This is a genomic window from Feifania hominis (assembly GCF_014384765.1).
Taxonomy (GTDB): domain Bacteria; phylum Bacillota; class Clostridia; order Oscillospirales; family Feifaniaceae; genus Feifania; species Feifania hominis.
Genome location: NZ_JACRSP010000002.1, coordinates 576,717 through 632,736, shown reverse-complemented (window position 1 = coordinate 632,736; position 56,020 = coordinate 576,717). Strand labels below are relative to the sequence as shown.

Below are 56,020 nucleotides of genomic sequence, written 5' to 3'. Positions count from 1 at the left end.
CTTTCTCTGGTAACCGCTGCCCCACTCGGTCATGGCGTCGAGAATCGGGCGCAGACTGTACCCCGTTTCGGTGAGTGTGTACTCCACCCGGGGCGGCACTTCGGCATACACCCGACGGGTGAGCAGGTCGTCCGCCTCCATCTCGCGCAGATTCGCCGTGAGCACTTTCTGAGACACGCTGCCAATCGCCTTTTTGAGTTCGCCGAAACGGCGCGTACCACCGAGCAGTTCGCGCAGAATCAGAACTTTCCACCGGTCGGAGATCAGCATCAGCGTCGTCTCGACCGGGCAGGCGGGCAGCGGCCTTGCTGTCTTTTCCATCGGCCGGCCCCCTTTTTTCTACTATTGTAGCACAGCTGAAAAATTCTTCAAGTGAAAACCCTTGAAAAATCACAATGGTTTCATTTTAGTAACTACGAAACAAAAAAGTGCTTACTTTACAATAAATACTGGCGGGTGTAGGCTGAGATCACAGGAACGTTCCATATGAAATTTCCAGGGAGGAACAGACAGTGAACAGCTACACCGTAAAGAGAGAAAAACTTGAGAAAGGCGAGATGGCGCTCTACGACTTTGGAGCCATGAAGCTCTACGCCTACAAGACCAACGATCCCATTGACAACGAGGTATTCCTCGTCGCGAAAGACGGCAGAGCCGTCGTCATCGAGTCACCCTGCTTCTTTGAGAACAACAGTGAGCTCACACGCTACATGGAGCGCGAGGGACTTGCGGCCGAGGGCATACTGCTCGCCTATCACATGGCGGGCGCGGGCTTCCTGCCGGGCGTTCGGCGCTACGCCACGAAAAACGCCGACGAATACGGCCACCATGGCGGCGGCCGGGCTCTGATTGACCAGTTTGCCGGCTCGTTCGGCGCGGGCTTTGACAGCTCGATTCACACCGTGACCGATTTCATCGAGCCGGGGCCGCTGACCATTGCGGGCATCGACTTTGTCATCACCGGGACCGACGAGGCATTCGACATTGCCATTCCCGGTATCAACGCCGTCTACACTCACATGCTCGGCCACGACTGCCACTCGATTGTGGCGGGTGCGGCGCACGCGGACGCGATGATCGCACAGCTCGAGGGCTACCTGGCACAGGGCTGCACGCTGATTTTGAGCTCGCACTACACCCCGGAGGATCTCAAGGATGTGCGCGTGAAGATCGACTATCTGCGGGATCTCAAGGAGATTGCCTCCCGCTGCTGCGACGGCGCACAGTTTCGGCAGGCAGTCGCACAGCGCTATCCCGACTACACCGGCGGCAACTATCTTGATATGACAGCCGGCTTCTTCTTCGGCTGAGAGAGGAGAGAGCGGCCATGACCCAGCTTGAGCGTCTTCGCTATCTGGTGCGCGGCCTTGCGCGGGAGCAGGGGATCGCCGAGATCCCCGACGACCCCGCCCATCTGCGCGCGCTGCTGCGGGCGTTGATGAATGTGCGCAGGCCGGCGCCGATCGACGGGCAGTGGCTTGCGGTGCAGGATGAGTTTCTGCGGCTGGAGACAGTCGAACGGGGCGTGGTGGACGGCGAGGCGCTGCCCGCCGTCCCCTCGGACAGGCGGCTCGTCCTCTGGCGGGGAGACATCACCCGCCTGCGCGTCGACGCCATCGTCAACGCCGCGAACAGCGCACTGCTCGGCTGCTTTCATCCCAACCACGGCTGCATCGACAACGCCATTCACTCGGCGGCGGGCCTCGAGCTGCGCGAGGCCTGCCGCCGCCTCATGGACGAACTGGGCCGCCCGGAGCCTGTGGGGCAGGCGAAAGTCACGCCCGGGTTCAATCTTCCCGCGCGCCATGTCATCCACACCGTGGGGCCCGTGGTCTCGGGCGAGCTGACTGCACGCCACTGCGAGGCGCTCGCACGCTGCTACCGCGCCTGCCTTGCGGCGGCGCAGAAGAGCGGCTGCCGCAGCATCGCATTTTGCTGCATCTCGACGGGGGAGTTTCACTTCCCCGGTGAAAGTGCGGCCCGCATTGCAGTGGAGACGGTTCGCCGGGAGCTGTCAAAAAAACCCACAGTGAAAAGAGTGATTTTTAATGTTTTCCGACCAGATGATGAGAGGTTCTACCGCGAGCTGCTCGGCTGAGCTTGCCCGGCTTCGCGCCGCGCTCAGCGAGGCCGACGCCGTGGTAATCGGCGCCGGGGCGGGTCTCTCCGCCGCAGCGGGCTTTGCGTACGACGGCGCGCGCTTTCGCGAGAACTTCGCCGATTTCATTGAGAGATACCACGTCACAGACATGTATGCCGCGGGCTTTTACCCCTATGCCTCGCCGGAGGAATTCTGGGCCTACTGGAGCCGCTACGTTCTGCTCAACCGCTATGAGCAGCCGCCCGGAGAGCTCTACGCCGCTCTGCTGGAGTTGGTGCGCGGCAGAGACTACTTTGTCATCACCACCAATGTCGACCACTGCTTTCAGCGCGCGGGCTTTGAGCGAAAGCGCCTGTTTTACACCCAGGGTGACTACGGGCTCTTTCAGTGCGCGAAGCCCTGTCACGAGAAAACCTATGACAACGAGACCGCCATACGCCAGATGGCATCCCGGCAGAGCGGTCTGCGCGTCCCGGCTGAGCTCTTGCCCCGCTGCCCGGTCTGCGGCGGGCCAATGTCGATGAATCTGCGCTGTGACGACACTTTTGTGCAGGATGAGGGCTGGTACCGCGCCGCCTTGCGCTATGAGCGCTTTCTAGAAGAACACAGCGGCGCAAGAGTTCTCTACCTGGAACTGGGCGTGGGCTACAACACACCGGGAATCATCAAATTTTCTTTCTGGCGCATGGCAGCTGAAAACAAAAATGCGCGCTACGCCTGCCTCAATTTGGGTGAAGCGACCGCTCCCAGGGAACTCGGTGCGCGGGCAATCTGCATCGACGCAGATCTGGCCGATGCAATTCGATGGCTCAAGTAAAAAAACTGTGGTGAAACAGGTCGGTCGCAGGAGAGTGTTTCCGCCATTTAAGGTTGTGTTTTATGAAACTCACTTCGTTTGTTATAAAAAAGCAGGCGCAGAGATGTCTCTCTGCGCCTGCTTTTTTTCTGTGGTTATTTTGCAAGGGCTTTGACCAGATTCAAAACCAGCTCCATGTTCTCCTTTGAGAGTTTCTCAAGTTCCCGGATGATTTCAGCCTGCAAGGCGGGATGCCCCACGCCGCTGTCAAAGAAATCCTTTGGCTCGATGCCGAAATAATCACAAATATAGTACAGGCCGGTGATAGACGGGAGATTTTTGCCGGATTCAATGGAGTTGATATAGCTCGCGCTCTGACCGATGGTAAGACTCATGTCTCTTGCCGAGACATTGCGCTCCGTTCTGAGAGAAGCGAGCCGGGCAGCGATAAAATTATTCGGATCTTTCACAACAGTCACCTACCTTGCCTATAGAATAACGCACATTGTTGTGAAAATTAGCTGATATAAAACTATAAATAAGAATTTATAACATCTTAAAGTAGTCAAATATTGCAAAGTGTCGAATTATGTCGCTTTTGGATTACAAAAAAAGCCCTGTGTATCAACACAGGGTGACAAAATTGTCTATTGGCCCCGGTGGGACGGTTTTCCGTCCCACCGGAACCAAATAGTAATGTATTGCAATATTTGAAAAAAGGAAGGGGGTAGAGTTTTGTAAGTGAAAAAGGAATGGTAAATATCGTAATGGCTGCTCCGCTATCTCAAGGCATCACCTCCTTTGGGGAGTGCGGGGATCAGTTGGCGGCACCTTTCTCGGTCAGTGTGATGGTGAAGATCTGATTCTGGCCGTTTCGCTGTATTTCCAGCTTGATGCTGTCGCCAACGCTTGCGTTTTCTATGAGATCTGCGAGATCTGCGCCGGACTCGAGATCGCTGTCATTTACCTTGACGATCTTGTCGCCGCTCTGCAGCCCCGCGCGCTCCGCGTCCGAGCCGCTGACAACACTCTGGATGTAGACGCCGGGCTCATTGACACGGTAGTAGGCCGCCTGCTGCTGGGTGGTGATGGTGACAACGGTCACGCCGAGTTCCACCCGGCCGCGAACATAGCCGTAGTCCTTGAGATTTTCGATCACATCTTTGACGTCGTTGATGGGGATGGCGAAGCCCAGGCCCTCGACATTGGTGCCGGTGGATTTGGCCACCACGATGCCGATGAGTTCGCCTCTGCCGTTGAACAGGCCGCCGCCGGAGTTGCCGGGGTTGATGGCCGCGTTGGTCTGAAGAAGATTCATGGTCTGGCCCTCAAGGATGATCTCGCGGTCGAGGGCGCTGATGATGCCGTCGGTGACGGTGCCGCCGAGCTCGCCGAGCGGGTTGCCGATCGCCACGGCGAGCTCGCCGACGACCAGTGCGTCGGAGTCGCCGATTGTGGCGGCTGTCAGGCCCGACGCGTCTATTTTAACAAGGGCGATGTCGGTCTCGCTGTCGGTGCCGAGCACCGTCCCGTTGTAACTCTCGCCGTTTCTCAGGCGGATGGTGACTTTGGTGGCTCCCTCCACGACGTGGTTGTTGGTGATGATGTAGCCGTCGCTGGAGATGATGACGCCGCTGCCGGCGCCCTCAGAGGTGTATTGCCGGTCCCACACGTTTGTGGTGCTCTCGGTGACAATCTCCACCACCGAGTCGGCCGCAAGCGCCGCAATCTGGCTGACCGAGAGCGAATCGCCCGAGGTCACGGCCGTCGGGGTGACCGGAGTTTTTGAGGTGTTGTCGGAATCGGAGACGGTCGGCTGATTTTGAAGAGCCGTCACGCCGCCCCAGAAGCCGAGACCGCCGGAGAAGACCATGCAGACCGCAAGGCACACCGCGAGCACGCGGCCCGAAAAGCGGCGGGGAGACTTTGCCTTTTTCTTCGGCGGCTCTGTGGAGGGGCCGCCGGAGGGATTCGAGTAGTCGGGGTGGTAGTAGTAGCTCACGGTTCTCTCATCCGTGCTGCCGCTCTGGTTGTTGGAAAGGGAATTGTATTTCTCATAGTCTGTCATATCGGACACCTCCAAAAATATCTGGTGTTTTTTGATCTGACTTTATGATACCGGTGAGAAATGACCCTGGTTTTACCAAAGTTGAAACAATCCAAAAATAAAATGTGAAAAAAATTGGGCTTTTGTTAACATTTTCCGAGAGAGAGGCCCCCGCTGCAGCGGGGGCCTCTGAGCTAACGGTGTTTCTTTTTGATCTCATCCCAGTAGTTTTTGTTGGCCTGTTCAAATTTGTTTGGCCCGTAGTCGTAGTAGTGTGCGCCCTTGAGCTCATCGGGCAGGTACTGCTGGGGCGTGTAGTGGTGTTCAAAGTCATGGGGATAGCGGTAGCCGACAGCATGGCCGAGCTTTTCGGCGCCGGCGTAGTGGCCGTCTTTCAGGTGGTCGGGCACATCGCCGATGCGGCCGGCCTGAATGTCGGCAATGGCCCGCTCGATGGCCATGAGAGCGCTGTTTGACTTGGGCGCCGTCGCGAGCAGCAGCGCAGCCTCGGTCAGAGGCAGCCGCGCCTCCGGCATGCCGAGCTGCAGTGCCGAATCCACGCAGGACTTGACGATGGAGACCGCCTGCGGCCAGGCGAGCCCCACATCCTCGCTCGCGATGGCGAGAAGCCGACGGCAGACCGACGGCAGATCGTCCGCGAGCAGCAGCCGTGCCAGATAGTGCACCGCCGCATCGGGATCCGAGCCGCGAATCGACTTGTGAAGCGCCGACAGCAGATCAAAGTGGCTGTCGCCGTCGCGGTCGTAACGCATGGAGGAGCGCTGCGCCACCGCCTCGCAGGCGGCGAGAGTGATCCGGCGCTGTCCGTCCTCCGGGGGACAGGTGAGCCACGCGAGTTCCGCCGCACCTACGGCCTTTCGCACATCCCCCGCGCAGGCGGCGGCGAGATAGCCCGCGACGCCCTGCTCCAGAACAAAGGATTCGCCGCTCTCCCCGCGCAGCGTGTCAAAGGCGCGCAGAACGACGCTCTCCACATCCTCCTTTTTCAGAGGCTTGAACTCGAAGACCGTCAGCCGCGAGAGCACGGCGGGATAGATATAGAAGTAGGGGTTTTCGGTCGTCGAGGCGATGAGCGTGAGCTTGCCATTCTCCATGTGGGAAAGCAGAGTCTGCTGCTGTTTTTTGTTGAAGTACTGAATTTCGTCGAGATACAGAAGCGCCCCGTCCGGCGTGAGAAAGGTGTCGAGCTCGTCGACAATGGCCTTGACGTCGCCGATGGAGGCGGTCGTCCCGTTGAGACGGTAGAGGCGGCGGCTTGTCACCTGGGAGATGATGTTGGCGACCGTCGTCTTCCCGATGCCGGGCGGGCCGTAGAAGACCATGTTCGGAATGACGCCGCTCTCGACAATTTTGCGCAGCACGCCCGAGGCGCCGATGAGGTGCTGCTGGCCGGCGACCTCGTCGAGGGTCCGCGGGCGAAGCCTGTCTGCAAGGGGCTGCATGGTCAACTCTCCTCTCAAAAGTTGCCGCAGGCCATGCCTGCGGCAACAGAAATACCATCTCGCCGCGAGGCGAATGTGCTTTGCCTTGCGACGCTTGTCAAGCTGTCATTCTTAGGTGAAAGGGGCAGGGTGTCACGCCGTTAATACAGCGGGTGCTTCTCACACAGCGCCGCGACGCCGCGCATCGCCTCGTCGTGATTCTTCGCCGGGTCGACGGCGATGAGCTTCATCAGTCTTGCGACCTCGGCCATATCCTCCTCGACAAAGCCGCGCGTAGTGACCGCCGGCGTGCCCACGCGGATGCCGCTCGTGACAAAGGGACTCTGGGGATCGTTCGGAATGGCGTTTTTGTTGGTGGTGATGTTCACGGCCTCGAGGTTTGCCGAAAACTCCTTGCCGGTGAGATTCATCGAGCGCAGATCGAGCAGCGCCATGTGGTTGTCGGTGCCGCCGCTGACAAGGTCGAAGCCCTCTGCCGTGAGCGCCCCGGCGAAGGCCTTTGCGTTTTTGACAATCTGCTGCTGATAGGTCTTAAATTCGGGGCGCAGCGCCTCGCCGAAGCAGACGGCTTTCGCCGCAATGATGTGCTCGAGCGGCCCGCCCTGGCTGCCCGGGAACACGGCCTTGTCGATGGCCTTTGCATGCTCCTCGCGGCAGAGGATCATACCGCCGCGCGGCCCGCGCAGCGTCTTGTGAGTGGTGGTGGTCACAACGTCGGCAAAAGGCACCGGGTTCGGGTGGAGCCCTGCCGCAACGAGCCCTGCGATGTGAGCCATGTCAACCATGAAGTAGGCGCCGACTTCGCGGGCGACAGCGGCGATGCGCTCAAAGTCGATCACGCGCGGGTAGGCCGACGCGCCGGCGACAATTAGCTTCGGGCGGCACTCGAGGGCGGTCTGCCGCATTTTGTCGTAGTCGATCAGATGGGTGACCGGGTCGACCCCGTAGGGGACAAAGTTGAAATAGAGACCCGAGACGTTGACGGGGGAGCCGTGGGTTAGATGGCCGCCCTCGGCGAGACTCATGCCCATGATGGTGTCGCCGGGCTTGCACAGCGCGAGGTAGACGGCAAAGTTCGCCTGCGCCCCGCTGTGGGGCTGCACATTCGCGTGTTCCGCGCCGAAGAGCTGGCAGGCGCGATCCCGCGCAAGGTTTTCCACCACATCGACATACTCGCAGCCGCTGTAGTAGCGCTTGCCGGGGTAGCCCTCGGCGTACTTGTTGGTCATGGGGTTTGCCATGGCCGCGAGAACGGCCTCGCTTACAAAGTTCTCCGATGCGATCAGCTCAATGTGGGCGCGCTGGCGGGCGAGCTCACCCTCAATGGCGGCGCCGACCTCGGGGTCAGCCTGTTTGACCAGGTCAATATTGTACATGGAACACACTCCTCATCTGCCAGAAATTAAACCCATTATAGCGGCTGGCGAGGCAAAAAACAAGGTTTCTTTTGTCGCGCACCTGTGCTAAAATGGGAGCAAAGAAAGATACATACATAAGAGAGGGAGTAACATGACGAAAAAAGAGAAAGCGGCCATTGTCGTCGACAAGCTCGAGCGCCGCTACCCGGACGCCCTGTGTTCGCTCGACTACCGAAAGCCCTACGAGCTGCTCATTTCCGTACGTCTCGCGGCGCAGTGCACCGACGCGCGGGTCAACATTGTCACGCAGGACCTGTTCAAAAAGTACCCGACGCTTGAGAGCTTCGCCGACGCGGACCTCGAAGAACTCACCGAGATGGTGCGCCCCTGCGGCTTTTACAAGGTCAAGGGAAAAAACATCAAGGACATGTGCCGTATGCTGCTCGACGAGTATGACGGCGTCGTGCCCGATGAGATCGACGAGCTCTTGAAGCTCCCGGGCGTCGGCCGCAAGACGGCCAATCTCATTGTCGGTGACGTCTACGGCAAGCCTGCCGTCGTGACCGACACCCACTGCATCCGCATCACAAACCGTCTGGGTCTTGCTTCAAGCGACGAGCCGGTCAAGGTTGAGATGCAGCTTCGCAAGTGTCTCGATCTGAGCAAGAGCAACGATTTCTGCCACCGGCTTGTACTCTTTGGCCGCGATGTCTGCAAAGCCCAGCGGCCGCGCTGCGATGAGTGCGAGCTGCGCGACGAGTGCGAGTGGGTCAAGCACCCGGTCAAAAAAGTCCGGCGCACGAAAAAGGCAGTTTGAAAGAGAAGAAAAAGAGACGCCTTCAAAGGCGTCTCTTTTTTGATCTGTGGGACCGGCAATCAGGTTGCCGCACGTTTTTTGAGCTTTGACTGGGGTACCTGACACACCAGGGGAATCATCTTCTCAAAGCCCTCGAGCATGCGCGGGCTCGGCGAAAAGAGAATTTTGTGAACCGCCGCCGAGTGGCGCTTAGCGTAGACCAGACAGTAGTTTCGCCGCCGGGAGAGGGCGCTTGCGTAGTGCGCACTCACGGGGAGCTGCTCGTACTCGGCGGAAAGCTCGCCTGCGGGCGCGATGGCCCGGATATCCGCAAGCTTACAGTCAAGCAGAACCGTGTGGCGCGTGCCCTCCTCCTTGCGGATGATAAAGTGGGTGTCGACGATGCAGAAGACGTAGCAGACTTTCTTTCGGGCGCAGTGAATCGCAACGCTCACGCCGCAGAGAGCCACTGCTGCAAGTTCCACCGGGACCTCGGCCGCTCCCAGCGAAAAGTGGGACAGCACAGCGAGAAAGAGAAGCAGCGCCACAGCAGCGCCGATGGAAAAAGCGAGATTGGATATGCCAACGCGTACGGTTTGCTTATACATAGCTTGACCTCACAGAGAGTGTTTGGCGTGATATTGGCAGAGCGTGCCGTTGAAGCGCTCAGAGCTCACGTCGAGAATGCCGTAGGACGGCGCCCGCCCGCCGGGCGGCGACCCGATGGAGCCGGGGTTGAGCACATAGATGCCGTCGTGATAGTCGCTGTAGGGAACATGGGTGTGGCCAAAGAGCGCAATGTCGGCCCCGGCATCACGCGCAGCCTGAAGCAGAAGGGAGAGCCCCGACTTGACGCGGTACTCGTGGCCGTGACAGGCGAAGATGGTTTTGCCGCCGAACTCAAAAATCGAGCGCAGCGGCGCGTTTGAGAGAAAATCGCCGTTGCCCGCCACTGTGGAAAAGGGCAGAGACGGGTGAAACTTTGAGACGATATTCGCGTCGCGCACATAGTCGCCCAGGTGGATGGCCATGGCGATGTCCGGATGGTCGCGCAGCACCTCGTCCATGGGCGCGATCTGGCTGTGAGAATCGGAAAGAATGAGCAGCTTCATACGACCTCCGGAATCCAGTTAATCATCAAATACTTAATATACCGCAAAGGCCTGAGTTTGTCAAAGGCGCATATTCCCGGCTGTTTTCGCGTATTCATAGGTGAGAAAACAGCGGGAGGGATACCGGTGAGACGAGACGGAAGAGCAGACCCGGCGGCCGAGGCGGTGGAGCGCGCCGTGGCAAAGCTTGCGGCGCAGGGCGTCGGCACACAGGCGCTCGATTCGCTGCGCGCGCAGCTCGGGGAGATCGTGCGCGAAGATCTGCGCCGCGTCGAAAGCGGCGGCATGTCCGGCGGGCCGCGCACCATTCAGGTGGAGGGCAGCGATGACTGACGAAGAACTCAGAGAAGCTCTCACAGGGGCGCTTGACGCCTGCGCAGAACTGCCCGCGGTCAAGCTGCTCGAGGCGCTCGAGCCCTTTCTGGACGAATCGGGCGCGCAGCAGCTGCCGCAGATCATCCGCCTTGTGAAACTGCGATCCCTTGCGGACCGACTGGAATAGGAGGAGCGCCATGTACAACGGACAGATCGCGGGCGTGGCCTCGGATGGGGAGCTGCAAAGGCTCAAGGCCGAGGCGCTGCGCCGCGCGGGCATGACAGCCGCCGGCGACTTTGTCAGAGCCGAGCCGGGCGCATCGCCGTCGAATGGGGAGCCCCGCCGCACCGAGCGGCGCGCACAGCCGGCACGCGGCGAGACCGACACGATCGCCCGGCAGCGAAAGCTTCTGCTCTACGGGCTTTTGCAGCTGCTGCTCGCCGGCGAGAATGACACCGAGCAGCGCGAGCTGCTCTGCCGGCTGATGGCGAGACTGGACCTTTGAAAAAAGCGCCCCCCAGCGGGGGCGCTTTTGCTATGAGGGAATCGAGAGCTCCTGCGTTGTCGCGGTGTAGACAAGCTCTCCGTCGACGAGGCTCTCCGCCTTGAGCGGCAGCCCGTGAACCAGTGAGATCCAGTAGCGCTCGGTCTGATTCAAATCGGGGTAGACAAATTCCACATAGATCACATAATAGCCGAGATACTCGGTGAGCGAGGCGTCGGTGATGTCCTCGTCGGGCGTGCCCAGAATGGCTTCAATGTCGGCCATGCCCATGAGGGCCTCGGGCGTGTACTGTCTGGAGTAGACCGCCTGCCTTGTCTCGCCCTCGGTGGTGTTTCGCACCGTGACGGTGTCGCCGTTTCGGGTGTAGAGATAGCGCGCCCCGCGCGAGGTGGACAGCTCCACGGTGAAATGGTCGCCGTCCCGGTCATAGACCGCGTCGGTCACAACCGAGGAACCGTCACCGTAGAGCGTGGTCTGAGCGGCCCAGTGCAGCTTTTCGGGTGTCTGCCAGGTGCTGAGGACCTGCTTGACATTGCCGGGTTCGACGACAAGGCTCGCATACCACTCATCGCCGTGCGGGGTGAGTGACGGGTTGTCGGAGAACTCGTCCGCCGGCATACCGTAGATGGGGTCGACGGGGGTCACGGGGTTGTTGACGCCGCGCAGCAGGAAGAAGAGCCCCACGCCCGACAGGGCGAGCAGGACCAGAATCAAAAGGACTCTTCCAACCGGGGATCGTTTCATGGCACCTCCTGAAAATGGGTCTAGCGGCCTGTAAAATCAGCGGGCGCAGTGTCCCGCAGGCCGAAGTGGAACAGAATGGCGTCGGCGATGCGCTCGCACGCCCGGCCGTCGCCGTAGGGGTTGACTGCCCGTGCCATTTTGGCGTAGGCGACGGGGTCGGTGAGAAGCGCCGACGCGTCGCGCACAATGTCGTCGGTCTCGGTGCCGCTGATCTTGACTGTGCCCGCCGCGACTGCCTCGGGGCGCTCGGTCTCCCGGCGCAGCACCAAAACGGGCTTGCCGAGGGCGGGGCCCTCCTCCTGAAGTCCGCCGGAGTCGGTGAGAATCAGAGTGCTGCGGGCCATGAGGTTGTGCATCTCATCGGTGTCAAGCGGCTTTGTCAAAACGATGTTCTCGATGCCGTCGAGCATCTCGTGCGCCCGCCGGTTGAGAGCCGGATTCGGGTGCACGGGGTAGAGAATGACCATGTCGGGAAAACGCAGCGCAAGCTGCCGAGCCGCCTCGAAGATGTTGTCATGGGGCCGGCCGAAGTTCTCGCGGCGGTGCGCCGTGAGAAGCACGATGCGCCGGCCCGAGGCGACGGCGTCGGCCGCGGCGGCCGTGCGAAAGGCAAAGTCGTCGCGCACGGTGTATTTGAGCGCGTCGATGACGGTGTTCCCGGTGACGGTGATGCCCTCGCGGATGTTTTCGCGCAGAAGATTCTGACGGTTGTTTTCGGTCGGCGCAAAGTGCAGCTCGCAGATGGCGCCCGCCATCATGCGGTTGACCTCCTCGGGATAGGGGGAGCGCCGGTCATAGGTGCGAAGCCCGGCCTCGACATGGCCGACGAGCGCGCCGCAGTAAAAGGCGGCGAGCGCCCCGGCGGCAGTGGTGGTGGTGTCGCCGTGGACAAGCGTCACATCGGGCGCAAAGTCACGCAGCACGCCCTCCATGCCGCTGATGACGCGGGCGGCAATGGTGCACAGCGTCTGCGACGGGGTCATGATATTCAGATCGTAGTCGGGCGTGATGCCGAACAGGTCGAGCACCATATCGAGCATCTCCCGGTGCTGCGCCGTGACGCAGACCCGGCAGTCGATCTCCGGGCGCTTTCGCAGCTCGAGCACGAGCGGAGCCATTTTGATGGCCTCGGGCCGCGTGCCCATCACGCACAGGACCTTACATTTATTCATAGGGGCCGTCCTTTCTCTTGGACTCTTTCGGCTCCTCCCTGTGTGCGGGGGTGCCGTGGGGGTGCCTCTCAATCACCTTGAACGCGACGATGGAGAGAATGACAGCCGTTGCGATGAGGATCATGGCCTTGCCGAAGCTGGTGCTGGTCAGCAGCACCGCCGAGAGCCCCAAAACAGCGCTGATGGTGTACATGATGGCCACCGTCTGCTTCTGGGAGAAGCCCATGTCAATGAGCCTGTGGTGCAGATGGCCGCGGTCGGGCGACATGGGCGAGCGGCCCGAGAGCACCCGGCGCAGAATGGCGAACGCCGTATCGAAGATGGGCAGCCCCAAAATGAGAAAGGGCACCACAAACGAGATCAGCGCGTAGAACTTGAAGTAGCCCTGAATCGACATGGTCGCGAGGATGTAGCCGAGAAAAGTCGCGCCCGTGTCGCCCATGAAGATGCTCGCCGGGTTGAAGTTGTAGGGCAGAAAGCCGATGCAGGCCCCGCAGAGGGCCGCCATGGTGATGGCGACAAGGGGCTCGGTGGCGAGAATGGCAATGATCAGCAGCGACACCGAGGCGATCGACGACACGCCGCAGGCGAGTCCGTCGAGCCCGTCGATGAGATTGACGGCGTTGGTGATGCCGACAATCCACAGCACGGTCACCGGGATGGAGAGCCAGCCGAGGCGGAAGAAATCGCCCTCGCGAAAGGGGTTGAAGCTCGAGAGAATGTCGATTCTCACCCCGGAGAGCACCGGGATGAGAGCGGCGATGATCTGAACGGCAAACTTGAGCTTGGCGCTCAAGTCCATGATGTCGTCGAGCACGCCGAGCACCACAATGACCACCGCGCCGAGCAGGATGCTGCCCATGTGAGGCTGGTCAAAGGCGAAGAGCAGAACCGTGATGAGAAAGCCGAAGAAGATGGCGAGCCCGCCGAGGCGGGGAATCGGCACTTTGTGCATCCGGCGGCTGTCACGCGGTACGTCGATGGCGCCGACGCGGCCCGCCAGAACCTTGACCAGCGGTGTGGTGGCAAAGGAAATGACGCCCGCGAGCAAAAAGGAAATGACAATGGTGAAGATATCCTGTGACGACATAGCTTACTCCTGTAGTGCGCCAGCCCCTGGCGGGGCGGCGTATTGCCCCTGGCGGGGCGGTATCGTATTGTCGGCATGAATGGATTCAGTCGCGGCCATATCGCCCTGGCTCAGCTCCTGCGGGGCGGCAAATAATCCGGCGCAAGCCGGGCCTGCAGCGAAGCGGAGATGGGGCCCCCGCAAAGCCCGCAGGCTTTGAGGGGAAAGGACGAGCGGCGCAGCGGGCGGATGTCGGGACTTTCGCAGAAAGCCCGACGGAGCTGAGCGGAGCCCGGAGCGAAGCGATGATGGGGCCCCCGCAAAGCCCGCAGGCTTTGAGGGGAAAGGACGAGCGGCGCAGCGGGCGGATGTCGGGACTTTCGCAGAAAGCCCGACGGAGCTGAGCGGAGCCCGCAGAGAAGCGGAGATGGGGCCCCCGCAAAGCCCGCAGGCTTTGAGGGGAAAGGACGAGCGGCGCAGCGGGCGGATGTCGGGACTTTCGAGGAAAGCCCGACGGAGCTGAGCGGAGCCCGCGAGGACGTCGGTTAGCGGTGGACGAACCCTACTTTATCATAGACGTCTGAGAGCGTCTTTTGTGCCATTTCATTTGCGCGTTCGGCGCCGTCGCGATAAACTTTTTCCAGATAGGCGCGGTCGGCGAGATACTCCTTTGTCTTTTCGCGGATCGGGCCGAGCAGCGCCACGACCGCCTCGCCGACGGCTGTCTTGAAGTCGCCGTAGCCGCGGCCGTCGAATTCGAGGGTGATCTCATCGAGAGTCTTGCCCGTTGCGGCGGCATAGATACGCATGAGGTTGTTGACGCCCTCCTTGCCCTCGGCGTAGCAGACTTTCATCTCCGAATCGGTAACGGCGCGCTTGAATTTTTTGAGAATGTCCTTATCCTCATCCATGAGCAGAATGTAGCCATTCTGGTTGGTGTCCGACTTCGACATTTTTCTTGTCGGCTCCTGAAGGCTCATGATGCGCGCGCCCACTTTGGGAATAAAGGGCTCGGGCATGCGGAACACGTCGCCGTAGATGCCGTTGAAGCGGGTTGCAATGTCGCGGCAGATCTCGACGTGCTGCTTCTGGTCCTCGCCGACCGGAACAAGGTCGGTCTGGTAGAGCAGAATATCGGCCGCCATGAGCGCGGGGTAGGTGAAGAGTCCGGCGTTGATGTTCTCGGGGTGGCTCTGCGACTTGTCTTTGAACTGGGTCATGCGCGACAGCTCGCCGAACATGGTGTAGCAGTTGAGCACCCACGCGAGCTCTGCGTGCGCCGGCACATGGCTCTGAATGAAGAGGACGCAGCGCTGCGGGTCGAGACCGCAGGCGATCAGCTGCGCGAGGAGCAGAAGCGACTGATCATGCAGCGCTTTCGGGTCCTGGCGCACGGTGATGGCGTGCAGATCGGCCAGACTGTAGATGCAGTGGTACCGGTCCTGGAGCTCCACCCAGTTTTTCACCGCGCCGAGGTAGTTGCCGAGAGTGATTTTGCCCGAGGGCTGAATGGCGGAAAAGATGATTTTCTGTTCGGACATGGCAAAAGCCTCCCTTATTTGAGAAAAGTCTTCATCACATCGCCGATGATGGCAATGCCGGCGCGGATGTTTTCCATCGACGGAGTGGAGTAGTTCATGCGGAACGACGTCGTCTGGTCACTCTCATTCGGCAGAAACGCCTGCCCCGGCACGACGGCGACCTTGCGCTCGAGCAGCAGCTTCGCAAACGCCGCCACGTCGCAGCCCTCGGGCAGAGTCGACCAGAGGAAGAGGCCGCCCTCGGGGCGGGTTGTTGTGACGCGCGCGTCAAAGTGCTCGTCGATGCAGGCGAGCATACAGGAGCTCTTCTCGCGGTAGAGGTCGCGGATCTTCTGAAGATGCGCCTCGAGATCGTAGTTGCTGAGAAATTCGTCGGCGATCATCTGGGACAGCAGCGTCGTGTGCACGTCGCAGCACTGCTTGGCGATGACCATCTTTGAGACCACCGCGGCGGGCGCGGTGGCATAGCCCACGCGCAGACCCGACGAGAGAATCTTCGAGAAAGAGCCGCAGTAGATGACGATGCCGTCCTCGTCCATGGACTTGATCGCGGGCACGTCCTGCCCGGCGAAGCGCAGCTCGCCGTAAGGGTTGTCCTCGAGAATCATGATGCCGTAGCGCTTTGCCAGCTCATAGATGGCGCGGCGCTTCTCAAGGGAGGTCGTGATGCCGGCCGGGTTTTGAAAGTTCGGAATCACATAGAGAAAACGCACGTTTTTCTCGGTTTTGAGCGCATGTTCCAGCGCGTTCAAATCGAGGCCGTCGCTCTCGAGCGGAATGCCCACGAGGTTGACGTTGTAGGAGCGAAAAGCATTGAGCGCGCCGACAAAGCTCGGGTTTTCGCAGAGTACGGTGTCGCCCTCGTTGCACAGCACGCGCGCCGTGAAGTCGATGGCCTCCTGCGCGCCGCTGGTGATGATGGTCTGGTCAAAGTCGCGCCCGACGTGGTGGCGGGCCCTGTCGCGCGAGGTGATCTTCTCAATGAGCGGCGCGTAGCCCTCGGTGATGCCGTACTGCAGCGCCACGTTCGAGCGGCTTGCAAGAATGTCGGCCGTGACCTGCTGAATGGCCTCCACCGGGAAGGACTCGGCCGCGGGGTTGCCCGCCGAGAAGGCGATCATGCCCGGGGCGTTCGCCGACTTGAGAATCTCTCTGACCGCAGAGGGCTTGAGCGTTGCGATTTTGTCCGCAAAGTGATAAGTCATGTTGTTTCACTCCAAACTGTACAGTATATTACTATTTTTTCAGTCTACCACAACGGCGCCGCGCGCACAAGGAAAAGCTGCCCCAAAACGGGGCAGAGAACCCGCACAATTTGGGGCGAATTTCACAAACCGGGCGCGCGCGACCCGTGAGCGCGGCCCGCGCCTTGACAAGCGGGCCGCCAGAAAGTAAACTAAAGTGTAATTTGATAAGGAAGTAAGAGGTGTTTTGGTTGAAAACAGTACGTACCCGCTTTGCCCCGAGCCCGACGGGCTATATGCATGTGGGCAACCTGCGCACGGCGCTCTACGCCTACCTCGTGGCGAAATCGAACGGGGGCAGCTTCCTGCTGCGCATTGAGGACACCGACCAGGAACGCCAGGTTGAGGGTGCGCTCGACATCATCTACAACACCCTGCGCGAGACCGGTCTGCTGTGGGACGAGGGCCCCGACATCGGCGGCGGCTACGGCCCCTACATCCAGACCGAGCGGCGCGACATCTATCTCAAATATGCCAAAGAGCTCATTGAGAAAGGCGCGGCCTACTACTGCTTCTGCGACAAGGACCGCCTCGAGGAGCTGCGCCGCGTGCACGAGGCGTCAAAGGTGCCCCACAAGTACGACGGCCACTGCCGCAATCTCTCACAGGCCGAAATCGACGAAAAGCTCGCCGCGGGCGTGCCCTATGTCATCCGCCAGAAGATCCCCGAGGGCCAGACCACGTTTGACGACATGGTCTACGGGAAGATCACCGTCGACAACGCCACGCTCGACGACGGCATTCTCATCAAGTCCGACGGGCTGCCAACCTACAACTTCGCAAACGTGGTCGACGACCACCTCATGGAGATCTCCCACGTCATCCGCGGGGCGGAGTATCTCTCGAGCTCGCCGAAGTACAATCTGCTCTACGAGGCGTTCGGCTGGGAGATTCCGGCCTACATCCACTGCCCGCCGGTCATGAAAGACCAGAGCCACAAGCTCTCCAAGCGAAACGGCGACGCCTCCTACCAGGATCTGATCGCCAAGGGCTACCTCAAGGACGCTGTGCTCAACTACATCGCGCTGCTCGGCTGGGGTCCCAAGGGCGACAAGGCCGAGCAGGAGGTCTTCACCCTGCCCGAGCTCGTCGAGGTCTTCTCGGTCGACGGCATCTCGAAGTCGCCCTCGATTTTTGACACCAACAAGCTCAACTGGCTCAACGGCGAGTACATCCGCCGCATGACGCCCGACGAGTTTGCCGAGCGCGCGCGGCCCTACATCGCCCAGAGTGTCAAGGGCGGCAGCGACTACAAAAAGATCGCCGCGCTGCTTCAGCCGCGCTGTGAGCTTCTCACCGACATTCCCGAGCAGGTCGACTTCTTCGACGCGCTGCCCGACTACGACCCCGAGCTCTTCGTCCACAAGAAGATGAAGACCACGCGGGAGAATTCGCTCGAGTCGCTGCGCGAAATTCTGCCGGTGCTCGAGGGGCTCGGCGAGTGGAACTACGACGCGCTTCACGCGGCGCTCTTCGGCCTGATCGAGCGCCTCGGCGTAAAGAATGGGATCGTGCTCTGGCCGCTTCGTGTGGCGGTGTCGGGCAAGAGCTTCACCCCCGGCGGCGGGCTGGAGCTCGCCGACATCCTCGGGCGCGACGAGACCATCGCCCGCGTGAAAAAGGGCATCGAAAAACTGTCATAAGAGCCGAAGTCAACATCTTGCTCCCGGCAAGATGTTGATTATTCACCAAATCGCTTTCGCGCGCTGAATTGCAAAAGAAATGGAGCTGAACCAATATGGGATACACACTGGCAGAAAAAATCATCGCCGCCCACCTCGTCGAGGGCGAGATGAAACCGGGCGCCGAGATCGGCCTGCGCATTGACCAGACCCTCACGCAGGACGCCACCGGCACCATGGCCTACCTCGAGCTTGAGGCCATGGGCGTCGACCGGGTGAAGACCGAGCGCTCGGTCGCCTACATCGACCACAACACCTTGCAGTCGGGCTTTGAAAACGCCGACGACCACCGCTACATCAGAACCGTCGCCAAAAAGTACGGCGTTTGGTTCTCCCGCCCGGGCAACGGCATCTGCCACCAGGTACATCTCGAGCGCTTCGGCGTGCCGGGCAAGACCCTCATCGGCAGCGACAGCCACACCCCGACCGGCGGCGGCATCGGCATGCTCGCCATGGGCGCGGGCGGGCTCGACGTCGCGGTCGCCATGGGCGGCGGGGCCTACCACATCACCATGCCGAAGACGGTGAAAGTCAACCTCACGGGCGCCCTGCCGCCCTATGTGTCGGCCAAGGACGTCATTTTAAAGGTGCTCTCGATTCTCTCGGTCAAGGGCGGCGTGGGCCGCGTGATCGAGTACGGCGGAGCGGGCGTCGCCACGCTGTCGGTGCCCCAGCGCGCCACCATTACCAACATGGGCGCCGAACTCGGCGCGACGACCTCCATCTTCCCGTCCGACGAGACGACGCGCGCCTTTTTGCGCGCCCAGGGCCGCGAGGGAGACTATGTTCCGCTCGCGCCGGACGCCGACGCGGTCTATGAGCGGGTCATCGACATCGACCTCGGCGCGCTTGAGCCGCTGGTGGCAAAGCCCCACAGCCCCGACAACGTCGACACGGCCGCAAATCTCGCCGGCCTCAAGGTCGATCAGGTCTGCATCGGCTCCTGCACAAATTCGTCGCTTGCCGACATGCTCACCGTCGCCGCCATGCTCAAGGGCAGAACCGTCCACCCCGAGGTGTCGCTCGTGATCGCCCCCGGCTCGAAGCAGGTGCTGACCATGCTCGCCGAAAACGGGGCGCTTGCCGACATCGTCGCGGCGGGCGCGCGCGTGCTCGAGTGCGCCTGCGGCCCCTGCATCGGCATGGGCCAGGCCCCCCAGAGCGGCGGCGTGTCCCTGCGGACGTTCAACCGCAACTTCGAGGGCCGCTCGGGCACGGCGGACGCGAGCGTCTACCTCGTCAGCCCCGAGACGGCGGTCGCCTCGGCCGTTGCGGGCGTATTGACCGACCCGCGCACATTCGGCGCGCCGGTCGAGATCAAAATGCCCGAGCACTTTCTCGTCAACGACAATCTCATCGATCCCCCGGCCGAGTCCGGCAATGACGTCGAAGTGCTGCGCGGGCCGAACATCAAGCCGTTCCCCGAGGCGAAGCCCCTGCCGGAGGAGATCGACGCCCCCGTCACCATCAAGGTGGGCGACAACATCACGACCGACCACATCATGCCCGCCACCACCAAACAGCTGCCCTACCGCAGCAACATTCCCTATCTGTCAAATTACTGCTTTACGCGCTGCGACGAGGAATTCCCCGAGCGCATGAGACACACGGGCGGCGGCATTCTCGTCGGCGGGGTCAACTACGGCCAGGGCTCCTCGCGCGAGCATGCGGCGCTCGTGCCGCTCTACCTCGGGGCAAAGGCGGTGCTCGTCAAGAGCTTCGCGCGCATCCACAAGGCAAACCTCGTCAACGCCGGCATTCTGCCGCTGGTCTTTGAAGACGAGGCCGACTACGACCGCATCACGCTCGGCGACCGGCTCGTGCTGCGCGGCCTGCGCGAGAGCGCCGGGACGGGCGGCGAGCGCGTGGAAATTGAGAATGTGACAGCCGGCGTCCGCTTCGGAGCGCGGCTCGAGCTCTCGCAGCGCGAGCGGGCGGTGCTGCTCGCGGGCGGGCTTTTAAACTACACCAGAGAAAGTGGGAAAAACGCATGAGAGAACAGATTGCGGGCGCTGTCGCCCAGTTTGAAAAGGTGCTCACCGAGCAGCTCGAGCGCGTCGAGCGCATGAAAGCCGAACAGGATTTTGTCGACTATGGGAGTCTCGATACGCTCGTCGTCGGCGTCTGCGGCGGCGACGGCATCGGCCCGACCATCACGGCCGAGGCCGAGCGGGTGCTGCGCTTTCTGCTCGCCGACGAGGTGGCGGCGGGCAGAGTGGAATTCCGCGAGATCGACGGGCTCACCATCGAGCGCCGCGCCGAGGTAGGAAAGGCCATTCCCGACGACGTGCTCGAGGAGCTCAGAGCCTGCCATGTGATTTTGAAAGGGCCGACCACCACCCCCCGCGCGGGCGATCCGTGGCCGAACATCGAGAGCGCCAACGTCGCCATGAGAAAGGAGCTCGATCTCTTCGCGAACATGCGCCCGGTCAAGGTGCCCGCCGAGGGCATCGACTGGACCTTTTTCCGCGAGAACACCGAGGGCAGCTACGCCGTGGGCAGCCGGGGCGTACACGTGACGGACGACCTCGCCGTGGACTTCTGCGTGACGACGACCCAGGGCACCGAGCGCATCGCGCGCCTCGCCTTTGACTATGCGAAGAAAAACGGCAAAGACCATGTGAGCATCGTCACCAAGGCAAACGTCATCAAGACGACCGACGGCAAATTTCTGAATCTCTGCCAGCAGATCGCCAAAGACTACCCCGGCATCCGCGTGGACGACTGGTACATCGACATCATGACCGCGAAGCTCGTCGACCGCAAGCGCCGCACCGACTTTCAGGTGCTCATTCTGCCGAATCTCTACGGAGATATTCTCACCGACGAGGCCGCCGAGTTTCAAGGCGGCGTGGGCACGGCGGGCAGCGCCAACATCGGCAAGCGCTACGCCATGTTCGAGGCGATTCACGGCAGCGCGCCGCGCATGGTCGCCGAGGGCCGCGCGCAGTACGCCGACCCCTGCTCCATGCTGCGCGCGGCGGCGATGCTGCTGCGCCACATCGGCCGGGGCGAGCGGGCCGCGCTTCTCGAGCGGGCGCTCGACATCTGTATGTTTGAAGAGCGCCGCCTGACGATCACCGGCCGCGACACGGGCTGCACCTGCGAGGAGTTCGGCGCCTATGTGCGCGAGACGGTGGAAGCTCTCGCGAAAAAATAAAGTTAAAATGACGAAAGCGCGCGCCGGCAACCGGCGCGCGCTTTGCCTGTAATCGAATTGTAACAACCATTTTGCCCCGGATGTGTTATGATGAAACCACAGAGGGCTGGCGCCCTCAGATACCCCCAAGCGGCCCGCAGGCCGGGGCCCCCACCGAAACTGTAGTTTCGGTGGGGAATCCGGTTTGTTACATTTCTGTTACAAAGGCATAAAATCGCTTGTGCTGGACAGGCCGATGCGATATACTGCCATTGTAAAAAATGCGGGGATACCCGCGAAATTTTGAAGGAGGAATTTCTAACATGAGAAACTTGAAAAAAGTTCTCGCGCTGGTTCTGGTTATGGCTCTTTCCCTGAGCCTGATCGTCATGACCGGCGCCGCCTTCAACGATGTTAAGGTGACTGACAGTGACGCTCCGGCGATCAATCTGCTCAACTCCCTTAAGATCCTGCAAGGCAAAGAGAACAACAACTTCGATCCGGACGGCACCATCAAGCGTTCCGAGTTCGCGGCTGTTGTTTACCGCCTGATGACCGGCAACGAGAATGCGAACCGCTACAACGGCGCTACCAAATTCTCCGATGTCCCGGCCAATCACTGGGCTTCCGGTTATGTCAACTGGGCGACCAACAACAACATCATCGGCGGTTATCCGGATGGCACCTTTAAGCCGGACAACAACGTCACCATGGCTGAAGCGGCCAAGATGCTGGTTGTCGCTCTGGGCTATTCCCAGACCAAGGCGAATGGTCAGCCCCTCGATTTCCCCTATGACTACATTGATCTCGCCGAGAGAAAGACCATCAACCTCTTTAAGAATGTTGCTGATTTTAGCGCTGACGATGCTGCTGTCAGACACGTTGTCTCCCGTATGGGCTACAACGCTCTGTTCTCTGACTGCTACTACAACGCGGCCAAAGATGGCAACGGCAACCTGATCAAGTACACTCTTGCTGAGGGCACTTTCAACATCAAGAAAGTTTCCGGCACGATCGTTGACTCCTCCAATGCTGTCACTGGCGTTGGCACTCTGACCGAAGAGGGTCAGACCAGAGTCATTCTCGAAGAGAAAGATTCTGATGGCCACGACACGACCAGAAGTGTTACCGTTGAGTGCGATACCGGCGTCGACATGCTCTTCCAGAAAGTCGATATGTGGTATGTTGACAACAATGACAACGGTTCCTATGATTCTGGCGATGACGTTGCAAACTTCACCATCAACGACGGCGCTTCCCTGCAGCTGGCCGGCGGCGGTACGTTTACAGATAAAACGGCTGGTAAAGAGACCTATAAAGTCAACGGCACCACCTATGATGTCAACCTCGGCTCTGAGACCAAACTCATGATCTTCAATGCGGTTGCCACCAATAGCTACACCGCTACTGCCAATCCGGCTGCTGTTATTGCTGCTGTTGAGGGTGCTACCAAGCAGGATTATGTGGTCACTTTCATTGACAACAACAACGACGATGTCTACGAGAGTGTTATTGCTGTCGAGTATAAGAAAGGCAAGATCACTTCGGTCAACAACACCGCCAGCAAGATCGTCTTCGGCGCGGGCAGCGTTGACATGAAGAATGTCTCGATCTACAGCAACTACGCGAAAGATGATATCGTCTACTTCAACAGACTTTCCACTCTCGTTGAGAAAGATCCTGTCAACAAGTACACGGTTGAGAAAGCCAACATCATTGAGAATGTTGTCTTTAAGGGCTTTGGTTCCGATGCGAACAGCTACGTGCTGGGCGACACAACTTACGTTGCCAATGCCGCGATTGCTGCTCTGACCAATAACGACTTCAACAAAGAGTTCAACCTGACTTTCAACCACAATGGTTATCTGGTTGACGCTGAGCGTGTCTCCGAGTCCACTGAGACCAAGTATGTCTATGTCACAGATGTTGCGACTAAGACCAACAACTGGGATGAAATCACTGGTGGAACTCTGACCGGTACACTGGCTGACGGTACTTCCAAGACCTTTGATGTCAAGTTCCCCGACAGCAATCTTGACGAGAATGAGAAACTGGGCACCGCTGGCAAGTTCATCTGGAGCAATGAGGATGGCTGGACTATCGCGGATGGCAGTGATGCCGGCACCAAGGGCACCACATATGCGATGAATAAAGTCTTTGAGTACACCGTCAACTCCAGCGGCGTTATCACCAATCTCAAAGAGATCGACCATGCGGACGGCGTGACTGCTTCTGCGGTTCCGGCGGCTGCGATTGAGTACAAGAAGAACAACAACACTCTGTACACTGGCTCGTCCGATACTGTTCTGGGTCATGTGAATGACGACACGGTTGTCTTTATTAAGAACACCAAAGATGACACTGTGAAAGTCTACAAGGGCTCCGACATGCCTTCCTTTGAGTCCACTGTCACGGTTGCTGGTCAGCAGGCTGTCAAGAATGCTGCTTCTGGAATCAGCTATGTGAAAGTTATGTACTTCACGGTTGCCGATTCCATCACGACTTCCTCTGACACCAACACCAAGTACGGCTACCTGGTCAGTGCTTCGTACGGCGCTGGTACCGAAACCGACACCTATGCTGTCAACATGAAGATTGTGGTTGATGGCGAGACTACGAATTTCGTTACCGCGAACTACGATGACAGTGCGGCCGCTGAGGCTGTTAAGGATCTTGCCGGCTCGTTCATCAAATTTGAGGTTCAGAAGTCTGACAACAAGATCAAAGCCGATACGGCTGCGAATATGACTGTTGGCGAGCACTCGGATGATTCCGTTGCCGATGCCGATAGCTATGGCCTTGGCTCTTACCAGGGTTGGCTGGGCAACACCATCGTGTTCTACACTGCCAACACTTTCGACGCTGATGCTAAGACCGTTAAGGTTGGCTCGAGTGTCTCTGCGAGAGTCAGTGAGGATGTTAAATACTACCTCGTCACTGGCGATCCGACCGACAGAAAGAGCTTTGTTGAGACAACTGCGGATTCTCTGATGTCTGCAGATATCGGCGATGATGCTTCCAACACCGCCCCGCTCTTCGAGTACATTGTTGCTTCGACCACCGAGGGCAATGAGGCAGCTTCTGACAAGATCGTTGCTGTGTTCATCTACACCGATGTCATTCCGGACGTTGTTTCCTAATTGATCCAATGAGTTAAGAAAGGCCCCGGGGGATTTTCCCCCGGGGCTTTTTCTGCTTTGGGCCCTTATGAAATTCCCCTGTGCCTGTCAGCCGCTTTAAGCACCGATTTTGTGCTTCCCAAAAACAAAAAGTGCTGTAATCACGCAGATTACAGCACTTTGGACGGGACGGTTAAAATCGATATTTCTGAATGGAGAAAATGCCGCCCGCAGGGCGGCCTGCCAACTGCGAGCCCAGCGAAGCGGGTCGCAGTTGGAAAGGAGGAGCAAGGGAGCGGGCGGATGACGTCTTTTTGCCGCAGGCATAAAAAGACGTCGGAGCAAAGCGGACTTTGCTCTCGGGGCCCCCGGCGAAACACAGTTTCGCCGGGGATAAGGAGGAGCAAGGGAGCGGGCGGATGACGTCTTTTTTGCCTCGGGCATAAAAAGATGTCGGAGCAAAGCGGACTTTGCTCTCGGGGCCCCCGGCGAAACCACAGTTTCGCCGGGGATAAGGAGGAGCAAGGGAGCGGGCGGATGACGTCTTTTTTGCCTCGGGCATAAAAAGATGTCGGAGCAAAGCGGACTTTGCTCCGACGTGGCACGCCCGAGAGGAATCGAACCTCCGGCCTACTGCTTAGGAGGCAGTCGCTCTATCCTACTGAGCTACGGGCGCATATGACGATTTTGGGTTATACCCGTGTTGAGCGGCGGGCTAGAACCCCATTTTGATGGGCCTTTTTATTGTACCGGGTTTGCCAGGCAAAGTCAAGGCAAAGGCCACGGCGAGGTTCCTTAAAAGCTGAGCCGCTATCCGTGGGCCCGTGGCGGGGAAAGCCGTTTCAGTTGGCATTGTTTTTCGGCAGAGCGAGCACGGCCGCATGCAACCGATTTGCTGCATGCGGCCGCTTGGAACTTTGGCGTGCCGGGTTTGAAAATATCTCTCAATAAACTGTAATGGTGCCGGACAGATTCGCGATCTCCTCTGTGCCGGAGATGGCTTTGCCCAATTCAAACAGGACTCCACTGCTGCCGCCGCTCAAATCGCCGTAGAACATGACCACATCGCCCCAGGGGGCATAGTAGGCCAGCGTTCCGGCCGTTGCGGAGGTGATGTCCGGCGTGTCGGATGTGGGCAGCTCCTCGGGCGGATAAAAGGTCTGCTCATTGGAGCCAAAGGGTTCTACTTCGAGCGTCAGCGGAAGCTGTGCCAGCAGCGCTCTGGCAGCGGGGCTGTCGTTTAGCTCATAGACGATGGAAATATCGCCGCAACGGACGCTCAGGGTGGATGTGCTTTGCACAGAGAGAGGGGACGAAAGTCCCCTCTCTTCGAGCCATGCGGTAACATCTTCCTGGGTGAGCCCGCTGCGGAAGCGACGCCCATCCAGCCATTCGGCTCCCGCGGTCAGCTCCGGGAGCCCCTCGCTGCTGAAGCCGCTGCCGCCGCTGGTGCAGAAGGGCACAACGGTCTTGCCGCTCCAGTCGTACTGCTCACAAAAGGTGCGCATGATTTTGGGCGGGATCCCCCACCAAATGGGATAACCGAGGAATATGACATCATAGCGGTCCCAGGCCGCAACAGTGCAGTCCGACGCAATGGCGGGGCGAGCGGCATCGTCCTGCTGCTCGTCATTGGCGCGGCAATCGGCATTGTAGTTGAGGTCCGCGTCTGAATAAGGGGTTTCGGGCACGATCTCAAAGAGGTCTGCGCCAGTGGCTTCGGCGATCGTCTGTGCGACGCCCTCGGTGGTGCCGGTGGCGGAGAAATAGACGACGAGCATGGTGCTGCTTTCACCCGGCTTCTGCGTTGGATCCGGGTCAGCCTGGGGCGCTTCGCCCTGTTGCGCGCCGTTGTTTTGTGAGGGTGGATCTGTTGGGGTGTCGGTGGGGGTGTCAGGTGTTTCCGGTGCCGGCAAAGTGCCGCAGGCGGCCAGGGAGACCGCCAGAAGCAGAGCCAGGAGCAGGGATAGGACTCGTTTCATAATTTACCTCCTCATTTCGCAGCAACGGTAACGGTTTTGCCCAGAGAAGAAATGTTCTCCTGGCCGGATACTGCTGTTCCCAGCTCATATAGACTGCTGTTGGGGGCGCCGACGGCATAGAACATAACCACATCGCCCCAGGGAGCATAGTAGGACAGGGAGCCAGGCCGGCTGTCGCTCAGAGGCGTGTTGGCCGTTGTCAGCTTGGCCGGAGGGTAAAATATCATCTCGTTGCTGCTGTAGGGTTCGACTTCCAGTGTCAGGGGAAGCTGGGCATACAGCGCCTTTGCCGCGTCGCTGTCATTGAGCATATAGACGATTTCAACATCGCCGGAACGGACGGAGATTACCATCCCTTCGTCATTCTGCTGATGTGATGTGGGGAGCGGCAGGCCATCGACCCAAGACTCAACAGAGGCCTGAGACATGCCGCTGAGTCTGCGCCCGTCAAGCCACGTGGCGCCGGGGGCAAGAGCGCGTAGTCCACTGTCGCTGTGGCTGCTGCTTGCGCTGGTGCAGAACGTGACGATGGTCTTGCCGGAGAAGTCGTAGCTCTCCAAAAAGGTACTGATGATCCTGGGTGGTCTGCCGTTCCAAATGGGATAGCCGAGGAAAACCACGTCATAGGCGTCCATATCCTCTACGCTGCCGCTGATGGCAGGGCGGGCGTTGCTGCTGCGCTGCTCCACCTGGGAGCGGCTGGAGGAGTCGTTCCAGTTCAGATCCGCACTGGTATAGGGTACGGCGGGTAAAATCTCATAGAGGTCGCCCGCTGTAACGCCGGCGACCGTTTGTGCTGCGTTCCTTGTCGTACCAGTGGCAGAGAAATAGGCCACAAGGGTCTTGCCGCCTGGCGCAGGAACAGGATCGGGCGACGGTGTTTCGGCTTCCGACTGCATCCACCTGATACAGCGATACACCATCGTTACCGCCTCGGCACGGGTGGCGCTGCCTGTGGGGTCAAACTGGTTTCCGGGTTTGCCGGAGATGATGCCGTTTGCTCTGGCCCACTTTGCTGCGTTTTGGGCATAGTCGCTGATCGCATCCTCATCGGCAAAGGGCTCTGCGGCGGATACGGTCATGTCTTCACCCCTGTATTCCGCGTAGCGGTACAGCATGGCGGCCAGTTCCTGACGTCTGATGGGGTCGTCGGGACCGAAGCGCCCGCCGCCATAGCCGGTGACAATCTTGGCCGAAGCCGCCCATCTGACGGGCGCATCGTAGTAAGCATCGGGGACAACATCGCTGAAAGTGTCGCCCGGTGCCTCCGGTCTACCCTCCAGCCGCCAGAGAATGGTGGCCAGCATCCCGCGGCTGAGAGCCGTATCTGGCGAAAATATGCCGTCGTCCGTGCCGCCGATCAGGCCGTGTTCGATGCAGAAGTCCACCGCCTGTGCATAGTAGGCGTTGTTCGCAATGTCCGAAAAAGCGCCGGCGGCAAAGGCGGTGCTGCACAGCCCCAGCAGCATGACCACACCGAGGACGAGCGCAAAACATCTCTTTGTAACTTTCATGGTATTTCCTCCTGTCATAAGGATCTTCCAAGCTGATAGGCATCGTTCGGGTAGCGGCTGCCTTTTGTGGCCTCGAGCGTGCCGCAGCCTCTGCCCAGGACCATGCCGCAGTCACGGAAGTTCATGTAGCGGCACAGCTTTTCGTAATGCTTCACCGTACAGGGCATCACATCATCGTTGTCATCCCATGCTGCCGTGATCAGCACGGTCTTCAGTTTTTTGCCGGAGAGCCGGGTGGTGTAGCTGTAAAAACGGTCGATGACCATTTTAAGCTGCGCCGACATTCCAAAGTAATAAATGGGGGTGACAAATACCGCCATATCGCTTTGCAGCATAGCGTCACGAATGATGGTATTGTCATCTCTGTGTACGCATTCTCCGTTCATACCGCAGCGGCTGCAGCCGAGGCAGGGGTGCATATCCATGTGGGCCGCATCGAGAACCGACACATCGTGCCCCGCCTCTTTTGCACCGCGGATAAACTCGCTTGCCAGCAGATTGGAGGAGCCGTTTTTGTGAGGGCTTCCCTGTAAAACCGTGATTTTCATTCTGCCTTGAACCTCCCTGTTCGTGATTTAGTACCAGTCGTGTTTCTCGTTTCGGTCCAGCGCGGCAATGGCATCCATTTCCCCGTCGGTCAGTTCAAAGTCAAAGACCGAGATGTTCTCCAGAATATGATCGGGGTTGCTGGAGCCGGGGATGGCCACCACGCCGCGCTGCAAATGCCAGCGGATGATGACCTGCGCCGATGAGACGCCATGCGCCTCGGCAATGGCGCTGATGGTTTCGTCGCCGAGCAGCTCTCCAGTGTGACCTCTGCCGCCCAGCGGGTACCAGGCCTGCATCACAATGCCGAGATTGTGCATATAGGGGACGACCTGCTGCTCCTGATAGTATGGATGGATTTCGTTTTGCACAAGCGCAGGCTTTATGTTGACCTGAGCGATGAAATCGTCGATCTCCTCAATGTACCAGTTGGAGAGACCAAGAGAACGGATTTTGCCCTCTGCCACAAACTTTTCCATGGCAAGGTATGCCTTGACATCATCCTCGCCGGGATGATGCAGGAGCATCATGTCAATATAGCCGAGATCAAGCTTATCGAGGGCATCCTGTATCGCCTTTTCGGGGTTGTGATACTGCTCGCCGGGGTAGATCTTTGTAATCACGAAAATTTCTTCTCTCGGTATACCAGATGCGCGGATGGCCTCTCCGATTTCTCTTTCATTGCCATACATATAGGCAGTATCAATGAGCCGTACACCATGATTGAGGGCGGCTGTGACCGAGTTTTTCACCACGTCATCGTGGAGGGAATAAGTACCGAGACCTAAGATCGGCATTTCATAGCCGCTGTTTAACATCACTTTCGGAGCCCTCCCGTTTTCGCCAGAGGCGAGATCAAAGGTCGCGACCGAGCTTTCCGCCGGCGTGTCTGACTCAGGACTTTCGCCCGGCGTACTCGATGCTTCCGTTTCGGTGCGGTCTGTGCCGCTATCTGCCTGGCCGTCTGCCGGCAGCGCGTGCCTGCAACCAGTCAAAATTCCGCATATCAGAGCCGCGATAAAGAGCAATGGGAAGAATTTTTTCATTTGTGCCTCCTTTCCAAGCAGTGGTTTGCCAGCTTCGGATTACTCATCCAGGGACAGTGTCACCGTAACCTCTCCCTTGCCCAGCACCCGCTTCAGATCAGCGGCGCCCACATTCTGCACTTTGCCGAGGCGGGTAAAGTTCCATGTGTTGGAAGCGTAGTAGATCACCAGAAGATGTCCCTCTGAGAGTATGACATCGCCGGGCTCGGTGGTGATGTATTCATCGTTCACGGGGAGCTGTCTGCCGAAAGAGCCGAACTTCTCCATGTGGGCGTAATCTTTCAAAGGCAGAGTAAGAGCGCCGTCTTTGAGAAGTTCTTTCACCGCTTTCGCAGAGCTGTTCTCACAGAGCTTTACCTTGAGAACGGTGCCGTTTGCTTCAATCTTTATCATGCTTATCCTCCCTTACAGGCTGGTCAACACCGGATTGCTCAGGTAGTGATACAGGCGATCAATCTCGCTGGGCTTGGAGCAGTCCAGCATGGAGGGACGAGCCTTGTCCATGGTTCTGATCTCCTGCATATCGCCGCTGTCCAGCTCGAAATCCCAGATGGCCAGGTTTTCCGCCATGCGCTCAGGATGTACCGACTTGGGGATGATACTCACACCCTGCTGCACCTCCCAGCGGAGGATAACCTGGGCGGCCGTCCTGCTGTGCTTGGCGGCGATGGCCTGCAACACGGGCTCGGTGAACATTCCATTGAGCCCCTCTGCAAAGGGAGCCCAGCCCTGGGGCTGTATGCCCAGCTTTTCCATTATGGCAAGCTCATCGTGGCGCTGATAGTGGGGATGGCGCTCGATCTGATTTACCATGGGATGGACCCTGGCATTGTAGCAAAGGTCCATCAGCCTGGCGGAATCGAAATTGCACACGCCAATGGCGCGGATCCTGCCCGCCGCATAAAGCTCCTCCATCGCCCGCCATGCGCCGTAATAATCGCCGAGGGGCATATGGATGAGATACAGATCCAGATAATCGAGACCCAGTTTGTTCAGAGAACGGGTGAAAGCTTCTTTCAGATTGTCATAGCCCATTTCCTGGATATAGGCTTTGGTGGTGATAAAAAGCTCATCGCGGGCCACAATTCCCGCCTGGATTGCCTGCCGGATGGCAGCGCCGACCGCCTCCTCGTTTTTATAGGAGCTTGCGGTATCGATCAGGCGATAACCGGCGCATATGGCGTTGCGTACGACCTCTTCACACTGACTCTCGGGCACTTGAAAGACACCAAAGCCCTCCATGGGCATCTTGACGCCGTTATTGAGCACTGTCGTTTTCACTTCAAGTTCTCCTTCAAAAAGCTCTCGATTCGATCAAAGGGGATTTTGGTCGCGTCATCGTACAGGTCCACATGGTTGCAGTTGGGGATGACAAGCATCTCTTTCGGCTCGTGGGCGTTCTCATATGCCACATCGCTGAAGAAGCGGCTCCCGGCCTGCTCGCCTACAACGAACAGGATGGGACGGGGGCTGATCTCATCGATATGGGAGAGAAGCGGATAGTTGATGAAAGCCAGGTCGCTTGTAGTAGTAAAGCCGCCGCGGGCATGGGGATGATGGCCGCGCCTTGTGGCATAAAACTCGAAGAACTCACGCCAGATGCCGGTCATCTCGGCAGGAATTTCATCGACAGGCTCTTCCGGAAAAGTGGGAATATATTGGGGATAGCCATTTTCAGCATCGGCCCAACGCTGAAGAGAGAGACGGTTTTTGTTCTCGGCGATCTGCTCCGGTGTCAGCCCTGCACGGGCGGCATAGCTCATGTCGTACATGCTTGCGGTAACGACTGCCTTGATGCGGGAGTCCATTGCCGCGGCTGACAGTGAGAAGCCGCCGCTTCCACAGATGCCAATCGCGCCGATTCTCCCGCGGTCCACATAGGGCAGCAGCCCCAGGTAGTCCACCCCGGCGCTGATGTTCTCGCTGAATATATCCGGCGAGGAAACACGGCGGGGCTCGCCGGCGCTCTCCCCCATATACCCGGGGTCAAAAGTCAGTACAACAAAGCCGCGCTGGGCCAACTCGTTGGCATAGACGCAGGGGCCCTGCTCCTTGACGCCTCCATAGGGGGCGCCAACCACAACGGCGGGATACTGCCTACTCAGGTCAAGCTCCCTCGGGGTGTATAAGTCACCGGCTATTGCGATGCCGTAGCGGTTGTTATAGCGGACATGGGTTCTCTCAACTTTTTCGCTCAGCTTACAGATATAACCACTCATTGTTTACGCTCCTTTTTTGTTTTATTTCAGGCGCTGACCACGCAGGGCAGCGCATAGTTGCAGACGATGATTTTGCCTTTGGACTTGCTGTCATCACGGATGATCTCGCCCACAGCCGGAACGCAGATCGTGCCGGACAGCGGATTCTTAATGCTGACCACTGGCGTGGTGATGCTGGCCTCCACTTCGCTCTTTTCAAAGCAGAGGTCAGTGTTGACCATCTCGCAGCGAATCAGCTTCAGATCCTTGCAGTAACACAGCGGCTGTGTGCCAATGATCGTACAGTTTTCGAGTGTCAACCCTCTGGAGTACCACGCAAGGTATTCCCCCTTGATGGTGCTGTTTCGTACCGTGATATTTTCACCGTGCCAGAAAGCATCTTTGGTTTCGAATACACAGTTCTCAAACACGGCGTTTTTGATGTACTGAAAAGAGTATTTGCCCTGAAAGCGCACATTGCGAAAGGTCAAATTTTCTGAGCGCATCATAAAATATTCGCTTTGTGCCGTGGTATCTTCCATCGTGATATCTCTGACGGACCAGCCGAACTCCGAAGAGGTGATATCACAGCCGCGGACGGTCACATCGCTGCACTCACGCAGGGCTTTGATGCCATACATCTTTAGCCCGGTGATCTGTACATGGTCAGAGTACCAGAGAGCGGCGCGGCATTTTTCCGTCATCTCACCCCCGGTGATAGCGAGGCCGTGATCGTGCCAGAAAGGGTAGCGGAGATTGAAAAAGCAGTTTTCCACTGCGATATTTTTGCACTCCTTAAAAGCGCTCTCACCGTCAGCGGGGCCGTCGAAGCCACAGCGGCGTACCGTCAGATTCCGACTGCCGTACAGTGCGCGTTCCTGATCGAAGGTTTTGTTCTCAATGATGTTCATAGCTGTGCCTCCTCAATGGTCATTTCAATCTGTCGGATGATGTAATCCATGGTGTCAATGCGTCTTTGCGCGGTGTGGAGCTCATCCATCAGCTTTCCTCTCTGGAGATTCAATAGCCTGAGAAGCTCCAGTCGCCGCTTTTCGCCGATACACTGCAAACATTTTGCCGTCATCTGTTCTCCAAAGCCGCAGTCGTGCAGACAGCTTCTCAGATATTCCATATCCGTTCTCAAAGCGAAAGCCTCCCTTTCAATTCTGGTTTTATTATATTTCGACCCATTAAATATTACAAATAGTTGTTAATTATCAATTATCATCGTTGACGGGAATGGTAAAGAAGGCTACAATAAAAACAGGAAATTCGGAGGTGACACCATGATCGAAACCAGGCTGCTGCATTATTTCCTTGCCATCGCACGCGAGCAGAACATCACAAAGGCGGCTGAGACTCTTTATGTAACACAGTCCACGCTATCGAAGCAAATGATGGATCTGGAAAAACAATTGGGCAAACAGCTTTTTGTCCGGGGCAAGCGCAAGCTTACACTGACAGAGGACGGGGCGTTTTTGCGAAATCGGGCTCAGGAGATTCTCGCCCTGATGGACAGCACGGAATCTGCCCTGCGCACAGATGCGCAGACGCTGAGCGGGGACATTTCCATAGCCTGTGGTGAGACCATTGTCATGGATCTGTTTGCACAGCTTTTTGCCGAGTTTCACATTCAATATCCCGACGTCCGATTCCATACTCACAGCGGCGATGCCGACACAGTGCTTGAGCGATTGGACAAAGGCCTTGCCGACATGGGACTGCTGCTGGGGCCTATTCGGCAGGAAAAATACGATTATCTGAACTTGCATCAAAAGGACACTTTCGGTTTGCTGATGCCCAAGGACTGCCCTCTCTCCCAGCAGAAAGAGATCAACATCGACCAGCTCAAAACTCTGCCGCTGATTTTTGCGGAACAGACCTTTCAAGGGCACCAGGAAATAGAATGGTTTGGAGCGGACCGATCGGTTTTTCATGTTGTAGCAACCTATAACCTGATTTACAACGCGACATTTTTGGTGGAACGGGGGATCGGCTATGCGCTCTGTCTTGACCGTCTGGTAAACACAAAGGGAAGAAATCTCACTTTCCGCCCCATCGTCCCGGAACTGAGTGTGGATTTGTACCTGGTCACGAAAAAGTATCAGACTTTTTCGCCGGCGGTAAAAATCTTTCTGGAAAAGATCAGAGAACAATGCCGCGTGAGGTAAACCACAGAAAATCCCACGGAAGAACGATGTGTTCAACCGTGGGATTTTCTGCCCCCTTTGACCCTCTCCCCCCCCTGCTGCGCACAAAAGGCGGGCAGGTGCCTCTGTGAGCGCGGCGCGATGAAAAAGCCGCCGCATCCAGGATGCGGCGGCTTTTTTGCTTGTCGGCCGTGCAGCACGGCCAAAATCACAATGAGTCAAGATTGTGACAAAGGAGGGGATATGTGAGAGGGGGGTGTCGTTATTTTGTGAGGGCCTCGCCAAGCGCACGGCACTCGTCGAGCTCGGTCACACCGGGGGCCTCGTTGGCCATGACCGGCTCGCCGCACAGATTGGCGCCTGCGGCGATGGTGCGCTCTTTCCAGTCGCGCATCCACTGCCCGTCGCCCCAGCCGTAAGAACCGAAAAGCCCCACGGTCTTGCCGCCGAGCTGAGGCTCAAGCTCAGCGAAAAAGGGTTCAAACTCGGTCTCTTCCAGCACCTCGGCGCCCATGGCGGGACAGCCGAGCGCGAGCGCATCAAAACCTGCGGCAGTGTCAGCCGCAATATCGCCGACACATTGGATCGCCACTTCGGCCCCCGCTGTGCGGGCGCCGTCTGCCACGGAATGGGCCATGGCTTCGGTGTTTCCGGTGCCGGTCCAGTAGATTACAGCAATTTTTTTCATTGAAATACCTCCCAATCGAGTTTTTTCAGGCTGCCTCAAGCAGAGCAGAGAGTGTCTGACCCGCCGCGAGCATGTGACGAAGCCGCGCGCGGCAGTCGTCAAAGCGGGCAAAGCGTCTGCGGGCCGCCTCGACGTCGGTGTAGACTTTCCAGTAGCCGCAGAGTTTGCATCCTGCACCACCGGTTTGAATAAAGGCCTCGACATCCCCGGGCGGGTAATCGAGAAACAGGCCGATCTCATGGGGAAAGCCCCCATCTGCACCGATTCTGCGGCGCAGGTGGGTGAGAAGCGCCTCAAGCTCGCCACGGAGCGGATAGCCGCACGCGCCGAGGATGCGCTGCGCCCGGCGGCAGGACAGAGCCTTTTGCAGCAGCGCCGGACGGTAGACATAGAGCAGCACCCGCCTTGCACAGCCCCCGAGTACGGTGAAGCACAGACCGGATGGAGCAAAGCGCTCATGGAGCTGCCGCGCCAGGGTGCAGGGGCACTCAAAGACGCTGCGGCTCAGTGAAATCAGGCTTGCGGCCTTGGCGCCGAGAAGAGTCGGCGCGCAGTGCTGCACCAGAAGCTGTTCCAACGCCGGTGGCAAACGCATCACTCCTTTTTGCTGAGTTAGTCATAACTAATATTGAGGGAGAGAAAAAGCGACTCAATTGTCGCGAGGTTAGTTAAAACTAACTTTGAACTCATCATACCAGCTTTGCGCGGTCTTGTCAAGAAAAAAAGAGCACGCCGCTGAGCGTACTCTTTCTCTATTACAGTGATTTCATATGCCGAATATAGTTCTTGGCCTCTTCCACCGAATGAAACGACAGATTGTTGCCTGTGATATAGCTCAACGCATAGGACCACTCACCGGGCGAATAGTCGTCGTCTGCCACGTTGTCGACGGTCTGGGCGAGTCTTGCCGCAATCGGGCGGGTGCGAAGATCAGAGATGAACGAGCACCCGGTTATTTCTGTGAGGATTTGCAGCAGTTCTTTCATTGGTAGACACTCCGTTGTGATACTCAAAACGAGTGGTAGTCGTTTCCATACACAATTATAGGATATCACTGCGACTTTTGTCAATTCATGGAATCAAAATTGATTCATGAAAACATGCATTTGGATGCCCAGAGAGCTCTTTGAAAATACTTAAAAGAGAGATGCAAACGCCTGCCGAAGCACAACTGCGTATACCACGAGCGAAAGTATCGTGGTATAATAGCCGCAGCGGCTATTATATAAAATTCGGGCCGTGCTCTCGCCCCTTGCGGGGAGTCCCTGGGGGACGGCTGAAAATATAGCCACATTGTACCATGATCACTTTGTGCTCATGGTATCATAACCGCAGAGCGGCTATGATACGGAATTCAGGCCGTGTTCTCCCTTGCGGGGCAAAGTTCCCGCGGGACGGTTGTCTATACGGAGCCGACATGGATATCAAGGAGAGAGTTATGGATCACGAGTACTTCATGAAACAGGCGATCAACAAGGCCGGGCAGGCGCTTGCTACCGGCGACGTGCCCATCGGCGCCGTGGTTGTGCGCGACGGCGAGATCATCGCTGCCGCCTGCAACGAAAAGGAGCGCTGCGGCGACGCCCTGCGACACGCGGAGCTTCTCGCGCTCGAGCGCGCCGCAGCGGCAATTGGCGACTGGCGCCTGTCGGACTGCACGCTCTATGTCACGCTTGAGCCCTGCCCGATGTGCGCCGGGGCGATCATCAACGCCCGGGTGGGTGCGCTTGTCTATGGTGCGGCCGACGAGAAAGCGGGGGCCTGCGGGTCAGTGTGCAACCTCTTTGCCATGCCGCTCAACCACGCGCCCGCGGTCACACGCGGCGTGAGAGAACGCGAGTGCGCCGAGCTGCTCGAGCGCTTTTTTGAAACGCTGCGCTAGCTGAAAAAAACAGGCCGGCCGCAAAGGACGCTTACACCATTAGTGGTTGTATTTTATGAAAATTCGCCTGCTATCAAAAACAAAAAGCCGCGAAAGCGGCTTTTTTCATGGGCTGGGGAAAATAAAAAAGCGAGAACTCGGTTCTCGCTTTTCTGACAGACCCTCTTACGCGCCGATGGAGTTGAGCATATTCGTCAACTGCGATTTCTTTCTCGCGGCGGTATTCTTATGGAGGATACCCTTGGCGGCGGCCTGATCGACCTTTTTCACGGTGATCTTATACATGGCCTCAGCCTCGGCCTTGTCGCCGGAAGCCACGACGCTGTCGTACTTCTTCAGGCAGGTCTTCAGAGCGTTTTTCACCATCTGGTTATTCAGAGCTTTGACTTTCGTGACCTTGACTCTCTTCTTGGCGGATTTGATGTTCGGCAACCTTTTGCACCTCCTTTTAACCCATATCACGTACACATTATTTTACCATTCAAGATTTGAAAAAGCAACAACTTTTTTCCCGCCGCGCGGAAGTTTTCAAGACGCCGTGATAAAATGGCCCTCGCCGCTCAAACTAGTCTCGAGTATTTGCAAAAACAGGAGGACGTATGAGCAAGATCAGAACCGACCTCGCGCTCGAGGCGCGCGAGCTCGCCAGCGCCAACGCGGGCGAGCTGCCCGGCGTGAGCGGCGACACCATCACCTTTGAAAACATGACCGTACACCGTGTGCACATCTTAAACGAAGAGGGCAGCTCGCGCATGGGAAAGCCCGTGGGCGACTACATCACCGTCGAGCTGCCCCGCGAGGTCGCCGTTGACCCGGCGCGGCTGAAAGAGGGGGTCTCAGTCATCTCCCATGAGCTCGCCGAGCTTCTCGGCAAAACCGATCTGCGCTCGGTTCTCGTGGTGGGCCTCGGCAACGAGTCGGTCACGCCCGACGCCCTCGGCCCGCGAACAGTCAAATACACCATGGTCACGCGGCACTTGGAAACCGAGATGCCCGAGTACTTTGAGGATGCATCCCTGCGCTCGGTAGCGGCGCTGGCCCCCGGTGTGCTCGGTCAGACCGGCGTTGAGACTGCCGAGGTCATCAAGGGCCTCTGCGAGCGGGTGAAGCCCTCGGCCGTCATCGTGGTCGACGCGCTCGCCGCGCGCAGGCTCACGCGCCTGGCGACCACTGTTCAGCTCTCAAACACCGGCATCAACCCGGGCTCGGGCGTGGGCAACAACCGCGCCGAGATCAGCGAGAAGACACTCGGTGTGCCGGTGGTGGCAATCGGCGTGCCCACCGTGGTCAACGCCGCCACACTCACAAGCGACGTGGTGGGCATCGTCGCCGAGAACATCCGCCGCAACATCAAGGGCTCAAGCGACATCTTCTCCTTTCTCGGCGACTATGAGCCCGACGAGGTCCACGGGCTTGTGCGCGAGTCGCTCGCGCCCTTTGATCTCGACCTCTTCGTCACGCCCAAGGACATTGACACCGTCATTTTGAATCTGTCGAAGCTCGTGGGCTTTTCCATCAACGCGACGCTGCAGCGCGGCGTGACCATTGAGGAGATGGAACACTTTGTCAGCTGAATCATGAGCGGCCCGCTTCTCTCATATAGTGTATCAGACCACGATGGGAGGAAGCCGAAATGAGAGGATTTCGCAGAAAAGTTCACCGCAAGGCCAGGAAGGGCCCTGACCGGCCGGCTGTGCGCCGGGCAGAGGCTCTGTTTCTCGCGGGCGTGTTCGCCGTGTTTCTGCTCGCGGGCGCGAGCGTGCTGCAATTGTCGGGACAGGCCTTTCTCGCCGCCGCCTGCGAGGGGGCGGCCGGCGTACAGGGAGAGGGACTTGTGCAGGCGCTGCTGCCGGAGGAGACAAAACTTCTCTGGGCGGATGAGCCGGCCGAAAATGCCTTTCTCGACCTGTCGCCCCAGATCTATGAGGAGGTCATCCACCCTGTCACTGTGCCGGACGACGACACCACCGGCGAGGACAACGCCGAGCAGGAGCCGCCCGTGGTCGAGCCGCCGGCTGACGGACGCCTGCCCATCAGCCCCATTGTCATCAAGGCGACTTTGAACGACAGCTACCCGAACTACGGCGGCGTCTACGTCAAAAACAGCACCTCCTACGAGCTCGATATGGAGCAGCTCTACAAAAAGACGCTCTCTCTGAAGAAAAAGAAAAAAGACGCCGTCCAGGTGCTGATCGTACATACGCACACGACCGAGTGCTACGCCGAGGAGGGCGCGACGACCTACGACCCCTCATTCAACGACCGAACGACCGACCTTGAGAAAAATGTGGCGGCCGTGGGCCGGGCTCTCGCCGATGAGCTCAATGCCCTGGGCATCAAGACCGTGCAGGACCTGTCAATCAACGACTACCCCGAGTACAACGGCGCCTACACCCGCTCAAACGAGGTCATCAAAGAGTATATGGAGGAGTACCCGGACATCCGCGTTGTCATAGACCTGCACCGGGACAGCATGGTCAACTCCGACGGCGTGAAGTACCAGCCGGTTGTCACCTCGCCCGACGGGGTGCAGATGGCGCAGCTGATGTTTGTCGTCGGCACGCCTCAAAACGGAAAGACCCACAAGAACTGGCGTGAGAATCTCGCTTTTGCCATTCGCTGGCAGAGTGAGCTGATGGAGGCCTGCCCCGGCATCATGCGCCCGATCAGCCTGAGAAAGGACCGCTTCAATCAGCACCACACCACGGGCTCGGTCATCATGGAGGTGGGTACGACCGGCAATTCCCTCAGTGAGGCGAAAGCCTCGGCAAAGCTCGCGGCCGACGTGCTGGCAAAGATTTTGGCGTGAGGGGATAAGGCCGCCGCCCGCGGGGGATACTGACAGCGGTGATGCGATTTGGGAAGACGTGAAAAAAAGGCGTTTGCCGTGGCGTTTCTCGTCACGCTCGCGGTGCTCGGGCTCTGTGCCGGGCTCATGCTCGCCGACCGAAACGGAAAAAACGTGGGCGTCGACTCCGAGCAGGAGCTCTTCACCTACGAGACGACGGGCCCGCACACGGCGCGGCTGACGCTCTTCAACCAGGCCTACGACCTCGATGCGACGCCGCTGCTCGGTGTGGCGGAATTCTACCGCACCGGCACGGACATCGCGCTGCGGCTGCTGCCGGCGACGATCAGCGACCCCATCATGATGGTTCTGACCGCCGTGCAGAACACCGCCGAGGCCATCGGCTGAAGCAAAGGCCCGCAGGGAAACCCTGCGGGCCTTTGCTATGGGTGCTTTTCGACTGCCGCGAAGAGAGGCGGATCGTTTTTTCGGTTTGCAAAGCGACAGACAAGGGCGGTGAAGCGCCGCTGGTCGAGCGCCTCGAGCCACGAGAGCACGGCGTCGCGCTCGGCGTAGCCGTTCGGCCCGCCGCTGTAGAGCGTGAGTGCGAGAAACCCGCCCGGCTCCAGAAGAGCCGCCGCGGCGTCGAGCGCCGCGAGACTGGTTTCAGCCCGCGTGAAGACGCTGTGGTCGCCGCCGGGCAGAAAGCCGAAGTTGAACACCACGCCGTGGGCCGAAGGGACATGGTCCGCCATGCGCTCATGGCCGCCGTGAATGAGCCGGGCGCGGGGCAGGAGTCCCGCCTGCTCGAGCCGGGCACGGGTGGCGGTGACGGCCTCCCGCTGAATGTCAAAGGCGTAGACGACGCCCGCCTCGCCCGCGAGACGGCAGAGAAGCTCGGTGTCCCGCCCGCGGCCGGCCGTCGCGTCGACGTAGACGCCGCTGCGGCGGACCATGCCGCGAAGATAGCGGTGGCAGATCTCCAGGGCGTTGAGTTCGGCGATCAATGTCATCCCTCCGGTAGGCAGATTGGAAGCGATGAGCGCGCAGATAAAGACGGCGCAGCGCACCCCAAAGAGCTTCGGTTTGCTGGTTTATTATATCACCGCCGCCCACACCTGAGAAGAACAAGTATATTTTTTTTGGCGACGCTTTGTGATATACTTTACAAATAGGAATTCCAAAAGCCGAGGTGACTTCATTGGATCAACAGCACATCCGAAACTTCTCCATCATCGCGCACATCGACCATGGCAAGTCGACGCTTGCCGACCGTATGCTCGAGCTGACCGAGACCGTGTCAAAGCGCGATATGGAAAATCAGATACTGGACAACATGGAGCTCGAGCGCGAGCGCGGCATCACCATCAAGGCGCGCGCCGTGCGGCTGCTCTACAACGCCAAAAACGGGGAACAGTACGCGTTCAACCTGATCGACACCCCCGGACATGTCGACTTCAACTACGAGGTCTCGCGGTCGCTTGCGGCCTGCGAGGGGGCGGTGCTGGTGGTAGATGCGGCGCAGGGCATTGAGGCGCAGACGCTGGCGAACACATACCTTGCGCTCGAGCACGACCTGGAACTCGTGCCGGTCATCAACAAAATCGATCTGCCCGCGGCTGACCCCGACCGGGTCAAAACCGAGATTGAGGACATCATCGGCATCCCCGCGCAGGACGCGCCACTGATCTCGGCCAAGGTGGGCATCAACATCGACGAGGTCATGGAGCGGGTGGTGAGCGACATCCCCGCCCCGTCCGGCGACGAGGCGGCGCCGCTTCGCGCGCTGATTTTCGACTCCTTTTACGACTCCTACAAGGGGGTCATCGTCTACATCCGTGTCAAGGACGGCACGCTTCGCGCCGGCGAGCGCATCCGCATGATGCAGACCGGCAGCGAATTCGACGTGGTTGAGGTCGGCTATCTGCAGCCGGCCGGTCTGCAGCCGACGGGCGAGCTGACGGCGGGTGAGGTCGGGTATCTGACGGCCTCGATCAAAAACGTGCGCGACACCCAGGTGGGCGACACCGTGACCCTCGCGGGCCGGCCGGCCTCCGAGCCGCTGCCCGGCTACAAAAAGGCCATGTCCATGGTCTTCTGCGGCATCTATCCCGCCGACGGGGCGAAGTACCCCGATCTGCGCGAGGCACTTGAGCGGCTTCAGCTCAACGACGCGTCGCTGCTCTTTGAGCCGGAGACCTCCATTGCGCTCGGCTTTGGCTTCCGCTGCGGCTTTCTGGGTCTTTTGCACATGGAGGTCATCCAGGAGCGGCTCGAGCGCGAGTTCAATCTCGATCTCGTCACGACCGCGCCGAGCGTCATCTATAAAATCGAGAAGACCAGCGGCGAGACCGTCTACATCGACAACCCCACAAACTACCCCGACCCGACGCTCATCGCCTCCGCACAGGAGCCCATGGTCAGCGCGAACATCATCGTGCCGAGCGAATTTGTCGGCAACATCATGGAGCTCAGCCAGGACCGCCGCGGCACGTTCAAGGACATGAAGTACCTCGACACCGACCGCGTCAGCCTGCACTACGAGCTGCCGCTCAACGAGATCATCTACGACTTCTTCGACGCGCTCAAGTCGAGAACCCGGGGCTATGCCTCGTTTGACTATGAGCTCATCGGCTATCAGCCGTCCGACCTTGTCAAGCTCGACATCTGGCTCAACGGCGAGGTGGTCGACGCGCTCTCGTTTATCGTCCACCGCGACAAGGCCTACCCGCGCGCGCGGCGCATCTGCGAAAAGCTGCGCGACAGCATTCCGCGCCAGCTCTTCGAGATTCCCGTTCAGGCGGTCATCGGCTCGAAGATCATCGCCCGCGAGACGGTCAAGGCGCTTCGCAAGGATGTTCTCGCCAAGTGCTACGGCGGCGACATCACCCGAAAGAAAAAGCTGCTCGAAAAGCAGAAAGAGGGCAAAAAGCGCATGCGCCAGGTCGGCAGCGTGGAGGTTCCGCAGGAGGCCTTCATGTCGGTGCTCAAGCTCGATGAGTAGGCCCGCGCGCGCGCCGCGCGCAGACAGGCCCCTCGGCCTCTATGTGCACATCCCGTTCTGCGAGCGAAAGTGCAGCTACTGCGATTTTTACTCCAAAGAGGCTCCTAAAAGTAAAATAGATGAGTATTTAAACGCTCTGTATTTACAAATGGAGGCCTACTCGCTCCAGACATCGGCCTGTGTTGTGGGCACGCTCTATGTCGGCGGGGGCACGCCGTCGCTTCTGACGCCGAAGCAGATCGGCGAACTCTTCGCCCGGGTGAAAAAGAACTTTCGCCTTGCGCGTGACTGCGAGATCACCGTGGAGGTCAACCCCGCCTCGGCCATGAAGAAGACGCTGCGGGCGCTGCGGCGGGCGGGGGTCAACCGTCTGTCGATCGGGCTTCAGTCCACTCACGATGAAGAGCTCGCGGCCCTCGGGAGACTGCACACCTGGGAGCAGTTTCTTGAGACCTACACGCTCGCGCGAAAGCTCAGGTTTCAAAATGTGAGCGTCGATCTGATGTACGGCATCCCGCAGCAGACGCCCGAGAGCTTCGCCGAGACATTGCGGCGGGTGATAGAGCTTGGGCCCGAACATGTTTCGGCCTACGGGCTGCAAATCGAAGAGGGCACGCCGTTCTTCGAGCGGCGAGCGAGCCTCGCGCTGCCCGATGAGGAGAGCGAGGTCGCCATGTACGAGCTTGCCGTCCGGCTGCTCGGCGAGGCGGGGTACCGCCACTATGAGATTTCCAACTACGCCCGCGAGGGCTTTGAGAGCCGCCACAACCTGCGCTACTGGAACTGCGACGACTATCTGGGCCTCGGTACGGCGGCAGCCTCCTACTTCTGCGGCAAGCGTTTTCGCTTCGCAGCGGATATGGAGCGCTACATCGCCGCCTCAAAGAACAACTTCGAGGGCATTGTCGAGGACTACTTCGAGATCCCTCTGCGCGAGAACATCGGCGAGTATGTCATGCTCCGCCTGCGCCTGGCGGACGGGGTGGACAAGGCGGCCTTTTTCCGGCTCTTCCGTCGACAGTTCGACGAGCTCTTCGGGCAGAAGCTGCAGCCCTATCTGGCGCGCTCGCTCGCAGTGGACGACGGCGCCTGCGTACGCCTGACCGACGAGGGCATGTATGTTTCAAACCATATATTAAGCGATCTGATCGATTTTTCCTGAGCGATTGGGGGCGGCCGAAAGGCCGCCCTTTTTTCGGCCTCAGGCAGCCTGCGGGAATTAATAGTTTATTTACAATTGGCCACTTGACAGGGTACGGGGGAAGTGGTAAATTTAATACTGAAGTTAGCACTCGAAAGTGCGGAGTGCTAAAACAGAAAGCACGGAAAGACGGGTGAATCGAAGTGGAGCTCTCCGAGAGAAAAAAACAGATTCTGCATGCGCTGATCGAGACCTATATTCAGACGGCGGAGCCGGTGGGCTCCAAGGCGATTCTGGAGAATTACCAGATGTCGTTTTCGTCGGCCACCATCCGAAACGAGATGGCGGAGCTGACCGAGCTCGGCTACCTGGAGCAGCCCCACACCTCGGCCGGCCGTGTGCCGACCGATCTCGGCTACCGCACCTACGTGACGAGCCTGATGGGCCGCTACAGCCTGTCGAAGCGCGAGAAGAGCCGCATCGACGAGGGGCTCTCGATGCGCATCACCGAGCTTGAGCAGGCGCTCGCCAACGCGAACCGCATCATCTCGGAGCTGACGGCCTATACGTCGCTGGCGCTCACGCCGCACTTCAACACCAACTACATCAAGCGTCTCGAGATGCTCTACATCGACCGCCACACGTTTCTCTTAGTGGTGATGACGTCGAACGGCCTGATCAAAAACCGTGTCTGCCGGCTCAACGTCGAGATCGACCCCGACACCCTCGGGCGCATCGCCGCCATCCTGCAGCGGCGGCTGACCGGTGTGCCGCTCGACTTGATTACGCTCAGGCGCATCAGCCGGCTCGAGGACGAGCTCATGGAGTTTCGCTTCTTTTTGCAGCCGATTCTGCGCTTTGTGGAACAGACGCTCAGCGAGATCGATCAGACCGAGGTCTTCACCGAGGGAGTCGGAAACATTCTCGACTTTCCCGAGTACCGCGACGTGTCGCGGGCAAAGGAGTTTTTCAACTTTCTCGGCGACAAGCAGGAGATCAAGAACATGCTCGCCCCCACTGCAGATACGGGCATTCGCATCATCATCGGCGATGAGAACCCGGTGCTCTCGGTACTGCAGAGCAGCTTGATTATCGGCAACTACCGAGTGGGCGAGAAAGTGGTGGGCGCGATTGGCATCATCGGGCCGACGCGCATGGACTACAGCAAAGTTGTGGGAAAACTTGACTACTTTACCAAAACGTTGAGCAAACTTCTCTCAGAGACGTTCTATGACGACGAATAACATGACGAAATGACGGAGGCGTGAACATTGCCAAATCAGGAAGAGACAAAAAAGAACGGCGGGCAGCAGGATCCGCAGCCCGAACAGCCCCAGGAGACTTTACAGGACGAGACACAACCCGAGAACACCGAGCCGCAGGCGCCCGAGCAGTCCGATATGGTGGAGAGAGGCGCTTTTGACGAACTCAAGGGAAACTTTGACGAACTCAACGAAAAGTATCTGCGCATGGCGGCCGAGTACGACAACTACCGCAAGCGAACCCAGAAGGAGAAAGACGCCCTCTACGCCGACGCTCAGATGGCGACGCTCAAGGAGCTGCTACCGGTGCTCGACAATCTCGAGCACGCGCTCGCCTGCGAGGGCGACGAGCAGGAGCCTTTCCGCAAGGGCGTGGCGCTGGTGCTCAAGTCGTACCAGGATATTCTCACAAAGATGGGCGTCAGCGAAATTGACAACAGCGTTCCTTTCGACCCGGCGTTTCACTATGCGATCGCCCACGTTGAAGATGAGAGCCTGCCCGAGAACGCCATCGCCGAGGTGATGCAGAAAGGGTATCTGTTCAAGGACCGCGTTCTGCGCTACTCGATGGTGAAAGTGGCAAATTAAACCGAGCAAAGAGAATATTTTTCTTTAAGATAGGGAGGAAATTACTATGAGCAAAATCATTGGCATTGACCTTGGTACTACCAATTCCTGTGTTGCGGTGATGGAGGGCGGCGAGCCCGTCGTCATCCCGAACGCCGAGGGCGGCAGAACGACCCCGTCGGTGGTCGCGTTTTCCAAGACCGACGAGAGAATGGTCGGCCAGGTTGCAAAGCGCCAGGCCATCACCAACCCCGACCGCACGGTCATCTCCATCAAGAGAGAGATGGGCACCGACAACCGCGTGACCATCGATGGAAAGAAGTACACCCCGCAGGAGATCTCCGCGATGATTCTCGCGAAACTGAAGACCGACGCGGAAAACTACCTCGGCGAGAAAGTCTCGCAGGCGGTCATCACCGTGCCCGCCTACTTCAACGATTCCCAGCGTCAGGCCACCAAGGACGCCGGCAAGATCGCGGGCCTTGAGGTGCTGCGCATCATCAACGAGCCGACAGCCGCGGCGCTTGCCTATGGCGTTGAAAAGGACAACGATGAAAAGGTCATGGTCTACGACCTCGGCGGCGGCACGTTCGACGTGTCCATCCTCGAGATCGGCGACGGCGTCATCGAGGTGCTTGCGACCAACGGCAATACCCGCCTCGGCGGCGACGACTTTGACCAGAGGATCATCGACTGGATGGTCGCCGAGTTCAAAAAGGATTCCGGCGTCGACCTGTCGGCCGACAAGATGGCCATGCAGCGCCTCAAGGAGGCTGCTGAAAAGGCGAAGATCGAGCTGTCGGGCGTGACCACCTCCGCGATCAACCTGCCCTTTATCACCGCCGACGCCTCCGGCCCGAAACACCTCGACATGACTCTGTCGCGCGCCAAGTTCAACGAGCTGACCGCCGACCTTGTAGAGGCCACCATGGGCCCGGTTCGCCAGGCGATGAGCGACGCCGGCCTCAAGGCCGACGATCTGTCGAAAGTGCTTCTCGTCGGCGGCTCGACCCGTATTCCGGCCGTACAGGAAGCAGTCAAAAACTTCACCGGCAAGGATCCCTACAAGGGCATCAACCCCGATGAGTGTGTCGCCATGGGCGCGGCCATTCAGGGCGGTGTGCTCGGCGGCGACGTGAAAGATCTGCTGTTGCTCGATGTGACGCCTCTGTCGCTCGGCATCGAGACCATGGGCGGCGTGTTCACAAAGCTCATCGAGAGAAACACCACCATTCCGACCAAGAAGAGCCAGGTCTTCTCCACTGCCGCCGACGGCCAGACCTCGGTCGAGGTCCATGTGCTTCAGGGTGAGCGTGAGATGGCGGCCTACAACAAGACTCTCGGCCGCTTCAACCTGACGGGCATCGCCCCCGCGCCGCGCGGCGTGCCGCAGATCGAGGTCACCTTTGACATCGACGCCAACGGCATCGTCAACGTCTCGGCGAAAGATCTCGGCACCGGCCAGGAGCAGAAGATCACCATCACCGCGTCGACCAACCTCTCGGATGACGAGGTCGAAAAGGCGGTCAAGGAGGCTGAGCAGTACGCCGCCGAGGACAAGGCGAGAAAAGAGCAGGTCGAAACCAAAAACAACGCCGAGCAGCTCGTCTACCAGTCGGAGAAGACCCTCGGCGAAGTCGGCGACAAGCTCACCGATGCCGACAAGGCCCCGGTGCAGGAGGCGATTGACAAGCTCAAAGAGAGCCTCAAGACCGAGAACTACGACCAGATCAAGGCCGACAGCGAAGAGCTGACCAAGCGCTTCTACGACGTCAGCTCCAAGATCTACGCGCAGCAGGCGCCGAACCCGAATGATCCGGGCGCGGGCGCTGCGGGCGGCGATCAGGGCCCGGCGGGCGGCTACACCGACGCCGACTACAAGGTTGTCGACGACGACAAGAAAGACGACGAGAACAAGTAAGAACCGAGCCGAACGGGGGAGCCCAGTGCTCCCCCGCGGTTTCGTATAGTAGGCATCCGATCGACGCGGGTGCATCAAGGGTGTGAGAACTATGGCAGAGAACAAACGCGATTACTATGAAGTACTGGGCCTGCAAAAGGGCGCTTCTGCCGACGACATCAAAAAGGCTTACCGCAAGCTCGCGAAAAAATATCACCCCGATATGAACCCGGGAGACAAGGTGGCCGAGATGAAATTCAAAGAGGTGGGCGAGGCCTATGAAGTTCTCTCGGACGCTGAGAAGAAGAGCCGTTACGACCAGTTCGGCTTCGCGGGTGTGGACCCGAACTTTGCCGCGGGCGGTGCGGGCGGCGCCGGGTTTGAGGGCTTTGGCGACTTCTCGGGCTTCGGCGATATTTTCGAGAGCTTTTTCGGCGGCGGCTTTGGCGGCGGGAGCAGCGCGCGGCGCGGCCCCCAGAAAGGGGAGGACGCCGAGTGCGTCGTGACCCTCTCCTTTGAGGAGGCGGTCTTCGGCTGTGAGAAGCAGGTGCAGGTCGACCGCATCGAAAAGTGCGACACCTGCGGCGGCTCGGGCGCCGCGCCGGGCACCAAGCCCGAGACCTGCCCGCACTGCCACGGCACGGGCCAGGTGAAAGTGCAGCAGCGCAGCATGCTCGGCTACATGACCACCGTGCGCGCATGCGATCAGTGCGGCGGCACGGGCCAGATTGTCAAAGAGGCCTGCAAGACCTGCGGTGGACGCGGCGCGGTGCGCCACCGCCGCAAGATTGAAATCAAGATTCCCGCCGGCATCGACGACGGTCAGACCATCTACCTGCGCGGCCAGGGCCACGCGGGCTCGCGGGGAGGCCCCGCGGGCGATCTGCTCGTGACGGTGCGCGTGCGTCCGCACGCCATCTTTGAGCGGCGCGGCTTTGACCTCTATCTCGATCTGCCGGTGAGCTTTGTCGACGCGGCGCTCGGCGCCGAGCTCGAGGTGCCCACCGTCGACGGCAAGGTGAGCTACACGCTGCCCGAGGGCACACAGACCGACGCGGTCTTCAAGTTTGCGGGCAAGGGTGTGCCGCGGCTCAATTCGCGCGGTCGCGGCGACATGTACGCAAAGGTTGTCGTCGAGGTGCCGAAAAACCTCAAAAAGAACCAAAAAGAGCTTCTGCGCGAATTTGCCAAGAGTATGGACAACAACCAGCAGGCAAAGCAGAAGAGCTTTTTTGAAAAGATCAAAGAGGGCTTCAACAACAAGTATTGATGCGAAGCGCTAAGGCCCGCGGGGTGTATCCCGCGGGCCTTTTGTGATATACTACTGTCAGAAGAAAACATTGGCAAGGAGTGCGTATGCTGACACAGAGCTATCCCGATCTCTCCGCCCGGGCGGATGAATACAACGGTCTCACCCTGGCCTATCTCGGCGATGCTGTCTATGAACTTGCGGTGCGCGAGCGGCTGCTCGCGGGCGGCGCTGTCGCCTCGGGCAAACTGCACGCGCTGGCGACCGGGCTTGTCAGCGCCGCGGCACAGAGCGACGCGCTTGAGCGCATTGCGCCCGTTCTCACCGAGCAGGAAAACGCCGTCTACCACCGGGGCAGAAACTGCAAGACCCTCGGCGCCAAGAGCCGCGACCCGGTCACCCACAGCCGGGCGACCGGTGTCGAGGCCCTGTTCGGCTACCTCTATCTCAAAGGGGAGACGCAGCGCATCGGTCAGCTGATGGACTTGATTATGGAGGGGGAGAAGCGGGAATGAAGACGGCAAAATCAAAGCTTGGTCAGAGGGTTGTCGACTACCTCTTCGTCACAGCGGGCAGTATTGTGATGGCTTTCGGCGTGGCCGCCTTTCTCGCGCCGAACCAGATCGCAGCGGGCGGTGTGTCGGGTCTGTCGACTGTGCTCAACCATCTGTTCGGCCTGCCCATCGGCCTGATGATTCTGCTGTTTAATGTGCCGCTCTTTCTCGCGGGCGCAAAGGCGCTCGGGCGCGATGTTCTCATCAAGTCGATCTACGGCACGGTCGTCTCCTCGGTGGCGATTGACCTGATCACAAACTATCTGCCGTGCTACGAGGGCGACCGGCTGCTCGCGGCCATCTTCGGCGGTGTGCTCTCGGGGCTTGGCCTGTCGCTGATCTTCATGCGCGGCGGCAGCTCCGGCGGCACGGATCTGCTCGCGCTGCTCGTGCGCCGCGCTGTGCCCCACATGACGCTCGGCTCCCTGATTATGATGATCGACGGCGCGGTGGTGCTCTTCGCGGGCGTTGCCTACCGCAATCTGGAGAGCATCCTCTACGCGGTCATCGTCATGTATATCTCGACGACGCTCATCAACCGCGTGCTCGACGGGCTCGACTACGCAAAGCTGCTCTATATTATCTCCGACCGGGAGCAGGAGATCGGCGAGGCCATCACACAGTCGCTCTCGCGCGGCCTCACAGTACTGCCGGGCAAGGGCTTTTACACCGGTTCCGACAAGCCGGTGCTGCTGTGCGTGGTGCGGCGAAACGAATCCTACACCGTGCGCCGGCTCGTCCACGAGATCGACCCCGAGGCCTTTCTGATTGTCACCGACGCGACCGAGGTGCTCGGCGAGGGCTTCAAGGCCGCGCAAAAGTGACCTTTGACAGTGTGTTGCCCCATATGGTAGAATATTCTGTACGAATGATTGCGGCCACATTGGGCCGCCTGCCGCAGGCAAAACTGTATCTGGGGGAATTGTAAGTGTCTGGACATTCCAAGTGGAAAAACATCATGCACAAAAAGGGAAAGACCGACGCCCAGCGCGCCAAGGTCTTCAGCAGAATCGGCCGCGAGATCAGCATGGCCGTGAAAGAGGGCGGGGCCGATCCGACCTCCAACTCCAAGCTGCGCGATCTGATTGCCAAGGCCAAGCAGAACAACGTGCCAAACGAGAACATTGACCGCCTGATCAAAAAGGCGCAGGACGCCGGCAACACCGAAAACTACGAGGATATCACCTACGAGGGCTACGGCCCCTGCGGCGTCGCCGTGATTGTCGAGACTCTCACCGACAACCGCAACCGCACGGCTGGCGATATGCGCCACTACTTTGACAAGTTCGGCGGCAATCTCGGCCAGAGCGGCTCGGTGTCGTGGATGTTTGAGAAAAAGGGCGTCATCGCCATTGAGAAAGAGGGCCTCGACGCCGACACCGTGATGATGGACGCTCTCGAGGCGGGCGCGGCGGACTTCGCCGACGAGGCCGACGAGGAGGTCTACACCGTCTACACCGACCCGAACGAGCTGTCGGTGGTGCGCGAGGCGCTGGAGCGCAAGTACACGCTGCTCTCCTCGGAGAACGAGATGGTGCCCTCGACCTATGTCACGGTTGAGGGAGACGAAAACCTCAAAAAGATGGGGCTGCTTCTCGAGCACCTCGACGACAACGACGATGTGCAGAACGTCTGGCACAACTGGGAGAATGAGCCGGACGAAGAGTGAGCGAGCAAAGGCGGGACGCCGGTGGTGTCCCGCCTTTTTGTCAGATACGGCTGTGTAAAATTTTCTCATATGGTTTATTTACCCGCCGATTCGTGTATAATGGTAGTAGCATCAACCAGGGATTTTTTCTGCGGCGGCTGCCGCGGGGAGGAGAGACACATGGTCAGAGAAATCACCATTGGCGGAATGGGCGGCGCCCACTGCGTCAGCAATATTAAAAACGCCCTGTCACCCATTGAAGACCTCACGGTCGATATGATTGACATCGGCAAAGTCATTGTCAATTCCAGCCGGGAGACGGCCTTTGACGATGCGGTTGCCGCCATCAAAGAGGCGGGCTACGACGTGATCAAGATTTCTTAGGAGGTAGAAACATGGCAGTACTGCATTTTGACGAGAACAGCTTTGAGAGCGAAGTGATGAAGTCCGATGTGCCGGTGGTGGTGGACTTCTGGGCGACCTGGTGCGGGCCGTGCCAGATGATCGCGCCGGTCATCGAGCAGCTTGAAGCCGACAGCGCCGGAAAGTACAAGGTCGGCAAGGTCGACATCGACAAGCAGGGCGAGCTCGCTGCGCGTTACGGCGTGATGAGCATTCCGACCATCGTGCTGTTTGAAAACGGCGAGCCGAAGAAGAAAGCCGTCGGCTTTCAGACCATGGATCAGCTCAAGGCGACACTCGGCATCTGATAGAGAATCTGCGGCGCCCCGGCATTGCCGGGGCGCCTTTTTCATGCTATGATATACCCGAGGTGATACAATGGGCAAGTCAAAGCTGTATGAGCGCCGCTTTGTCGCGTTTTTGGATATTCTGGGCTTTCGGGGGCTTGTCAACGACCCGAGCCGCCATGTGTTCTTCGCCGGTTTTTTTGCGGCAATCAACAAATTCTGCGACATGGATCTGCGTGGCATTCACCTGACTGATCTTGCGGTCACGTCCATCTCCGACAGCATTGTCATTTCGGTTCCGAGGCGGAGAAGCTCCTGCTTCCACAAGCTGACCTCGGTGGTCAAAGTCCTGACAAGCATGGCCCTGAAAGAGGGCATTCTGCTGCGGGGAGCCATCGCCGAGGGAGAGCTCTATCACAGAGACAACATCGTCTTCGGCCCGGCGCTCGTCGAGGCCTATGAGCTGCAGGAGAACTGCGCCATCTACCCGCGCTGTATTGTGCGCCCTGAGGTTCTTGCAAGCGGCCTTGCCACCTACCGCGGCAAATGGGTTCAGTTTGAGTATGAGGACTTCAGAAAAGATGCGGATGGTTTTTACTACGTCGACTATCTCCCGGGCACGTTCAAGATGTGCGGCGCACGCGGCGACATTCTGCGTTCCCATGACAGCGGCGACGGCCTGTGCGGCATCGAGGATGTCCGCGAGCTGATTGCAGGCGCCAATCCGTCCGGCGACCGTGTGCGCGCCAAATACGAGTGGCTGCGCTCCTATTACAACGACACGGTCAGCGAATTGGGGGAAAAGCAGAAGTGCGACTTCTCCAAGCTGTTGCTCACTGACGAAGAATGCGGCGATCCGGCGGTCAGATTCGGTCAATCTGACGTTTGACAGAGGGAGCTGCGTCCGGTATACTGAAGACACAGCAAGAGGTTTCGCGCCGCTGACGGAACATGTGGATTACCACAGGGAAGTGCGAAACGATAACCGGCCGACCGTCTGGGCAGTTTCACCGACAGGGTGAGACTGCCCTTTTGTTTTGGCCAGAGCCGTTTCACGGCGAGAGAGGGAGGAGTATCAATGAGACAGCAGGCATGGGAGACGTTTCATCCGGGCGCATGGTGCGACACGATCGACGTGCGCGATTTCATTGCAAAAAACGTCACGCCTTACGAGGGCGACGAGAGCTTTCTCTCGGGGGCCACACAGCGCACATCGGCCCTGATGGACAAGCTGCAAAAGCTCCTTGAGACCGAGCGGGCTTTCGGGGGTGTGCTCGACATCGACACGAGCACGGTCTCGTCTCTGACGAGCTATCGCCCGGGCTATCTCGACCGCGAGCGCGAACTCATTGTGGGGCTTCAGACCAACCGCCCGCTCAAGCGCGGCGTCAATCCTTTCGGGGGCATCCGCATGGCCCGCGCAGCCTGTGAGGCCTACGGGTACGAGCTCTCGCAGAAGATTGAAGACGAGTTTCAGTACCGCACCACCCACAACGACGGCGTCTTTCGCGTCTACACCGACGAGATGCGCGCCGCGCGCCACTGCGGTATCATCACGGGGCTTCCCGACGCCTATGGGAGAGGGCGCATCATCGGCGACTACCGCCGCGTCGCGCTCTACGGCGTTGACCGGCTGATCGAGTGCAAACGCCGCGACAAGGCGGCGCTCGGCGAGGGCACGATGGACGCCGACTCCATCCGCCTGTCGGAGGAGCTCTTTCAGCAGATCGCCTTTCTAGGCAAGCTCAAGGAGATGGCGGCCCTCTACGGATATGATATCAGCGCCCCGGCGCGCGACGCGCGCGAGGCCATCCAGTGGACCTATTTCGGTTATCTCGGCGCCATCAAGGAGCAAAACGGCGCCGCGATGAGTCTCGGGCGGGTGTCGAGCTTTTTTGACATCTACCTTGCGCGCGACATCCGCGACGGGCTTCTCGACGAGAGCGGCGCGCAGGAACTTATCGATGACTTTGTCATGAAGCTGCGCATGGCGCGCCATCTGAGAACGCCCGAGTACAACGAGCTCTTCGGCGGCGACCCCATGTGGATCACCGAGGCGGTCGGCGGCATGGCGGACGACGGGCGCACACTCGTCACCAAAAGCTCCTACCGCTTTCTCAACACGCTCTACACCCTCGGCCCGGCCCCCGAGCCGAATTTGACCATTCTCTGGTCGAAAGCGCTGCCCGAGCCGTTCAAGCGCTACTGCGCAAAAGTGTCAATCGACACCGACTCGATTCAGTATGAAAACGACGATCTCATGCGGCCCATCTATGGCGACGACTATGCCATCGCCTGCTGTGTCTCCGCCATGCAGGTCGGCCGACAGATGCAGTTCTTCGGCGCGCGGTGCAATCTGCCGAAGCTTTTGCTGCTTGCGCTCAACGGCGGGCGCGACAACATGACCGGCACTGCTCTCGGCCCGCAGATGGAGGTCTGCGCCGACGAGGTGCTCGACTACGGGCGCGTCTGCGAGCGGCTGAATGTCTACCGCGAGTGGCTCTGCCGGCTCTATGTCAACACCATGAACGTCATCCACTATATGCACGACAAATACGCCTACGAGAAGACGCAGATGGCGCTTCACGACACGGACGTCACCCGCTTTATGGCTTTTGGCGTCGCGGGGCTGTCGGTGCTGGCCGACTCCCTGTCGGCCATCCGGTATGCGAAAGTCCGCCCCGTGCGCGACGAGAGAGGGCTGATCGTCGACTTTGCCACTGAGGGCGATTTCCCGAAATTCGGCAACGACGATGACCGCGTCGACCGGATTGCAAAGAGCATTCTCGAGGATATGATTGCCGAGCTGCGCCGCACGCCCGCCTACCGCGGAGCGATTCACACACTCTCGGCGCTCACCATCACTTCCAATGTTGTCTACGGCAAAAAGACCGGCGCCACGCCGGACGGCCGCGCGCAGGGGGAGCCCTTTGCGCCCGGGGCGAACCCCATGCATAACCGCGAGCAAAACGGCGCACTCGCATCGCTCAACTCCGTCGCGAAACTGCCCTATGCTTGCTGCCGCGACGGCATCTCAAACACCTTTACTCTGACGCCCGACGCACTCGGCCGCAGGGAGGATGAGCGGCCGGGCAATCTCGTTGCCATTCTCGACGGCTACTTCTCCCAGATGGCCCACCACATCAACGTCAATGTTCTCAACCGCCAGACCCTGATCGAGGCCTTTGAGAATCCGGCCATGTATCCGAACCTCACCATTCGCGTCTCTGGCTATGCGGTCAACTTTCACAAGCTCTCGCGTGAGCAGCAGCGCGAGGTCATCAGCCGCACTTTTCACACGGCGCTGTGATGACAGGGCGGGTTCACTCCATTCAGTCTCTCGGCACGCTCGATGGGCCGGGCGTGCGCGCGGTGGTGTTTTTGCAGGGCTGCCCGCTGCGCTGCGCCTACTGCCACAACCCCGACACTTGGGATTTCGCAGGCGGCTCGGTCATGACGGCGCAGGAGCTCTTCGAGCGGGTGCGGCGCTGGCGCCCCTACTTCGGCGAGTCGGGCGGCGTCACGGTCTCGGGCGGCGAGGCGCTCTGCCAGGCCGATTTCACCCGCGAGCTCTTCACGCTCTGTCACGGGGAGAGCATCCACACCGCGCTCGACACGAGCGGGTGCCTCGCGGGGGCGCAGGTCGAGGCGCTGCTTGACGTGACCGACTATGTGCTGCTCGACTACAAGATGACGACTGACGCCGACTACCGCGCATACTGCGGCTGCGGCCTCGACGATGTCGAACGCTTTCTCACGCTGCTCGATGCGCGCGGCATTGCAACAAGGCTGAGACAGGTGATTGTCGCCGGCTTTAACGACACAGCGGAGAATGTGCGCGCCCTCGGCCGGGTGCGCGAGCGCCACCCCTGCGTCGAGTCGATCGAGCTTCTGCCCTTTCGCAAGCTCTGTCGGGAAAAGTACGAGTCCATGGGGCTGCCCTTTCGTTTTGACTGCTACGACGAGACGCCGGAGCAGATTATAAAAGAGCTGCAAAAGCTGCTGTAGAAAAAGCCGCCCGGAGGGCGGCTTTTTTACGTAGCAGAATGAGATTGCAACGTCTTTTAAAAATTGATATAATATTAAAAAGAGATGGGGGGAGAAAGAATGAAGTGCCAAAGCTGTAAAAAGAAGATTCCGGGCGGTACCTATTGCCCGTTTTGCGGAGCGCAGCAGCCGGTGTTCCGGCAGAGAAAGACGATCATCGCTGTTGCGGTCGTGAGTCTTGCGGCGCTGCTGCTCATTGCGGGCGTTCTGGCTATGACGGTCTTTTCTGCCCCCAGACGTTTTGATCGGGAACTCAAGCGCTGTCTTGAGACACGCGACTGGGATGCAATGCAGCAGCTGGCCGCCGAAAATCCCGACAGGGAAAACGCCGATTTTTACGCGACATACGCCGGTGCACAGAAGTCGCTCAAAAAGAAAAATTATCGCACAGCCCTTGTCTCCTTTGACAGAATGCGCCCGCTCGCACAGGGAAAACAGGAGTGCGGCGTCATGGAAGAATTTGAGGAGCTGCTCTTCCCCGAGGCGTATGAGCAGGGCTGTGCGCTGCTTCGGACGGGCCATTTTGAAACCTCTGAGGACATTTTTGAGCTCATGGGGGAGTATGAGTTTGCCGCTGATCTCTGCCTGTATGCCCAGATTATGCAGGCTGAACAGTACAGCGAGGGGGGCCTCCTGCATAAATTTAATGAGATTTTTGCAAAGTATGACAGACTCTCCGCGGAATTTCTGTCAAGCGATCTGGAATTTGCGAAGTCTGTTTCCAAACTGAAATCAGATTTACAGCAGATGCAACAGGGAAATATCGCGTATTATAAAAAAATTGAAGAATATTTCGACACGGTTGCCGATTTTCGATGGATTTTTGAGGAGGACTGCCGGGGAGGCTGGTATTTCGACGCCGAGCAGGTGCTTCTGGGGTACTGTAAGGGACTCAAGGAGGCAAATGAATTTGTACAAAATGACTCAGGCTTCGGGCAGTATATCGAATCGTACCGCTTCG

General features: G+C 59.1%; 57 protein-coding genes, 1 tRNA gene and 1 riboswitch (2 of these 59 only partly in view). Of the genes, 31 read left to right on the top strand and 27 right to left on the bottom strand.

Features of this window, described 5'->3' with window-relative positions; genetic code table 11:
* Positions 1–321 carry the 5' portion of a winged helix-turn-helix transcriptional regulator gene (locus tag H8695_RS06460; RefSeq protein ID WP_249300108.1) on the bottom strand. It extends 12 nt beyond the left edge of the window, so only the first 321 of its 333 coding nucleotides appear in the window; it begins with the start codon at positions 319–321; its stop codon lies off the left edge, out of view.
* Between the two features lie 191 nt (positions 322–512).
* On the opposite strand from H8695_RS06460, the gene H8695_RS06455 reads away from it, so the two are divergent.
* The 3 genes from H8695_RS06455 to H8695_RS06445 are packed head-to-tail and all read left to right on the top strand — an operon-like array spanning position 513 to position 2,918.
* Positions 513–1,310 (top strand): hypothetical protein, encoded by a 798-nt coding sequence (locus tag H8695_RS06455; RefSeq protein ID WP_249300107.1) that lies wholly within the window; start codon positions 513–515, stop codon positions 1,308–1,310.
* Positions 1,311–1,327: 17 nt separating this feature from the next.
* Positions 1,328–2,098 carry a protein-ADP-ribose hydrolase gene (locus tag H8695_RS06450; protein WP_249300106.1) on the top strand — a complete coding sequence of 257 codons (771 nt, stop codon included), beginning with the start codon at positions 1,328–1,330 and terminating at the stop codon, positions 2,096–2,098.
* The gene (locus H8695_RS06445) at positions 2,064–2,918 is read left to right on the top strand and encodes an SIR2 family NAD-dependent protein deacylase (protein WP_249300105.1); all 855 of its coding nucleotides are present in this window, start codon (positions 2,064–2,066) and stop codon (positions 2,916–2,918) included. Before H8695_RS06450 ends, H8695_RS06445 begins: the two co-directional genes overlap by 35 nt.
* A gap of 134 nt (positions 2,919–3,052) precedes the next feature.
* Here H8695_RS06445 and H8695_RS06440 read toward each other — a convergent pair whose 3' ends face one another.
* The 4 genes from H8695_RS06440 to H8695_RS06425 form a co-directional block, all read right to left on the bottom strand.
* The gene (locus H8695_RS06440; RefSeq protein ID WP_346726798.1) at positions 3,053–3,367 is read right to left on the bottom strand and encodes a helix-turn-helix domain-containing protein; all 315 of its coding nucleotides are present in this window, start codon (positions 3,365–3,367) and stop codon (positions 3,053–3,055) included.
* Positions 3,368–3,714: 347 nt separating this feature from the next.
* Positions 3,715–4,965: a S1C family serine protease gene (locus H8695_RS06435; RefSeq protein ID WP_249300101.1), complete on the bottom strand. Its 1,251-nt coding sequence runs from the start codon at positions 4,963–4,965 to the stop codon at positions 3,715–3,717.
* Between the two features lie 173 nt (positions 4,966–5,138).
* Complete coding sequence (locus tag H8695_RS06430; protein ID WP_249300099.1) at positions 5,139–6,407, bottom strand: replication-associated recombination protein A; 1,269 nt, start codon at positions 6,405–6,407, stop codon at positions 5,139–5,141.
* 140 nt (positions 6,408–6,547) lie between these two features.
* Complete coding sequence (locus H8695_RS06425) at positions 6,548–7,783, bottom strand: serine hydroxymethyltransferase (RefSeq protein WP_249300097.1); 1,236 nt, start codon at positions 7,781–7,783, stop codon at positions 6,548–6,550.
* 133 nt (positions 7,784–7,916) lie between these two features.
* Here H8695_RS06425 and nth point away from each other — a divergent pair, with 133 nt between their 5' ends.
* A complete protein-coding gene (gene nth / locus H8695_RS06420) occupies positions 7,917–8,582 on the top strand; it encodes an endonuclease III (RefSeq protein ID WP_249300096.1) in 666 nt (221 codons plus the stop codon).
* A gap of 59 nt (positions 8,583–8,641) precedes the next feature.
* Here the strand turns inward: nth and H8695_RS06415 are convergent, their stop codons facing one another.
* Both H8695_RS06415 and H8695_RS06410 read right to left on the bottom strand, forming a co-directional pair.
* Positions 8,642–9,169 carry a hypothetical protein gene (locus H8695_RS06415; RefSeq protein WP_249300095.1) on the bottom strand — a complete coding sequence of 176 codons (528 nt, stop codon included), beginning with the start codon at positions 9,167–9,169 and terminating at the stop codon, positions 8,642–8,644.
* Positions 9,170–9,178: 9 nt separating this feature from the next.
* Positions 9,179–9,673, bottom strand: a complete 495-nt coding sequence (locus tag H8695_RS06410; protein WP_249300094.1) for a metallophosphoesterase family protein — start codon at positions 9,671–9,673, stop codon at positions 9,179–9,181.
* A gap of 126 nt (positions 9,674–9,799) precedes the next feature.
* Between H8695_RS06410 and H8695_RS06405 the strand changes: the two genes are divergently transcribed.
* From H8695_RS06405 to H8695_RS06395, 3 genes are read left to right on the top strand one after another with little or no spacing between them, the layout of a single operon-like run.
* The gene (locus H8695_RS06405; RefSeq protein WP_249300093.1) at positions 9,800–10,006 is read left to right on the top strand and encodes a hypothetical protein; all 207 of its coding nucleotides are present in this window, start codon (positions 9,800–9,802) and stop codon (positions 10,004–10,006) included.
* Positions 9,999–10,175 (top strand): hypothetical protein, encoded by a 177-nt coding sequence (locus tag H8695_RS06400; protein WP_249300091.1) that lies wholly within the window; start codon positions 9,999–10,001, stop codon positions 10,173–10,175. Before H8695_RS06405 ends, H8695_RS06400 begins: the two co-directional genes overlap by 8 nt.
* Before the next feature lie 10 nt (positions 10,176–10,185).
* Positions 10,186–10,494, top strand: a complete 309-nt coding sequence (locus H8695_RS06395) for a hypothetical protein (protein ID WP_249300090.1) — start codon at positions 10,186–10,188, stop codon at positions 10,492–10,494.
* 30 nt (positions 10,495–10,524) lie between these two features.
* On the opposite strand, the gene H8695_RS06390 is transcribed toward H8695_RS06395, so the two are convergent.
* The 5 genes from H8695_RS06390 to H8695_RS06370 all read right to left on the bottom strand — a co-directional run bounded on the left by H8695_RS06390 (position 10,525) and on the right by H8695_RS06370 (position 16,225).
* Positions 10,525–11,238, bottom strand: a complete 714-nt coding sequence (locus tag H8695_RS06390; RefSeq protein ID WP_249300088.1) for a hypothetical protein — start codon at positions 11,236–11,238, stop codon at positions 10,525–10,527.
* 20 nt (positions 11,239–11,258) lie between these two features.
* On the bottom strand, positions 11,259–12,410 hold the full coding sequence (gene wecB, locus H8695_RS06385; RefSeq protein ID WP_249300086.1) for a non-hydrolyzing UDP-N-acetylglucosamine 2-epimerase: 1,152 nt from the start codon (positions 12,408–12,410) through the stop codon (positions 11,259–11,261).
* The gene (locus H8695_RS06380; protein ID WP_249300085.1) at positions 12,403–13,500 is read right to left on the bottom strand and encodes an MraY family glycosyltransferase; all 1,098 of its coding nucleotides are present in this window, start codon (positions 13,498–13,500) and stop codon (positions 12,403–12,405) included. The genes wecB and H8695_RS06380 overlap by 8 nt, the downstream gene beginning before the upstream one ends.
* A gap of 524 nt (positions 13,501–14,024) precedes the next feature.
* On the bottom strand, positions 14,025–15,020 hold the full coding sequence (gene trpS / locus H8695_RS06375; protein ID WP_249300083.1) for a tryptophan--tRNA ligase: 996 nt from the start codon (positions 15,018–15,020) through the stop codon (positions 14,025–14,027).
* 14 nt (positions 15,021–15,034) lie between these two features.
* Positions 15,035–16,225, bottom strand: a complete 1,191-nt coding sequence (locus H8695_RS06370) for an aminotransferase-like domain-containing protein (protein ID WP_249300082.1) — start codon at positions 16,223–16,225, stop codon at positions 15,035–15,037.
* 230 nt (positions 16,226–16,455) lie between these two features.
* Between H8695_RS06370 and gltX the strand changes: the two genes are divergently transcribed.
* From gltX to H8695_RS06350, 4 genes are all read left to right on the top strand, one after another.
* Entirely contained in the window at positions 16,456–17,907 is a 1,452-nt protein-coding gene (gene gltX / locus H8695_RS06365) for a glutamate--tRNA ligase (RefSeq protein ID WP_283243605.1), read from the top strand.
* 95 nt (positions 17,908–18,002) lie between these two features.
* A complete protein-coding gene (locus H8695_RS06360) occupies positions 18,003–19,940 on the top strand; it encodes an aconitate hydratase (protein ID WP_249300080.1) in 1,938 nt (645 codons plus the stop codon).
* Positions 19,937–21,106 (top strand): isocitrate/isopropylmalate family dehydrogenase, encoded by a 1,170-nt coding sequence (locus tag H8695_RS06355; protein ID WP_249300079.1) that lies wholly within the window; start codon positions 19,937–19,939, stop codon positions 21,104–21,106. Before H8695_RS06360 ends, H8695_RS06355 begins: the two co-directional genes overlap by 4 nt.
* Positions 21,107–21,408: 302 nt before the next feature.
* On the top strand, positions 21,409–24,225 hold the full coding sequence (locus H8695_RS06350) for an S-layer homology domain-containing protein (RefSeq protein ID WP_249300078.1): 2,817 nt from the start codon (positions 21,409–21,411) through the stop codon (positions 24,223–24,225).
* 578 nt (positions 24,226–24,803) lie between these two features.
* Here H8695_RS06350 and H8695_RS06345 read toward each other — a convergent pair.
* The 10 genes from H8695_RS06345 to H8695_RS06300 all read right to left on the bottom strand — a co-directional run bounded on the left by H8695_RS06345 (position 24,804) and on the right by H8695_RS06300 (position 32,622).
* Positions 24,804–24,880, bottom strand: a tRNA-Arg gene (locus tag H8695_RS06345).
* 268 nt (positions 24,881–25,148) lie between these two features.
* A complete protein-coding gene (locus H8695_RS06340) occupies positions 25,149–26,186 on the bottom strand; it encodes a flavodoxin (protein WP_249300076.1) in 1,038 nt (345 codons plus the stop codon).
* 11 nt (positions 26,187–26,197) lie between these two features.
* Positions 26,198–27,700, bottom strand: coding sequence for a flavodoxin (locus H8695_RS06335; RefSeq protein WP_249300075.1), 1,503 nt, complete (start codon positions 27,698–27,700; stop codon positions 26,198–26,200).
* 14 nt (positions 27,701–27,714) lie between these two features.
* A complete protein-coding gene (locus tag H8695_RS06330; protein WP_249300073.1) occupies positions 27,715–28,248 on the bottom strand; it encodes a flavodoxin family protein in 534 nt (177 codons plus the stop codon).
* A gap of 27 nt (positions 28,249–28,275) precedes the next feature.
* Complete coding sequence (locus H8695_RS06325; protein WP_249300071.1) at positions 28,276–29,292, bottom strand: aldo/keto reductase; 1,017 nt, start codon at positions 29,290–29,292, stop codon at positions 28,276–28,278.
* 39 nt (positions 29,293–29,331) lie between these two features.
* The gene (locus H8695_RS06320; protein ID WP_249300070.1) at positions 29,332–29,685 is read right to left on the bottom strand and encodes a cyclophilin-like fold protein; all 354 of its coding nucleotides are present in this window, start codon (positions 29,683–29,685) and stop codon (positions 29,332–29,334) included.
* A 12-nt stretch (positions 29,686–29,697) separates the two neighbouring features.
* A complete protein-coding gene (locus tag H8695_RS06315; protein ID WP_249300068.1) occupies positions 29,698–30,573 on the bottom strand; it encodes an aldo/keto reductase in 876 nt (291 codons plus the stop codon).
* Positions 30,570–31,511 (bottom strand): alpha/beta hydrolase, encoded by a 942-nt coding sequence (locus tag H8695_RS06310; RefSeq protein WP_249300066.1) that lies wholly within the window; start codon positions 31,509–31,511, stop codon positions 30,570–30,572. The genes H8695_RS06315 and H8695_RS06310 overlap by 4 nt, the downstream gene beginning before the upstream one ends.
* Before the next feature lie 26 nt (positions 31,512–31,537).
* A complete protein-coding gene (locus H8695_RS06305) occupies positions 31,538–32,401 on the bottom strand; it encodes a DUF3737 family protein (protein ID WP_249300064.1) in 864 nt (287 codons plus the stop codon).
* The gene (locus H8695_RS06300) at positions 32,398–32,622 is read right to left on the bottom strand and encodes a hypothetical protein (protein ID WP_249300063.1); all 225 of its coding nucleotides are present in this window, start codon (positions 32,620–32,622) and stop codon (positions 32,398–32,400) included. The genes H8695_RS06305 and H8695_RS06300 overlap by 4 nt, the downstream gene beginning before the upstream one ends.
* A 154-nt stretch (positions 32,623–32,776) precedes the next feature.
* Here H8695_RS06300 and H8695_RS06295 point away from each other — a divergent pair, with 154 nt between their 5' ends.
* Entirely contained in the window at positions 32,777–33,661 is an 885-nt protein-coding gene (locus H8695_RS06295) for a LysR family transcriptional regulator (protein WP_249300062.1), read from the top strand.
* A 241-nt stretch (positions 33,662–33,902) separates the two neighbouring features.
* On the opposite strand, the gene H8695_RS06290 is transcribed toward H8695_RS06295, so the two are convergent.
* The 3 genes from H8695_RS06290 to H8695_RS06280 all read right to left on the bottom strand — a co-directional run bounded on the left by H8695_RS06290 (position 33,903) and on the right by H8695_RS06280 (position 35,314).
* A complete protein-coding gene (locus tag H8695_RS06290) occupies positions 33,903–34,328 on the bottom strand; it encodes a flavodoxin (protein WP_249300061.1) in 426 nt (141 codons plus the stop codon).
* A 25-nt stretch (positions 34,329–34,353) separates the two neighbouring features.
* Entirely contained in the window at positions 34,354–34,917 is a 564-nt protein-coding gene (locus tag H8695_RS06285) for a DUF3793 family protein (RefSeq protein ID WP_249300060.1), read from the bottom strand.
* Positions 34,918–35,083: 166 nt separating this feature from the next.
* Positions 35,084–35,314 (bottom strand): hypothetical protein, encoded by a 231-nt coding sequence (locus H8695_RS06280; protein ID WP_249300059.1) that lies wholly within the window; start codon positions 35,312–35,314, stop codon positions 35,084–35,086.
* A 431-nt stretch (positions 35,315–35,745) separates the two neighbouring features.
* Between H8695_RS06280 and H8695_RS06275 the strand changes: the two genes are divergently transcribed.
* Positions 35,746–36,210, top strand: a complete 465-nt coding sequence (locus H8695_RS06275; protein ID WP_249300058.1) for a nucleoside deaminase — start codon at positions 35,746–35,748, stop codon at positions 36,208–36,210.
* Between the two features lie 165 nt (positions 36,211–36,375).
* On the opposite strand, the gene rpsT is transcribed toward H8695_RS06275, so the two are convergent.
* On the bottom strand, positions 36,376–36,642 hold the full coding sequence (gene rpsT, locus H8695_RS06270; RefSeq protein WP_249300057.1) for a 30S ribosomal protein S20: 267 nt from the start codon (positions 36,640–36,642) through the stop codon (positions 36,376–36,378).
* 167 nt (positions 36,643–36,809) lie between these two features.
* On the opposite strand from rpsT, the gene gpr reads away from it, so the two are divergent.
* Genes gpr through H8695_RS06255 form a run of 3 tightly spaced genes read left to right on the top strand, consistent with a single transcriptional unit; the run spans position 36,810 to position 39,406 of the window.
* Positions 36,810–37,784, top strand: a complete 975-nt coding sequence (gene gpr, locus H8695_RS06265; protein ID WP_249300056.1) for a GPR endopeptidase — start codon at positions 36,810–36,812, stop codon at positions 37,782–37,784.
* 59 nt (positions 37,785–37,843) lie between these two features.
* Positions 37,844–39,019, top strand: a complete 1,176-nt coding sequence (gene spoIIP, locus H8695_RS06260) for a stage II sporulation protein P (RefSeq protein ID WP_249300055.1) — start codon at positions 37,844–37,846, stop codon at positions 39,017–39,019.
* Between the two features lie 48 nt (positions 39,020–39,067).
* A complete protein-coding gene (locus H8695_RS06255) occupies positions 39,068–39,406 on the top strand; it encodes a hypothetical protein (protein WP_249300054.1) in 339 nt (112 codons plus the stop codon).
* A 35-nt stretch (positions 39,407–39,441) separates the two neighbouring features.
* Here H8695_RS06255 and mnmM read toward each other — a convergent pair whose 3' ends face one another.
* Positions 39,442–40,005: a tRNA 5-(aminomethyl)-2-thiouridylate-methyltransferase MnmM gene (gene mnmM, locus H8695_RS06250; RefSeq protein ID WP_249300053.1), complete on the bottom strand. Its 564-nt coding sequence runs from the start codon at positions 40,003–40,005 to the stop codon at positions 39,442–39,444.
* Between the two features lie 194 nt (positions 40,006–40,199).
* Between mnmM and lepA the strand changes: the two genes are divergently transcribed.
* The 15 genes from lepA to H8695_RS06175 form a co-directional block, all read left to right on the top strand.
* On the top strand, positions 40,200–42,002 hold the full coding sequence (lepA, locus tag H8695_RS06245; protein WP_283243604.1) for a translation elongation factor 4: 1,803 nt from the start codon (positions 40,200–40,202) through the stop codon (positions 42,000–42,002).
* Positions 41,995–43,164 carry a radical SAM family heme chaperone HemW gene (gene hemW, locus H8695_RS06240; RefSeq protein ID WP_249300051.1) on the top strand — a complete coding sequence of 390 codons (1,170 nt, stop codon included), beginning with the start codon at positions 41,995–41,997 and terminating at the stop codon, positions 43,162–43,164. Before lepA ends, hemW begins: the two co-directional genes overlap by 8 nt.
* A gap of 182 nt (positions 43,165–43,346) precedes the next feature.
* Complete coding sequence (gene hrcA / locus H8695_RS06235) at positions 43,347–44,387, top strand: heat-inducible transcriptional repressor HrcA (RefSeq protein WP_249300050.1); 1,041 nt, start codon at positions 43,347–43,349, stop codon at positions 44,385–44,387.
* A 27-nt stretch (positions 44,388–44,414) separates the two neighbouring features.
* Positions 44,415–44,993 (top strand): nucleotide exchange factor GrpE, encoded by a 579-nt coding sequence (gene grpE, locus H8695_RS06230; RefSeq protein WP_249300049.1) that lies wholly within the window; start codon positions 44,415–44,417, stop codon positions 44,991–44,993.
* Positions 44,994–45,039: 46 nt separating this feature from the next.
* The gene (gene dnaK, locus H8695_RS06225) at positions 45,040–46,893 is read left to right on the top strand and encodes a molecular chaperone DnaK (protein WP_249300048.1); all 1,854 of its coding nucleotides are present in this window, start codon (positions 45,040–45,042) and stop codon (positions 46,891–46,893) included.
* Positions 46,894–46,984: 91 nt separating this feature from the next.
* Positions 46,985–48,142 (top strand): molecular chaperone DnaJ, encoded by a 1,158-nt coding sequence (gene dnaJ, locus H8695_RS06220; protein WP_249300047.1) that lies wholly within the window; start codon positions 46,985–46,987, stop codon positions 48,140–48,142.
* A gap of 86 nt (positions 48,143–48,228) precedes the next feature.
* Positions 48,229–48,636, top strand: coding sequence for a Mini-ribonuclease 3 (locus tag H8695_RS06215; RefSeq protein WP_249300046.1), 408 nt, complete (start codon positions 48,229–48,231; stop codon positions 48,634–48,636).
* On the top strand, positions 48,633–49,499 hold the full coding sequence (locus H8695_RS06210; RefSeq protein ID WP_249300045.1) for a YitT family protein: 867 nt from the start codon (positions 48,633–48,635) through the stop codon (positions 49,497–49,499). The genes H8695_RS06215 and H8695_RS06210 overlap by 4 nt, the downstream gene beginning before the upstream one ends.
* A 104-nt stretch (positions 49,500–49,603) precedes the next feature.
* Positions 49,604–50,344 carry a YebC/PmpR family DNA-binding transcriptional regulator gene (locus tag H8695_RS06205; RefSeq protein ID WP_249300044.1) on the top strand — a complete coding sequence of 247 codons (741 nt, stop codon included), beginning with the start codon at positions 49,604–49,606 and terminating at the stop codon, positions 50,342–50,344.
* A 159-nt stretch (positions 50,345–50,503) separates the two neighbouring features.
* Positions 50,504–50,707: a heavy-metal-associated domain-containing protein gene (locus H8695_RS06200; protein ID WP_249300043.1), complete on the top strand. Its 204-nt coding sequence runs from the start codon at positions 50,504–50,506 to the stop codon at positions 50,705–50,707.
* 11 nt (positions 50,708–50,718) lie between these two features.
* On the top strand, positions 50,719–51,033 hold the full coding sequence (gene trxA / locus H8695_RS06195; protein WP_249300042.1) for a thioredoxin: 315 nt from the start codon (positions 50,719–50,721) through the stop codon (positions 51,031–51,033).
* A gap of 70 nt (positions 51,034–51,103) precedes the next feature.
* Positions 51,104–51,901, top strand: coding sequence for a hypothetical protein (locus H8695_RS06190; protein ID WP_249300041.1), 798 nt, complete (start codon positions 51,104–51,106; stop codon positions 51,899–51,901).
* A 38-nt stretch (positions 51,902–51,939) separates the two neighbouring features.
* Positions 51,940–52,022, top strand: a riboswitch (ZMP/ZTP riboswitch).
* A 68-nt stretch (positions 52,023–52,090) separates the two neighbouring features.
* A complete protein-coding gene (pflB, locus tag H8695_RS06185) occupies positions 52,091–54,322 on the top strand; it encodes a formate C-acetyltransferase (RefSeq protein ID WP_249300040.1) in 2,232 nt (743 codons plus the stop codon).
* Positions 54,322–55,020, top strand: coding sequence for a pyruvate formate-lyase-activating protein (gene pflA / locus H8695_RS06180; protein WP_249300039.1), 699 nt, complete (start codon positions 54,322–54,324; stop codon positions 55,018–55,020). The genes pflB and pflA overlap by 1 nt, the downstream gene beginning before the upstream one ends.
* Positions 55,021–55,119: 99 nt before the next feature.
* A protein-coding gene (locus H8695_RS06175; protein WP_249300038.1) for a hypothetical protein crosses the window boundary here: on the top strand, positions 55,120–56,020 show its 5' portion. It continues 260 nt past the right edge of the window; the window shows 901 of its 1,161 coding nt (coding positions 1–901); it begins with the start codon at positions 55,120–55,122; its stop codon lies beyond the right edge, outside the window.

Excerpts from the sequence above, each read along its gene's own strand:
- hemW (WP_249300051.1), top strand. The coding sequence starts at position 41,995 with ATGAGTAGGCCCGCGCGCGCGCCGCGCGCAGACAGGCCCCTCGGCCTC.
- H8695_RS06330 (WP_249300073.1), bottom strand. The coding sequence starts at position 28,248 with ATGAAAATCACGGTTTTACAGGGAAGCCCTCACAAAAACGGCTCCTCC.
- H8695_RS06450 (WP_249300106.1), top strand. The coding sequence starts at position 1,328 with ATGACCCAGCTTGAGCGTCTTCGCTATCTGGTGCGCGGCCTTGCGCGG.
- H8695_RS06335 (WP_249300075.1), bottom strand. The coding sequence starts at position 27,700 with ATGAAAGTTACAAAGAGATGTTTTGCGCTCGTCCTCGGTGTGGTCATG.
- H8695_RS06390 (WP_249300088.1), bottom strand. The coding sequence starts at position 11,238 with ATGAAACGATCCCCGGTTGGAAGAGTCCTTTTGATTCTGGTCCTGCTC.
- H8695_RS06320 (WP_249300070.1), bottom strand. The coding sequence starts at position 29,685 with ATGATAAAGATTGAAGCAAACGGCACCGTTCTCAAGGTAAAGCTCTGT.
- H8695_RS06305 (WP_249300064.1), bottom strand. The coding sequence starts at position 32,401 with ATGAACATCATTGAGAACAAAACCTTCGATCAGGAACGCGCACTGTAC.
- H8695_RS06280 (WP_249300059.1), bottom strand. The coding sequence starts at position 35,314 with ATGAAAGAACTGCTGCAAATCCTCACAGAAATAACCGGGTGCTCGTTC.
- H8695_RS06200 (WP_249300043.1), top strand. The coding sequence starts at position 50,504 with ATGGTCAGAGAAATCACCATTGGCGGAATGGGCGGCGCCCACTGCGTC.
- H8695_RS06290 (WP_249300061.1), bottom strand. The coding sequence starts at position 34,328 with ATGAAAAAAATTGCTGTAATCTACTGGACCGGCACCGGAAACACCGAA.
- wecB (WP_249300086.1), bottom strand. The coding sequence starts at position 12,410 with ATGAATAAATGTAAGGTCCTGTGCGTGATGGGCACGCGGCCCGAGGCC.
- H8695_RS06350 (WP_249300078.1), top strand. The coding sequence starts at position 21,409 with ATGAGAAACTTGAAAAAAGTTCTCGCGCTGGTTCTGGTTATGGCTCTT.
- H8695_RS06295 (WP_249300062.1), top strand. The coding sequence starts at position 32,777 with ATGATCGAAACCAGGCTGCTGCATTATTTCCTTGCCATCGCACGCGAG.
- H8695_RS06400 (WP_249300091.1), top strand. The coding sequence starts at position 9,999 with ATGACTGACGAAGAACTCAGAGAAGCTCTCACAGGGGCGCTTGACGCC.
- H8695_RS06360 (WP_249300080.1), top strand. The coding sequence starts at position 18,003 with ATGGGATACACACTGGCAGAAAAAATCATCGCCGCCCACCTCGTCGAG.
- spoIIP (WP_249300055.1), top strand. The coding sequence starts at position 37,844 with ATGAGAGGATTTCGCAGAAAAGTTCACCGCAAGGCCAGGAAGGGCCCT.
- H8695_RS06310 (WP_249300066.1), bottom strand. The coding sequence starts at position 31,511 with ATGAGTGGTTATATCTGTAAGCTGAGCGAAAAAGTTGAGAGAACCCAT.
- trpS (WP_249300083.1), bottom strand. The coding sequence starts at position 15,020 with ATGTCCGAACAGAAAATCATCTTTTCCGCCATTCAGCCCTCGGGCAAA.
- dnaJ (WP_249300047.1), top strand. The coding sequence starts at position 46,985 with ATGGCAGAGAACAAACGCGATTACTATGAAGTACTGGGCCTGCAAAAG.
- H8695_RS06340 (WP_249300076.1), bottom strand. The coding sequence starts at position 26,186 with ATGAAACGAGTCCTATCCCTGCTCCTGGCTCTGCTTCTGGCGGTCTCC.
- dnaK (WP_249300048.1), top strand. The coding sequence starts at position 45,040 with ATGAGCAAAATCATTGGCATTGACCTTGGTACTACCAATTCCTGTGTT.
- H8695_RS06370 (WP_249300082.1), bottom strand. The coding sequence starts at position 16,225 with ATGACTTATCACTTTGCGGACAAAATCGCAACGCTCAAGCCCTCTGCG.
- pflB (WP_249300040.1), top strand. The coding sequence starts at position 52,091 with ATGAGACAGCAGGCATGGGAGACGTTTCATCCGGGCGCATGGTGCGAC.
- H8695_RS06430 (WP_249300099.1), bottom strand. The coding sequence starts at position 6,407 with ATGCAGCCCCTTGCAGACAGGCTTCGCCCGCGGACCCTCGACGAGGTC.
- H8695_RS06395 (WP_249300090.1), top strand. The coding sequence starts at position 10,186 with ATGTACAACGGACAGATCGCGGGCGTGGCCTCGGATGGGGAGCTGCAA.
- H8695_RS06380 (WP_249300085.1), bottom strand. The coding sequence starts at position 13,500 with ATGTCGTCACAGGATATCTTCACCATTGTCATTTCCTTTTTGCTCGCG.
- nth (WP_249300096.1), top strand. The coding sequence starts at position 7,917 with ATGACGAAAAAAGAGAAAGCGGCCATTGTCGTCGACAAGCTCGAGCGC.
- H8695_RS06325 (WP_249300071.1), bottom strand. The coding sequence starts at position 29,292 with ATGAAAAAATTCTTCCCATTGCTCTTTATCGCGGCTCTGATATGCGGA.
- H8695_RS06190 (WP_249300041.1), top strand. The coding sequence starts at position 51,104 with ATGGGCAAGTCAAAGCTGTATGAGCGCCGCTTTGTCGCGTTTTTGGAT.
- H8695_RS06445 (WP_249300105.1), top strand. The coding sequence starts at position 2,064 with ATGATGAGAGGTTCTACCGCGAGCTGCTCGGCTGAGCTTGCCCGGCTT.
- pflA (WP_249300039.1), top strand. The coding sequence starts at position 54,322 with ATGACAGGGCGGGTTCACTCCATTCAGTCTCTCGGCACGCTCGATGGG.
- H8695_RS06300 (WP_249300063.1), bottom strand. The coding sequence starts at position 32,622 with ATGGAATATCTGAGAAGCTGTCTGCACGACTGCGGCTTTGGAGAACAG.
- H8695_RS06215 (WP_249300046.1), top strand. The coding sequence starts at position 48,229 with ATGCTGACACAGAGCTATCCCGATCTCTCCGCCCGGGCGGATGAATAC.
- H8695_RS06210 (WP_249300045.1), top strand. The coding sequence starts at position 48,633 with ATGAAGACGGCAAAATCAAAGCTTGGTCAGAGGGTTGTCGACTACCTC.
- H8695_RS06275 (WP_249300058.1), top strand. The coding sequence starts at position 35,746 with ATGGATATCAAGGAGAGAGTTATGGATCACGAGTACTTCATGAAACAG.
- gpr (WP_249300056.1), top strand. The coding sequence starts at position 36,810 with ATGAGCAAGATCAGAACCGACCTCGCGCTCGAGGCGCGCGAGCTCGCC.
- H8695_RS06410 (WP_249300094.1), bottom strand. The coding sequence starts at position 9,673 with ATGAAGCTGCTCATTCTTTCCGATTCTCACAGCCAGATCGCGCCCATG.
- H8695_RS06435 (WP_249300101.1), bottom strand. The coding sequence starts at position 4,965 with ATGACAGACTATGAGAAATACAATTCCCTTTCCAACAACCAGAGCGGC.
- trxA (WP_249300042.1), top strand. The coding sequence starts at position 50,719 with ATGGCAGTACTGCATTTTGACGAGAACAGCTTTGAGAGCGAAGTGATG.
- H8695_RS06355 (WP_249300079.1), top strand. The coding sequence starts at position 19,937 with ATGAGAGAACAGATTGCGGGCGCTGTCGCCCAGTTTGAAAAGGTGCTC.
- H8695_RS06415 (WP_249300095.1), bottom strand. The coding sequence starts at position 9,169 with ATGTATAAGCAAACCGTACGCGTTGGCATATCCAATCTCGCTTTTTCC.
- H8695_RS06425 (WP_249300097.1), bottom strand. The coding sequence starts at position 7,783 with ATGTACAATATTGACCTGGTCAAACAGGCTGACCCCGAGGTCGGCGCC.